Source organism: Lelliottia sp. AC1 (assembly GCF_023278595.1).
GTDB lineage: Bacteria > Pseudomonadota > Gammaproteobacteria > Enterobacterales > Enterobacteriaceae > Enterobacter > Enterobacter nimipressuralis.
Genome location: NZ_CP025699.1, coordinates 3,251,442 through 3,306,026, shown reverse-complemented (window position 1 = coordinate 3,306,026; position 54,585 = coordinate 3,251,442). Strand labels below are relative to the sequence as shown.

The 54,585-nt window shown below is 54.1% G+C and carries 63 protein-coding genes, 1 other RNA gene and 1 other annotated feature (1 of these 65 cut by a window edge); of the genes, 45 read left to right on the top strand and 19 right to left on the bottom strand.

Annotation, left to right across the window (positions count from 1 at the left end):
- The 4 genes from C0560_RS15695 to C0560_RS15680 all read left to right on the top strand — a co-directional run.
- Positions 1-2,080, top strand: the 3' portion of a protein-coding gene (locus C0560_RS15695) for a replication endonuclease (protein WP_248859009.1). The gene continues 305 nt to the left of window position 1, outside the view; 2,080 of the gene's 2,385 nt are visible here — the last part of the coding sequence; its start codon lies off the left edge, out of view; the stop codon is at positions 2,078-2,080.
- Between the two features lie 154 nt (positions 2,081-2,234).
- A complete protein-coding gene (locus C0560_RS15690; RefSeq protein ID WP_174343702.1) occupies positions 2,235-2,423 on the top strand; it encodes a hypothetical protein in 189 nt (62 codons plus the stop codon).
- 170 nt (positions 2,424-2,593) lie between these two features.
- Positions 2,594-3,754, top strand: a complete 1,161-nt coding sequence (locus C0560_RS15685; protein ID WP_248859008.1) for a hypothetical protein — start codon at positions 2,594-2,596, stop codon at positions 3,752-3,754.
- Between the two features lie 279 nt (positions 3,755-4,033).
- Positions 4,034-5,188 carry an RES family NAD+ phosphorylase gene (locus tag C0560_RS15680; RefSeq protein ID WP_248859007.1) on the top strand — a complete coding sequence of 385 codons (1,155 nt, stop codon included), beginning with the start codon at positions 4,034-4,036 and terminating at the stop codon, positions 5,186-5,188.
- 54 nt (positions 5,189-5,242) lie between these two features.
- Here C0560_RS15680 and C0560_RS15675 read toward each other — a convergent pair whose 3' ends face one another.
- Positions 5,243-6,271 carry a phage portal protein gene (locus C0560_RS15675; protein WP_248859006.1) on the bottom strand — a complete coding sequence of 343 codons (1,029 nt, stop codon included), beginning with the start codon at positions 6,269-6,271 and terminating at the stop codon, positions 5,243-5,245.
- The gene (locus tag C0560_RS15670) at positions 6,271-8,037 is read right to left on the bottom strand and encodes a terminase ATPase subunit family protein (protein WP_248859005.1); all 1,767 of its coding nucleotides are present in this window, start codon (positions 8,035-8,037) and stop codon (positions 6,271-6,273) included. Before C0560_RS15670 ends, C0560_RS15675 begins: the two co-directional genes overlap by 1 nt.
- A gap of 140 nt (positions 8,038-8,177) precedes the next feature.
- Here C0560_RS15670 and C0560_RS15665 point away from each other — a divergent pair, with 140 nt between their 5' ends.
- The 11 genes from C0560_RS15665 (at position 8,178) to C0560_RS15615 (ending at position 13,610) form a co-directional block, all read left to right on the top strand.
- Positions 8,178-9,011, top strand: coding sequence for a GPO family capsid scaffolding protein (locus tag C0560_RS15665; RefSeq protein ID WP_248859004.1), 834 nt, complete (start codon positions 8,178-8,180; stop codon positions 9,009-9,011).
- Between the two features lie 15 nt (positions 9,012-9,026).
- Positions 9,027-10,091 carry a phage major capsid protein, P2 family gene (locus C0560_RS15660; RefSeq protein WP_248859003.1) on the top strand — a complete coding sequence of 355 codons (1,065 nt, stop codon included), beginning with the start codon at positions 9,027-9,029 and terminating at the stop codon, positions 10,089-10,091.
- A 3-nt stretch (positions 10,092-10,094) separates the two neighbouring features.
- Positions 10,095-10,742 carry a phage terminase small subunit gene (gene gpM, locus C0560_RS15655; RefSeq protein ID WP_248859001.1) on the top strand — a complete coding sequence of 216 codons (648 nt, stop codon included), beginning with the start codon at positions 10,095-10,097 and terminating at the stop codon, positions 10,740-10,742.
- Between the two features lie 94 nt (positions 10,743-10,836).
- Positions 10,837-11,301: a head completion/stabilization protein gene (locus C0560_RS15650; RefSeq protein WP_248858998.1), complete on the top strand. Its 465-nt coding sequence runs from the start codon at positions 10,837-10,839 to the stop codon at positions 11,299-11,301.
- Positions 11,301-11,504, top strand: a complete 204-nt coding sequence (locus C0560_RS15645) for a tail protein X (RefSeq protein ID WP_060572636.1) — start codon at positions 11,301-11,303, stop codon at positions 11,502-11,504. The genes C0560_RS15650 and C0560_RS15645 overlap by 1 nt, the downstream gene beginning before the upstream one ends.
- A gap of 3 nt (positions 11,505-11,507) precedes the next feature.
- The gene (locus C0560_RS15640) at positions 11,508-11,723 is read left to right on the top strand and encodes an HP1 family phage holin (protein WP_090279260.1); all 216 of its coding nucleotides are present in this window, start codon (positions 11,508-11,510) and stop codon (positions 11,721-11,723) included.
- Positions 11,704-12,219, top strand: a complete 516-nt coding sequence (locus C0560_RS15635; protein WP_248858996.1) for a lysozyme — start codon at positions 11,704-11,706, stop codon at positions 12,217-12,219. Before C0560_RS15640 ends, C0560_RS15635 begins: the two co-directional genes overlap by 20 nt.
- Complete coding sequence (gene lysB, locus C0560_RS15630) at positions 12,216-12,644, top strand: Rz-like lysis system protein LysB (RefSeq protein ID WP_248858995.1); 429 nt, start codon at positions 12,216-12,218, stop codon at positions 12,642-12,644. Before C0560_RS15635 ends, lysB begins: the two co-directional genes overlap by 4 nt.
- The gene (gene lysC / locus C0560_RS15625) at positions 12,529-12,777 is read left to right on the top strand and encodes an Rz1-like lysis system protein LysC (protein WP_248860294.1); all 249 of its coding nucleotides are present in this window, start codon (positions 12,529-12,531) and stop codon (positions 12,775-12,777) included. The genes lysB and lysC overlap by 116 nt, the downstream gene beginning before the upstream one ends.
- Entirely contained in the window at positions 12,740-13,171 is a 432-nt protein-coding gene (locus C0560_RS15620) for a phage tail protein (protein WP_248858994.1), read from the top strand. Before lysC ends, C0560_RS15620 begins: the two co-directional genes overlap by 38 nt.
- Complete coding sequence (locus C0560_RS15615) at positions 13,164-13,610, top strand: phage virion morphogenesis protein (RefSeq protein ID WP_248858993.1); 447 nt, start codon at positions 13,164-13,166, stop codon at positions 13,608-13,610. Before C0560_RS15620 ends, C0560_RS15615 begins: the two co-directional genes overlap by 8 nt.
- Here C0560_RS15615 and C0560_RS15610 read toward each other — a convergent pair.
- Complete coding sequence (locus tag C0560_RS15610; protein ID WP_248858992.1) at positions 13,604-14,458, bottom strand: hypothetical protein; 855 nt, start codon at positions 14,456-14,458, stop codon at positions 13,604-13,606. The two genes, C0560_RS15615 and C0560_RS15610, sit on opposite strands and share 7 nt — an antisense overlap.
- A gap of 200 nt (positions 14,459-14,658) precedes the next feature.
- On the opposite strand from C0560_RS15610, the gene C0560_RS15605 reads away from it, so the two are divergent.
- The 6 genes from C0560_RS15605 to C0560_RS15580 are packed head-to-tail and all read left to right on the top strand — an operon-like array spanning position 14,659 to position 18,827.
- Positions 14,659-15,237, top strand: coding sequence for a phage baseplate assembly protein V (locus C0560_RS15605; RefSeq protein ID WP_248858991.1), 579 nt, complete (start codon positions 14,659-14,661; stop codon positions 15,235-15,237).
- Positions 15,234-15,593 carry a GPW/gp25 family protein gene (locus C0560_RS15600; protein WP_248858990.1) on the top strand — a complete coding sequence of 120 codons (360 nt, stop codon included), beginning with the start codon at positions 15,234-15,236 and terminating at the stop codon, positions 15,591-15,593. Before C0560_RS15605 ends, C0560_RS15600 begins: the two co-directional genes overlap by 4 nt.
- On the top strand, positions 15,580-16,488 hold the full coding sequence (locus C0560_RS15595; protein WP_248858989.1) for a baseplate assembly protein: 909 nt from the start codon (positions 15,580-15,582) through the stop codon (positions 16,486-16,488). Before C0560_RS15600 ends, C0560_RS15595 begins: the two co-directional genes overlap by 14 nt.
- Positions 16,481-17,086, top strand: a complete 606-nt coding sequence (locus C0560_RS15590) for a phage tail protein I (protein WP_248858988.1) — start codon at positions 16,481-16,483, stop codon at positions 17,084-17,086. The genes C0560_RS15595 and C0560_RS15590 overlap by 8 nt, the downstream gene beginning before the upstream one ends.
- The gene (locus C0560_RS15585; protein WP_248858987.1) at positions 17,083-18,405 is read left to right on the top strand and encodes a phage tail protein; all 1,323 of its coding nucleotides are present in this window, start codon (positions 17,083-17,085) and stop codon (positions 18,403-18,405) included. Before C0560_RS15590 ends, C0560_RS15585 begins: the two co-directional genes overlap by 4 nt.
- Before the next feature lie 5 nt (positions 18,406-18,410).
- Positions 18,411-18,827: a tail fiber assembly protein gene (locus C0560_RS15580; RefSeq protein ID WP_248858986.1), complete on the top strand. Its 417-nt coding sequence runs from the start codon at positions 18,411-18,413 to the stop codon at positions 18,825-18,827.
- Between the two features lie 28 nt (positions 18,828-18,855).
- Here C0560_RS15580 and C0560_RS15575 read toward each other — a convergent pair whose 3' ends face one another.
- On the bottom strand, positions 18,856-19,683 hold the full coding sequence (locus tag C0560_RS15575) for a serine protease (protein WP_248858985.1): 828 nt from the start codon (positions 19,681-19,683) through the stop codon (positions 18,856-18,858).
- A 134-nt stretch (positions 19,684-19,817) separates the two neighbouring features.
- Here C0560_RS15575 and C0560_RS15570 point away from each other — a divergent pair, with 134 nt between their 5' ends.
- The 8 genes from C0560_RS15570 (at position 19,818) to C0560_RS15535 (ending at position 26,935) form a co-directional block, all read left to right on the top strand.
- On the top strand, positions 19,818-20,990 hold the full coding sequence (locus tag C0560_RS15570) for a phage tail sheath protein (RefSeq protein ID WP_248858984.1): 1,173 nt from the start codon (positions 19,818-19,820) through the stop codon (positions 20,988-20,990).
- A gap of 9 nt (positions 20,991-20,999) precedes the next feature.
- Positions 21,000-21,515: a phage major tail tube protein gene (locus C0560_RS15565; RefSeq protein ID WP_194513534.1), complete on the top strand. Its 516-nt coding sequence runs from the start codon at positions 21,000-21,002 to the stop codon at positions 21,513-21,515.
- 53 nt (positions 21,516-21,568) lie between these two features.
- On the top strand, positions 21,569-21,871 hold the full coding sequence (locus tag C0560_RS15560) for a phage tail assembly protein (RefSeq protein ID WP_248858983.1): 303 nt from the start codon (positions 21,569-21,571) through the stop codon (positions 21,869-21,871).
- Positions 21,872-21,885: 14 nt separating this feature from the next.
- Entirely contained in the window at positions 21,886-22,005 is a 120-nt protein-coding gene (locus C0560_RS15555; RefSeq protein WP_202694107.1) for a GpE family phage tail protein, read from the top strand.
- Positions 21,998-25,069, top strand: a complete 3,072-nt coding sequence (locus C0560_RS15550) for a phage tail tape measure protein (RefSeq protein ID WP_248858982.1) — start codon at positions 21,998-22,000, stop codon at positions 25,067-25,069. Before C0560_RS15555 ends, C0560_RS15550 begins: the two co-directional genes overlap by 8 nt.
- Entirely contained in the window at positions 25,066-25,551 is a 486-nt protein-coding gene (locus C0560_RS15545; RefSeq protein ID WP_248858981.1) for a phage tail protein, read from the top strand. The genes C0560_RS15550 and C0560_RS15545 overlap by 4 nt, the downstream gene beginning before the upstream one ends.
- Positions 25,548-26,648: a phage late control D family protein gene (locus C0560_RS15540; protein WP_248858980.1), complete on the top strand. Its 1,101-nt coding sequence runs from the start codon at positions 25,548-25,550 to the stop codon at positions 26,646-26,648. The genes C0560_RS15545 and C0560_RS15540 overlap by 4 nt, the downstream gene beginning before the upstream one ends.
- A 71-nt stretch (positions 26,649-26,719) precedes the next feature.
- Positions 26,720-26,935 (top strand): ogr/Delta-like zinc finger family protein, encoded by a 216-nt coding sequence (locus tag C0560_RS15535; protein WP_174343707.1) that lies wholly within the window; start codon positions 26,720-26,722, stop codon positions 26,933-26,935.
- 117 nt (positions 26,936-27,052) lie between these two features.
- Here the strand turns inward: C0560_RS15535 and ssrA are convergent.
- Both ssrA and smpB read right to left on the bottom strand, forming a co-directional pair.
- Positions 27,053-27,415, bottom strand: a transfer-messenger RNA (tmRNA) gene (ssrA, locus tag C0560_RS15530).
- A gap of 99 nt (positions 27,416-27,514) precedes the next feature.
- Positions 27,515-27,997, bottom strand: coding sequence for an SsrA-binding protein SmpB (smpB, locus tag C0560_RS15525; RefSeq protein ID WP_095282985.1), 483 nt, complete (start codon positions 27,995-27,997; stop codon positions 27,515-27,517).
- A gap of 162 nt (positions 27,998-28,159) precedes the next feature.
- On the opposite strand from smpB, the gene C0560_RS15520 reads away from it, so the two are divergent.
- Positions 28,160-28,597, top strand: a complete 438-nt coding sequence (locus C0560_RS15520) for a type II toxin-antitoxin system RatA family toxin (RefSeq protein ID WP_198520732.1) — start codon at positions 28,160-28,162, stop codon at positions 28,595-28,597.
- Positions 28,587-28,874 (top strand): RnfH family protein, encoded by a 288-nt coding sequence (locus tag C0560_RS15515; RefSeq protein ID WP_248858979.1) that lies wholly within the window; start codon positions 28,587-28,589, stop codon positions 28,872-28,874. Before C0560_RS15520 ends, C0560_RS15515 begins: the two co-directional genes overlap by 11 nt.
- 63 nt (positions 28,875-28,937) lie before the next feature.
- On the opposite strand, the gene bamE is transcribed toward C0560_RS15515, so the two are convergent.
- From bamE to nadK, 3 genes are all read right to left on the bottom strand, one after another.
- Positions 28,938-29,279, bottom strand: a complete 342-nt coding sequence (bamE, locus tag C0560_RS15510) for an outer membrane protein assembly factor BamE (RefSeq protein ID WP_100779241.1) — start codon at positions 29,277-29,279, stop codon at positions 28,938-28,940.
- A gap of 138 nt (positions 29,280-29,417) precedes the next feature.
- The gene (recN, locus tag C0560_RS15505; protein ID WP_248858977.1) at positions 29,418-31,079 is read right to left on the bottom strand and encodes a DNA repair protein RecN; all 1,662 of its coding nucleotides are present in this window, start codon (positions 31,077-31,079) and stop codon (positions 29,418-29,420) included.
- Positions 31,080-31,164: 85 nt separating this feature from the next.
- Positions 31,165-32,043, bottom strand: coding sequence for an NAD(+) kinase (gene nadK / locus C0560_RS15500; RefSeq protein ID WP_015960089.1), 879 nt, complete (start codon positions 32,041-32,043; stop codon positions 31,165-31,167).
- A gap of 121 nt (positions 32,044-32,164) precedes the next feature.
- Here nadK and grpE point away from each other — a divergent pair, with 121 nt between their 5' ends.
- Positions 32,165-32,758: a nucleotide exchange factor GrpE gene (gene grpE, locus C0560_RS15495; RefSeq protein WP_142503618.1), complete on the top strand. Its 594-nt coding sequence runs from the start codon at positions 32,165-32,167 to the stop codon at positions 32,756-32,758.
- Positions 32,759-32,807: 49 nt separating this feature from the next.
- Here the strand turns inward: grpE and C0560_RS15490 are convergent, their stop codons facing one another.
- Positions 32,808-34,097 carry an HlyC/CorC family transporter gene (locus tag C0560_RS15490; protein ID WP_100779245.1) on the bottom strand — a complete coding sequence of 430 codons (1,290 nt, stop codon included), beginning with the start codon at positions 34,095-34,097 and terminating at the stop codon, positions 32,808-32,810.
- Positions 34,098-34,115: 18 nt separating this feature from the next.
- Positions 34,116-34,907, bottom strand: a complete 792-nt coding sequence (locus C0560_RS15485) for an inner membrane protein YpjD (protein WP_100780834.1) — start codon at positions 34,905-34,907, stop codon at positions 34,116-34,118.
- Positions 34,908-35,073: 166 nt separating this feature from the next.
- Here C0560_RS15485 and ffh point away from each other — a divergent pair, with 166 nt between their 5' ends.
- From ffh to C0560_RS15450, 7 genes are all read left to right on the top strand, one after another.
- A complete protein-coding gene (gene ffh / locus C0560_RS15480; RefSeq protein ID WP_100779246.1) occupies positions 35,074-36,435 on the top strand; it encodes a signal recognition particle protein in 1,362 nt (453 codons plus the stop codon).
- Positions 36,436-36,704: 269 nt separating this feature from the next.
- Positions 36,705-36,953, top strand: a complete 249-nt coding sequence (gene rpsP, locus C0560_RS15475; protein ID WP_014171249.1) for a 30S ribosomal protein S16 — start codon at positions 36,705-36,707, stop codon at positions 36,951-36,953.
- 15 nt (positions 36,954-36,968) lie between these two features.
- Positions 36,969-37,508: a ribosome maturation factor RimM gene (rimM, locus tag C0560_RS15470; RefSeq protein ID WP_100779247.1), complete on the top strand. Its 540-nt coding sequence runs from the start codon at positions 36,969-36,971 to the stop codon at positions 37,506-37,508.
- Positions 37,509-37,539: 31 nt separating this feature from the next.
- A complete protein-coding gene (trmD, locus tag C0560_RS15465) occupies positions 37,540-38,307 on the top strand; it encodes a tRNA (guanosine(37)-N1)-methyltransferase TrmD (RefSeq protein ID WP_248858975.1) in 768 nt (255 codons plus the stop codon).
- A 43-nt stretch (positions 38,308-38,350) separates the two neighbouring features.
- Positions 38,351-38,698 carry a 50S ribosomal protein L19 gene (rplS, locus tag C0560_RS15460; protein WP_095282974.1) on the top strand — a complete coding sequence of 116 codons (348 nt, stop codon included), beginning with the start codon at positions 38,351-38,353 and terminating at the stop codon, positions 38,696-38,698.
- A 129-nt stretch (positions 38,699-38,827) separates the two neighbouring features.
- Positions 38,828-39,232 (top strand): DUF2946 domain-containing protein, encoded by a 405-nt coding sequence (locus C0560_RS15455; protein ID WP_248858973.1) that lies wholly within the window; start codon positions 38,828-38,830, stop codon positions 39,230-39,232.
- Between the two features lie 57 nt (positions 39,233-39,289).
- Positions 39,290-40,654, top strand: coding sequence for a PepSY domain-containing protein (locus C0560_RS15450; protein ID WP_248858971.1), 1,365 nt, complete (start codon positions 39,290-39,292; stop codon positions 40,652-40,654).
- Positions 40,655-40,657: 3 nt separating this feature from the next.
- Here C0560_RS15450 and C0560_RS15445 read toward each other — a convergent pair whose 3' ends face one another.
- The 4 genes from C0560_RS15445 to C0560_RS15430 form a co-directional block, all read right to left on the bottom strand.
- Complete coding sequence (locus C0560_RS15445) at positions 40,658-41,143, bottom strand: OmpA family protein (RefSeq protein ID WP_248858969.1); 486 nt, start codon at positions 41,141-41,143, stop codon at positions 40,658-40,660.
- Positions 41,144-41,158: 15 nt separating this feature from the next.
- Complete coding sequence (dgcN, locus tag C0560_RS15440; protein ID WP_123428857.1) at positions 41,159-42,379, bottom strand: diguanylate cyclase DgcN; 1,221 nt, start codon at positions 42,377-42,379, stop codon at positions 41,159-41,161.
- Positions 42,372-42,857, bottom strand: coding sequence for a YfiR family protein (locus C0560_RS15435; protein WP_248858967.1), 486 nt, complete (start codon positions 42,855-42,857; stop codon positions 42,372-42,374). Before C0560_RS15435 ends, dgcN begins: the two co-directional genes overlap by 8 nt.
- A gap of 195 nt (positions 42,858-43,052) precedes the next feature.
- Entirely contained in the window at positions 43,053-43,427 is a 375-nt protein-coding gene (locus tag C0560_RS15430; protein WP_194514112.1) for a DUF2799 domain-containing protein, read from the bottom strand.
- Between the two features lie 220 nt (positions 43,428-43,647).
- Between C0560_RS15430 and aroF the strand changes: the two genes are divergently transcribed.
- The 3 genes from aroF to C0560_RS15415 are packed head-to-tail and all read left to right on the top strand — an operon-like array spanning position 43,648 to position 46,783.
- Entirely contained in the window at positions 43,648-44,718 is a 1,071-nt protein-coding gene (aroF, locus tag C0560_RS15425; RefSeq protein ID WP_248858965.1) for a 3-deoxy-7-phosphoheptulonate synthase AroF, read from the top strand.
- Between the two features lie 10 nt (positions 44,719-44,728).
- Complete coding sequence (gene tyrA, locus C0560_RS15420) at positions 44,729-45,850, top strand: bifunctional chorismate mutase/prephenate dehydrogenase (protein ID WP_129034982.1); 1,122 nt, start codon at positions 44,729-44,731, stop codon at positions 45,848-45,850.
- Positions 45,851-45,910: 60 nt separating this feature from the next.
- Positions 45,911-46,783 (top strand): SMP-30/gluconolactonase/LRE family protein, encoded by an 873-nt coding sequence (locus C0560_RS15415; RefSeq protein WP_248858963.1) that lies wholly within the window; start codon positions 45,911-45,913, stop codon positions 46,781-46,783.
- Here C0560_RS15415 and pheA read toward each other — a convergent pair.
- The 4 genes from pheA to bamD form a co-directional block, all read right to left on the bottom strand.
- Complete coding sequence (gene pheA, locus C0560_RS15410; RefSeq protein WP_102105362.1) at positions 46,780-47,940, bottom strand: bifunctional chorismate mutase/prephenate dehydratase; 1,161 nt, start codon at positions 47,938-47,940, stop codon at positions 46,780-46,782. The two genes, C0560_RS15415 and pheA, sit on opposite strands and share 4 nt — an antisense overlap.
- 29 nt (positions 47,941-47,969) lie before the next feature.
- Positions 47,970-48,095: a sequence feature (Phe leader region), on the bottom strand.
- Positions 48,047-48,094 carry a pheA operon leader peptide PheL gene (pheL, locus tag C0560_RS15405; protein ID WP_102105455.1) on the bottom strand — a complete coding sequence of 16 codons (48 nt, stop codon included), beginning with the start codon at positions 48,092-48,094 and terminating at the stop codon, positions 48,047-48,049. It overlaps the preceding feature by 48 nt.
- Before the next feature lie 103 nt (positions 48,096-48,198).
- Entirely contained in the window at positions 48,199-48,540 is a 342-nt protein-coding gene (gene raiA, locus C0560_RS15400; protein ID WP_095282963.1) for a ribosome-associated translation inhibitor RaiA, read from the bottom strand.
- 267 nt (positions 48,541-48,807) lie between these two features.
- Positions 48,808-49,545, bottom strand: coding sequence for an outer membrane protein assembly factor BamD (gene bamD, locus C0560_RS15395; protein ID WP_100779259.1), 738 nt, complete (start codon positions 49,543-49,545; stop codon positions 48,808-48,810).
- A gap of 130 nt (positions 49,546-49,675) precedes the next feature.
- Here bamD and rluD point away from each other — a divergent pair, with 130 nt between their 5' ends.
- The 3 genes from rluD (at position 49,676) to clpB (ending at position 54,087) form a co-directional block, all read left to right on the top strand.
- On the top strand, positions 49,676-50,656 hold the full coding sequence (rluD, locus tag C0560_RS15390) for a 23S rRNA pseudouridine(1911/1915/1917) synthase RluD (protein ID WP_181826675.1): 981 nt from the start codon (positions 49,676-49,678) through the stop codon (positions 50,654-50,656).
- Positions 50,653-51,384, top strand: a complete 732-nt coding sequence (gene yfiH / locus C0560_RS15385; RefSeq protein ID WP_129034980.1) for a purine nucleoside phosphorylase YfiH — start codon at positions 50,653-50,655, stop codon at positions 51,382-51,384. The genes rluD and yfiH overlap by 4 nt, the downstream gene beginning before the upstream one ends.
- A 129-nt stretch (positions 51,385-51,513) precedes the next feature.
- Positions 51,514-54,087: an ATP-dependent chaperone ClpB gene (gene clpB, locus C0560_RS15380; protein WP_100779262.1), complete on the top strand. Its 2,574-nt coding sequence runs from the start codon at positions 51,514-51,516 to the stop codon at positions 54,085-54,087.
- Positions 54,088-54,585 lie beyond the last annotated feature (498 nt).

The following is a 54,585-nucleotide window of genomic DNA, read 5'->3' as shown; positions in this document are numbered from 1 at the left end:
TAATCCCGATCTGGTCATTCTTGCAAACGTCAGCGCCGAACCCGTGCACGTCAGCAAACCTCTGCTGGAGCGAATTAAATTCTTCCATGGGCTGGGAAGGCCAAAGGCTTATTCCCGCTATCTGCGTGAGACCATCAGGCCATGTCTTGAGCGGCTGGATCGTGTGCGTGAAAGTCAGGTGTCTGCCTCTTTTCGGTTTATGGCGAGCCATGAAGGGCTGGAGGGGCTGCTTGTACTGCCTGAAATGAATCAGGAACAGGTCAAGCGTCTGTCCACCCTGGTTGCGGCATATATGAGCATGTGTCTCGATGCCGCCTGCAGCGATCTGTTTGTGACGGATGACGTGAAGCCTGAGCAAATCCGACAGTCATGGGAAAAGGTAGCGGCAGAGGCTATGCGTCTTGATGTCATTCCGCCAGCGTTTGAACAGCTGCGCCGCAAGAAGCGCCGTCGCAAGCCGGTGCCCTATGACCTTATTCCGGGTTCGCTGGCGCGAATGCTGTGTGCAGACTGGTGGTATCGCAAGCTGTGGCAGATACGCTGCGAGTGGCGGGAGGAACAGCTGCGTGCCGTTTGCCTGGTCAACAAGAAAGCGTCCCCGTATGTCAGCTATGAAGCCGTGATCCACAAACGCGAGCAGCGCCGTAAATCGCTGGAGTTTTTCCAGTCGCACGAGCTGGTCAATGCCGACGGTGACACGCTGGATATGGAAGACGTGGTGAACGCCAGCAGTAGCAATCCGGCGCACCGGCGCAATGAAATGATGGCCTGTGTGAAAGGGCTGGAGTTGATCGCAGAAATGCGCGGCGACTGCGCTGTGTTTTATACCATCACCTGCCCGTCACGCTTCCATGCAACCCTCAACAACGGCAGGCCGAATCCGAAGTGGACCAGCGAAACAGTCCGGCAGAGCAGTGATTATCTGGTCGATACGTTCGCCGCATTCCGTAAGGCTCTGCACAAAGCCGGGCTGCGCTGGTATGGCGTCCGCGTTGCTGAGCCTCACCACGACGGCACCGTGCACTGGCATCTGCTGTGCTTCATGCGCAAAAAAGATCGCCGGACGCTCACTGCTCTGCTGCGTAAATTTGCTATTCGTGAAGACCGCGCCGAGCTGGGCAACAATACCGGCCCTCGCTTCAAGTCTGAACTCATCAACCCGCGCAAAGGCACACCGACCAGCTATATCGCCAAATACATCAGCAAAAATATCGATGGGCGCGGCCTGGCGAAAGAGATCAGCAAAGAAACTGGCAAATCACTGCGCGACAGCGCCGAGCACGTCAGTGCCTGGGCATCCCTGCACCGGGTTCAACAATTCCGTTTCTTCGGCATTCCAGGGCGTCAGGCATACCGCGAGCTGCGCCTGCTGGCCGGGCAGGCGGCGAGGGCGCACGGCGATAAAAAAGCATGTGCGCCGGTGCTGGAAAATGCGCGTCTGGATGCCGTGCTGGCTGCAGCCGACGCGGGCTGCTTTGCCACCTACATCATGAAGCAGGGCGGCGTACTGGTTCCCCGCAAACATCACCTTATCCGAACCGCATACGAGCTTAACGACGAGCCGGGCACCTATGGTGATCACGGCATCCGAATCTATGGCATCTGGTCCCCGATTGTTGAGGGCCGGATCTGCACGCACGTGATGAAGTGGAAAATGGTTCGTAAGGCCGTTGACGTTCAGGAGGCGACAGCCGACCAGGGCGCTCGCGCCCCTTGGACTCGTGGCAATAACTGTCCCCCTGTTGAAAAAACGTACCAGACAGGGGGCGAATTACCGGGCAGCGATGAACCTGCAGCGCTGCCGGACTTCGAGAACATGAGCAAAAAGGAGCTGAGAGAGCTGACCGCAAGGCTGCGGCTGGTCAAACCGAAGCGCCGGAAAGGCTATAAACAGGAAATTACAGATCACCAGCGCCTGCAGCTCGATGCGGAGCTGAGGTCCAGAGGCTTTGATGCCAGTGAAACGGAAGTTGATCTGCTTCTGCGTGGCGGCAGCCTGCCATCTGGGGCCGGGTTGCGCTTGTTCTACCGGAACCAGCGTCTACAGGAGGATGACAAATGGCGTCAGTGGTATTCGTGAATAATGCCAGATTAGCGCTGTTTAGTGATCCGCTGGGTAGTATGTGATTGAAAGATAAAAAAGGATTTTACAACTGGAAACTAATTCTATACTGTGTTTATAACCAGTGGATATATATACAGTTATTTATCCAGTAGTATGAACAGGAGGGAAGATGCAGGACTATCTTTTGGAGTCGTTGAAGCTCCAGCGTATTGATTTCTTTATCAAGCTTGTAGCGGCTAGTGAGTGTGATGATGAAGAGAAGCGGCTGGCTATCCAGTGGGTTTCTGAGTTAACGGATGAGCTGATGGCGAAGATTCGTGCCCATGAATACAGCCGGTCAATGGATCTTCCCGGTTAGCAGCAGGAACGTTGCTGGCGTGAGAACTAGATTCTCGCGTCAGCAAGGTCAACTAAGGATTGAAACAGAAAGCTCTTGAAAACAGTAGCAAGTTGCCTATTATCTACGCTGTATTTAATCGATGTCATTGGCTGTAATACCTTAAGTGATATTGAAAGGCGGTATGGGGAATGGATCTGGCTAAAGTTGAAGAACGCGTCCGAAGAGTCATAGGGACAATGGAGTCTGCCGAGCTTGATGAATATTTTTGGGGTAAGCGCTCGGGTTTGGGAGACTCATTACCTCCGTATTATCTCGTTTATTTTCTTTTGGTAGATTTACTGAAATTTAAAAATCGTGGGGTTGATGAGAAAATTTCTTTTTCTATCCCAGTCCGGATTGATGGGACTGTCGTAATTATAGAACATCGTAAACTTGGTTTAGATATATTTATCAAGAGTGATGATGATATAGAGCAAGCTAAAACTGTTTTGAGACATATTTGCGCAGGGGTTAAAGCTGCTACGAAATTTTTTGACTCGCTTGCAGACAATGCAGCAAAGACTTCAAATCTAAATGTTAATAACAATGCTAATTCTCTTTATGATAGGTTTTGCTATTTTTTAGAGCTATATAAACTGAAGCTTGATGAAGCTGCTGCTGGCCAAGAGTCTAAACTGGAAGTTGATAGTGAGTTTAAGTCTGATAATTTTTTCAGCCTGTTACAATCCACTTTTGAACAATCAAATAAGGTAATTGAACTCCGAAGAGAGGCTATGTGGTTAGCAACGTCTGCAATTGAGTCATTTTTCAATTGGACCGAGCATGTTTTCATTCTTATTGCAATCTTGAAGGGTGAGATAAAAAATGGGAATGATGTGGCTGATAAAGTTGGAAAAGAATGGGGGGAGAAATTCAAATTAGCCATTGATATTAACTCTTCCAGTCTAAAATCATTCTATGATCGTTTACTTATACTCAGAAAACAGGTGCGTAATTTTGTAGCCCATGGTGCCTTCGGTAAGGATGGGCAAGCATTGGAATTTCACTCAAGTGTAGGGGCTGTGCCACTATTGCTGCCTCATCGAGAAAATAAAGAACGTTTCAAGTTTGGAAATGGTGTGCATTTTTTGGCACCTGAAGCTATGCAATTAATTAACGATTTTCTTGAAAGTTTGTGGCAGGGAGATCTGTCCCCAGCAAAAATTTATATTGAATCTGGATGTCCTTTAATATTATCTTACGTAATTAATGGAACCTATGCGGAGGCGATGAGATCAGAAAGGGATATGGACTTATTTGTTAATTACTTAACTCGTGAGATGGATAATGCCTCAAACATGGATTGGTAAACTCTAGGTGTGGGTTACAAACACACAAAAAATCTTCCTGAGTTAGGTGTTATCCCAACCCAATGCTGTGTCAGGAAAACTTCATATGGCGCATGAGATCGCATGATAGTATGAGGATCGTTTTCGCTGATGCCCGCCAGAATTGGCGGGCTGTTGCATATGTCATGCAGGCGCATGAAAACCACGGCATAAAGCGGGTAGGCGTGGCGGGGATACGATTGCGCGCTCAGTCCTAAACGGCAATAATGAGTATCTAAGGGGTAATTAAGGGAGGTTATAATGTTTATCTGCGAAAATCATATTATCGAATCAAATATTAAAAACTTAATGCGTTTGCAAAACATTTATAATACTTGTGCTTTTTGTGGTTCAGATAATATTTGTTTAGATACTGAGTCACTTGAAGCTCATAACTTACTGAAGGCTATAGTGAGATATAATTATAATGAGGTCGATTATAATACTCATTTTGGTGGTGATAATTTCACGGGTTTTCTTTTAGCAGATGATTTCATCTTTACTAAAGATATACAGGAGCAAGATGAAGCTTTTGGGGACCTTGATGGCGAATTATGGGATATGGGTTTTTATGTAGATAATGAAATTAATCTTTATGCCGGATATGGAGCTGATAGAACATATAATATGCCATATATGTCTATCAAGAATTCACATCAACCATTTTTAGAGTCGTTATCGAAAAAACTTTCAGAAAGAAATTATCATGATTTTGAAGATGAGTTAAGGAGTATTATAAACAGCTATGATGATAACTTCGCTAAAACTATTGAAGGGAGTTCGGTAGTCTATAGAGCAAGAGTCGGAACTGCTGGTTATAAAGTTGCTCTACAAGAATTCAGCAGTGAAGGAAAGAAAATATTTGTTCCATTTAAAGACAAGGAAATAGGAGCGGTGCCTCCACTTAGGGCAACGTCTGGTAGGGCCAATAGAGTGGGGGTTTCATATCTTTATTGTGCTACAGATAGCTATACCGCGATTGCGGAAGTTCGACCGCATCCAACAGATGTTGTGTCAATTGGAACCTTTAGAGTTGCAAGAGCATTAAAAGTATTCGATTTTTCAAACCCGAATTTTTTAGGATTCATTGAGGATGATGACAGTCTTTTAGCTATGATTCCATATGCTAAAATGGCGGGTATTTTTAATACTGCAACCCCGCCTTCCTTAGAAGGTAGATATAGCGTGTCACAACTTATATCCGATTGTATAAGAAAGGAAGGGTACGATGGTATTCAGTTTTCAAGTACAGTTGGTGAAGGGAAGAATTTGGTTGTTTTTAATCCTTCGGACATGGAATTTATAGATGGAACCTCAAAAGTGATTGAAATTGACAGAGTTCAGTATACTTACGAGGAAAAACAAGTTGTAGGAATGAATGACCAGTGGGAAATTTATTATGAGGAAGTTGAGTAAGTGAGGGTTGCCCCGTTGAAAGAGTTTGTGTTTTCTCGGGGCTGGATCCGAATGTTAAGTAAAATAATATGGATTGAATGTGATTAGGTCTTCCCCTAGCCAATCATTAAATTCCTCCATCCTCTTTTGTAATGGTAATAGTTCGTTACGTACAAAAACGTTTGCCGCCTTCTCCACATCCCCAAACCCCCCAACATTACTCGGCATAATCCCCATCATCTGCGGCGGAACGCGGTGCGCTGCCATCATGTCATCGCGGCTCACATTTTTGATATTCAGAAACTCATCCTTTGCCGCGACCTCTGACAGCGGGATGATCTGAATCCCGTCCTTTTTGCCGTTGGGCGAGTACATAAACAGGTTGCGAAAGTTGCCCGGCCCTTTGGCGCTTTTCATCGCCTGGCGAATGTTGTTCACGTCCTCCTGGTTCTGCGCGGCGTCGGTCATGTACATGATGAACCCCGCATGGCTGCCATTGATGTAATACTTGCGGCGGAACAGGGTGGCGGACTCGTTCAGCAGGGCAGAAGGGATGGCGGACAGGTATTCCGGCAGGCCGTAAATCTCCTGGTTCAGGTCCGGTTCCATCAGGTGAAAAATGCTGCCTCGGGTGAACTCGTATGGTTGCGTGGTCATGCCGTACTGCACAAACCAGTAGGTATCGAGATCCACACCGCGCCGGGTGTATTTTGCCAGAGAAGGCTCCAGCGACAGAATGCCACCGAGCCGGTTGGTGCGCTTCTCCAGATAGGCGTTACCGAATACCAGATAGTCCTGCACAAAGCGGCTGAATGCCTGCTGGCTCAGCAGCGGGTGAGGGATAAAGGTGCTGGTCAGAATATTGCGTTTCACCGCAATCGGCGAACTGTGATGCACGGCCGCACGGTAGGTGCGCGCCAGTCCGTCAAAACTCACCGGCGGCTCATACCAGCGGTTCATCTGCACGCACTCGACATAATCCAGCAGCTCGCGGCGGTCCAGTACCGGGATCGGATCACCAAAGCTGAACGCTTCTGCAGACGCGCCGCTGCTGTGCTGAACGTTATGCGCTGCTGCAGCGCGGTTTTTCTTACTCTTGCCCATCAAAAAATCTCCACAATATTGCTGGTATTAGCGGCTTCGCCCTGCAGCGGTTCGTTAAACAGTGCGTGCATCGTCGCCCAGGCCAGATCGGCGTGGCTGGCTTCTTCGCTGCGGCTGGCTTCGTAAGTCGGGCGGTTGCCGCTGGCGGTGGTGGCGCGGCGGATTGCCATGAATGATTGCGCGATGTCGGTGTGTCCGGCGTCAAACTCCAGACGGCGGTGGCTGATAATGTCGTAGGCCTTGAGCACCAGGGCGTTTTTGACGTTGGGGTTGTAGACGAACTCCCGCACGGCAGGGAAGAACGCTTTCACGTTCTCATACACGCCGTGGCCGACGCCGGTGGAGTCGATGCCGATATAGGTCACGTTGTACTGCTGCGTCAGTTTCTTGATGGCGTCTGCCTGAGCGCGGAAGTCCATCCCGCGCCACTGGTGGCGCTCCAGAATACGGAACTTGCCGCCCGGCACGGTTGGCGGAGCCATGACCACGCACCCGGCGCTGTCACCGTTCTGCGTACCCTTTGCCGGGTCATACCCGATCCAGACTTCACGCCAGCCAAACGGGCGCAGAGCCAGGGCCTGAAAATCTGACCACACTTCCCAGCTGTCCACCATGCACGCCTGCAGCTCACTGAGCGGAAAGACCGACGCGAGATCGTCGATAAATTCGCACATCAGCAGGTTCTGGTATTCGTCCGGGCTGTACTCCGTGCGCAGCTGGTCGAGGTCGAACAGGTTACACCCGCCGCGCACCGCATCTTCCACGGTGACAATCTGGCGATACTGCCCGTCCGGGCAGAGCAGGCCGGGAGCCAGGCTGGTGTGGGTCAGGTCGATATCGACCTTATCGGCTTTAGCGCGGCCCCGGTTGAACAGCGCACCGGACCAGAACGGATACGCGCTGTGGGTCAGGCTGGACGGCGTGGAGAAGTAGGTCTGCCGCCATTTTTTGTGGATGGCCATCCCGGACGCGACCTTGCGCAGCTCCTGGAATTTCGGTATCCAGAAATATTCATCCAGGTACAGGTTGCCGTGGTAACTCTGCGCCGTGCGCGCGTTGGTGCCGAGGAAGTACAGGCACGCGCCGTTGCTGAGCGTCATCGGGTCGCCTTTCAGCTCCACATCGACCTCTTTGGCAAAGTCGATGATGTACTGCTTAAAGACGTGCGCCTGCGCCTTGCTGGCGGAGAGGAAGATCTGGTTGCGCCCAGTGGTGATGGCGTCAATCAGCGCCTCACGGGCAAAGAAGAAGGTCGCCCCAATCTGGCGGGACTTGAGCAGGTTACGGATACGGTGCCGGTTGCCTGCCTCCCACCAGTGGCGCTGGTAGGCAAACATTGAATCGTGGAATACCTCCTGCAGTTTCTCGATCTGCTCGTCGGTAAACAGGTTCTTTTCCGGTTGCTTGCGCGGGCCTTTGTTGCGGTTGGCGACGTTGGGGTTCAGGTCGGCTTCGTTGCCGCCATCGTTGAATTTGCCGATCCGGGCATGGCGCTCGGACTGGCGCGCCAGCAGGTCAATCTCCTTGAAGTCTTTCCCTTCTTTCTGCTCCTTCATGATGAGCTGGCAGTAGCGCGCGGCGGTGGTGAGCTGCATCTGATCCAGCGGCCCGTACTCTCCCCATTTATCGCGCTTCTTCCAGCTGTGAACGGTTGCAACTTTCTCGCCCAGCATTTCAGCAATGCGGGCTACGCGGTATCCCTGAAAGTACAGCAGCATGGCCTGCCGACGGGGATCGAGGTCTGCGGGGGTCAGTGTCATATCCATGGCACAAGCCTACGGCCTTGACTGACCTCTTTCTTCGGCTTCGTTTTGTATGGCGTAAGGCACAAGCGCCGCGCGTTGTCTCACTCCCCCCATCCCCGCAACCATAAGGCTCCAGACAGTTTTCTAACGGAGCACGGCTCATGACAGTGAAAGCAAAGCGTTTCCGCATCGGGGTGGAAGGTGCCACCACCGACGGACGCGAAATCCAGCGCGAATGGCTGGAACAAATGGCGGCGAGCTACAACCCGACGGTCTATACCGCGCTGATTAACCTTGAGCACATCAAGTCCTACTCCCCGGACAGCGCCTTTAACCGTTACGGCCAGGTAACGGCGCTGGTTGCCGAAGAAATCAAGGACGGCCCGCTGGCAGGCAAGATGGCGCTGTACGCCGATGTGGAGCCGACCACCTCCCTGGTGGAGCTGGTAAAAAAAGGCCAGAAGCTGTTCACCTCCATGGAGGTCAGCCCGAAATTTGCCGACACCGGCAAAGCCTATCTTGTTGGACTTGCCGCAACCGACGATCCGGCGAGTCTGGGTACTGAGATGCTGGCGTTCAGCGCCAGTGCCGCCCATAACCCGCTGGCGAACCGCAAGCAGAAACCGGACAACCTGTTTTCTGCCGCCGAAGAAACCCTTATCGAGCTGGAAGAAATCCAGGACGACAAACCCTCCCTGTTTGCCCGCGTTACCGCGCTGTTCACCAAAAAAGAGCAGACCGACGATGCGCGTTTCTCTGACGTGCATCAGGCCGTGGAGCTGGTTGCAACCGAGCAGCAGAACCTGAGCGAACGCACCGCCAAAACCCTGACCGAAAACGGCGAACGCCTGTTCGCGCTGGAGACTTCCCTGCAGGAACAGCAGGCCGCTTTTGCCGAACTGGAGCAGAAGCTGAACCGCGAAGACAGCCGCAGGGACTACCGCCAGCGAGCGCCGGGCGGCGACGCCCCGGCAGGCACCGTGACCAATTGCTGAGGAGCAAACCAACACATGAAACAGAAAACCCGCTTTGCCTTTAACGCCTACCTGCAGCAGCTGGCGCGCCTGAACGGTGTGGCCGTGACCGAGCTTGCCAGCAAGTTCACCGTGGAGCCGTCGGTATCGCAGACACTGGAAGATGAAATTCAGCAGTCCGCCGCGTTTCTGACGTTGATCAACGTGATGGGCGTAGCCGAACAGTCCGGTCAGCTGCTGGGCCTGGGCGTCGGCAGCACCATTGCAGGCACCACAGATACCACCACCAAAGAGCGCGAGCCGACCGATCCGACGCTGATGGCCGACGTGGAATACAAGTGCGAGCAGACCAACTTCGACACGGTGCTGACCTACGCGAAGCTGGACCTGTGGGCCAAGTTCCAGGACTTCCAGGTGCGTATCCGCAACGCCATCGTCAAACGTCAGGCGCTGGACCGCATCATGATTGGCTTCAACGGCGTGAAGCGCGCCAAAACCTCCAACCGTGGCGAGAACGTGCTACTGCAGGACGTGAACAAAGGCTGGCTGCAGAAAATCCGTGAAGACGCGCCGGACAACGTGCTGGGCACTAAAACGGCAGACGACGGCACCGTGACCGTCGAGCCGGTGAAAGTCGGGAAGGGCGGTCTGTACGCCAACCTCGACGCGCTGGTGATGGATGCAGTCAACGAGCTTATCGATCCGATTTTCCAGGACGACGATGAGCTGGTTGTGGTCTGTGGCCGTGAACTGCTGTCCGACAAGTACTTCCCGCTGGTCAACAAGGAGCAGGAGAACAGCGAGAAAATCGCCGCCGATCTGATCATCAGCCAGAAACGCATGGGCGGCCTGCAGGCCGTGCGCGCGCCTTACTTCCCGGCGAATGCCGTGCTGATCACTCGCCTGGATAACCTGTCCATCTACTGGCAGGAAGAGACCCGCCGCCGCTCGGTTATCGACAACCCGAAACGTGACCGCATCGAAAACTTCGAATCGGTGAACGAGGCCTATGTGGTCGAAGACTACCGCTGCGCCGCCCTGGTGGAAAACATCGAAATCGGTGATTTCAGCGCGCCTGTCGCACCGGACGCCGGGGAGTAACGCATGAGCCTGAGTCCCGCACGGCAGCACCGCCTGCGCATTCAGGCTGAACAGGCCGCCCGCGAGGGCGGCAGTGTTCGCCATGCCTCGGGCTATGACCTGATGCTGCTCCAGCTGGCCGAAGACCGTCGCCGTCTCAAGGGCATCCAGTCCACGGTAAAAAAGGCGGCGATCAAGGTGGAGCTGCTGCCGAAATATGCCGCCTGGGCAGATGGCGTGCTGGCCGCCGGAGGCGCGCAGCAGGATGACGTCCTGATGTACGTGATGCTGTGGCGTATCGATGCCGGGGACTATGCCGGTGCGCTGGAGATCGGGCGTCATGCCCTGCGCCACGGCTGGGTGATGCCGCTCGGCAACCGCAACGTTCAGACCGTGCTGGCCGAAGAAATGGCCGATGCGGCGCAAAGCGCGATGCTGGCGGCAGCCCCATTTGATGCCGACCTGCTGCTGCAGGCGCTGGACCTGACCACCGGGCAGGATATGCCGGACCAGTCGCGGGCGCGCCTGCACAAAGCCATCGGCGCGGTGCTAAGCGATAGTCATCCGGCATCGGCCCTGAATCACCTCACTCATGCGCTCCAGCTGGACTCCCGCTGCGGTGTGAAGAAAGACAAAGAGCGGCTGGAGCGCAGACTGCGCAACGACCGCTGACGGAACGTGCCCCGCGCACGGGCGGCACGGGATGGCGACAGGCTTTGCCTTATCAAAATCCCGTCCACCGCCCACTTATTCAGGAGAAGACCGCATGAAGTTTGTTGCGCCCGAACCGGCACCGGAACAGGCGGAGGTCATCAAAAACACGCCGTTCTGGCCGGATGTGGACCTGTCGGAGTTTCGCAGTGTGATGCGCACTGACGGCACGGTGACGCAGCCGCGCTTAAAGCAGGTGCTGCTGACCGCTATTTCCGAAGTGAACGCCGAGCTGTTCGACTTCCGCAACCGCCAGCGAATGCTCGGTTTTCAGGCTCTGGCGGAAGTGCCTGGGGATGTGCTCGACGGCAAAAACGAGCGCATTCAGCATTACCACAGCGCCGTCTATTGCTGGGCGCGCGCCGTGCTCAATGAGCGATATCAGGACTTTGATGCCACGGCGTCCGGCGTGAAGCGGGGGGAAGAGCTGGCAGAGGCCAGCGGCGACCTGTGGCGCGATGCCCGCTGGGCGATCAGCCGGGTGCAGGATGCACCGCACTGCACGGTGGAGCTTATCTGATGAAAGTGCGTGCGCACCAGTATGACACGGTGGATGCCCTGTGCTGGCGTCACTACGGGCGCACGCAGGGTGTCACGGAGCAGGTATTACGGGCCAATCCGGGGCTGGCCGAACACGGCCCCTTTTTACCGCACGGGCTGCAGGTGGAACTGCCGGATATCCCGGCATCGACCACTGCGCAGACCGTCCAGCTATGGGACTGAATCATGACGCTTGAGAGAGTCAGCGCCTTTATCACTTACTGTATAGCCGTGCTGCTGGCCTGGCTGGGCGACCTGTCGCTTAAGGATGCCTCCACCGTCGGCGGCGTGCTGATTGGTGTGCTGATGCTGGCGATCAACTGGTACTACAAACACCAGTCTTTCAAACTGCTGCGCGGCGGCAAAATCTCGCAGGGGGAATATGAATCCTTCAATCGTTAAGCGCTGCCTGGTCGGGGTGGTGCTGGCAATCGCCGCCACGCTGCCCGGCTTTCAGTCGCTGCACACTTCCGTGGAAGGGCTGAAACTGATTGCCGATTACGAGGGGTGTCGCCTGCAGCCGTACCAGTGCAGCGCAGGTGTGTGGACCGACGGGATCGGTAACACGTCCGGAGTGACGCCGGGCAAAACAATCACGGAACGGCAGGCCGCGCAGGGGCTGATCAGCAACGTGCTGATTGTCGAACGGGCGCTGGAGAAGTGCGTGGTGCCATCCGTGCCGCAAAAGGTCTATGACGCGGTGGTGTCGTTCGCCTTCAACGTCGGCACCGGCAAGGCCTGCAGCTCCACGCTGGTGAAACTGCTCAATCAAAAGCGCTGGGCGGATGCCTGCCGCCAGCTGCCGCGCTGGGTGTACGTCAAAGGCGTGTTTAATCAGGGGCTGGATAACCGCCGAGCGCGTGAAATGGCCTGGTGCCTGAAAGGGGCTGGGGTATGACGCGAGCGCTGGCGATAGCGTTGGCACTGGTCATCACAATGCTGGGCTGGCAGTCATGGCAACTGAACAATGCCCGGCACACCCTCGAAACCCAGGGCGAGGCACTGGAGACCAAAACGCAGGCATTGGCGAAGAAAAACAGCCAGCTGATCGGCCTGTCCATTCTGACCGAAACCAACAGCCGGGAGCAGATGCGGCTTTATGTGGCGGCAGAGCAGACCACCGCGCTGCTGCGTCACCGGCAGCACCGGATCGAGGAACTGAAACGTGAGAACCAAGATTTACGCCGCTGGGCTGACACTCCTTTGCCTGCTGACATTATCCGGCTGCGGGAACGTCCGGCCCTCGCCGGAGGTGCAGCTTACCGTGAATGGCTGTCCCAGAGTGACGCCGTGCAGCCTGAACCCGTCAGCGCCGCGCACTAACGGCGATCTGAACGCGATGCTGGATGAAACCGAGGCCGCCTGGGCGGTCTGTGCTGACAAAGTGGACACGATTGTTGCGTGTCAGGAGCGAGACAGTGAACAAGCCGCAGTCCTTACGCAGCGCACTGAATAAGGCGGTGCCTTATGTCCGTGATAACCCGGACAAGCTGCATCTGTTCGTGGATAACGGTTCTCTGGTGGCAACCGGCGCGCAGTCTATGTCTTGGGAATACCGCTACACCCTGAATGTGGTGATCGAGGATTTCAGCGGCGACCAGAACCTGCTGATGGCTCCGGTGCTGCTGTGGCTGAATGCCAATCAGACGGATGCCATCAACAACCCGCAGCTGCGCGAAAAGCTGTGCACCTTTGAGGTCGATATTCTGCGCAACGACGCTTGTGATATCAGTCTGAACCTGCAGCTGACGGAGCGCGTGCTGGTCAACGCCGACGGCGGAGTCTCGACAGTTAAGGCGGAGTCAGAACCCGACGAGCCAGAAGAAATGTGGACGGTGAAATGTGGATAATCTGCACAAAGTGGACGAGTGGCTGGCGGCCCTGCTGGCGAATCTGGAGCCTGCTGCTCGTCAGCGCATGATGCGGGAACTGGCGCAGGAGTTGCGCCGGAGCCAGCAGCAGAATATCCGGCTGCAGCGTAATCCTGATGGCACAGGCTACGAGCCGCGCCGGGTAACTGCCAGGACAAAGAAAGGCCGCATTAAGCGGCAGATGTTCACCAAACTCCGCACCACGAAATACCTGAAAACTGCAGCCAGCGTGGACTCTGCCAGCGTGCAGTTTGTTGGGAAGGTGCAGCGCATTGCTCGGGTTCACCATTATGGTTTACGGGAGCGAAACAATATGCATGGCTCGGAAGTTAAATATTCCGAGCGTAGGTTGTTGGGAGTGAGTAAAGAATGCGAAAAGAAAATTCGTGATACAATTTTATTATGGCTTCATTACTGACAAGTAAGTGGTTTGCCTTCAACCCAACTTGGGCCATGGAATGATAGAATTGGTGTGCTCATATTTTCTATTTCCCATCTTGGCCTGAAGTCGGTTCTGAATAATGTTCTATAAGTGTGTTGAAACCTAAATTCGAAAATTTCTTTTCCATATTGAGCTTCTAGTAAAATATGAATGGCTGCGATTGAATTAATTAGAACCTCGAGGGTGGCTTTTGATTTTGTATTTCCACGGTCATGTTTGACTTTGTTATAAGTATCATACCATGGGAGGGATGCTGTTGGTGCGGTATTAGACCAGCCCTTGAATGGTTTTAATTGGTTGAAGCCAAGGTAATTATTAAAGCTAACGCAATACCAATTCAATTTCAATGCACTAAGGCACCATATATAATCTTCTGTAGTATAATTTCGTCTTTTAGGTTTTACACCGCTTGAAGTTAGAATCATTTTAAGTAAATACTCCACTTCAGTGCATGCAATGATTATTAGTTCTCTGATTTTATTTCCATAGGTATTTAAGTTTCCGTTTTCAGGTTCTATGGTTTGAAAAATATCCTCAAGAGAATTAATTATATTTTCATATGCCCTAACTTCTTCAGACATTTCGGGTTCTAAATATTGCCTGTAAAATAATCCTGGCTCCCCCCTGTTAATCCTTGGGGTAAAAGAGCCTGCATCCGAAGATATTTGTGTTTTAATTACATTGAAAACACCTCTGGAATCATTTTTTGTGAGGACTAATGATATAAGTCTATGAAGGTTTTCAGTATTTAATTGTGTTGGTGTGGTAACTTCAGGGAATTCACTTGAGTAAATTTTCCAAGTCGTTGCACCTACGTAATCCATTGAATGATTATTGGCGGGGTAGTATTGAATTTTGTAGTCGCCTGATTCGTTAGGCTCGTCGATTTGAAAATAACCGATCTCTCTGCATTCAGTTTGATATACGTAACTATCCATCGCTTTCTCTCATATGCCTATTGTGCTGAAAACCATACAGGTTTTTTATCGTGAGGTAAAAACCTGTAAATGTCATTCTTAGCATTATGAACACACAACTAACAGAAATCATGCGCCTTATCACCAACCTGATCCGCACCGGCACCGTGACCGAAGTGGACCGGGAGAACTGGCTATGCCGGGTAAAGGTGGGCGAACTAGAAACCAACTGGATTAACTGGCTGACGCTGCGCGCCGGTGGTGCCCGCACATGGTGGTGCCCGTCGCCGGATGAGCAGGTGGTGGTCCTGAGCATGGGCGGCAATCTCGAAACGGCGTTCGCGCTACCCGCCATCTACTCCAGCCAGTTTGCGCCGCCGTCGGATTCCGTGGACGGCTGCGTGACGCAGTACCCGGACGGCGGCTGGTTTGAGTACGAACCTGCCACCGGCCGCTGGCATGTGAAAGGTATCAGATCCATGGTGATCGAGGCGGCCGACAATATCACCTTCAAAACCTCGGAATTTGTGGTGGAGGCCGACACCACGCGCATCAACAGCGAGGTGGTGATCAACGGCGCTGTCACCCAGGGCGGCGGCCCGATGAGTTCCAACGGGATCGTGGTGGATGACCATGCCCATATTAAAGCCATGAAGGGCGGTGACACGTCGGGAGGTCCGGTATGACGCTGTATCTCGGCATGAGCCAGAGCAACGGGAAAGCCATTACGGACACGGACCATCTGCGCCAGTCGGTGCGCGATATTCTGCTGACACCTCAAGGCAGCCGCATTGCCCGCCGGGAATATGGCTCCCTGTTGTCCGTCCTGATTGACCAGCCCCAGAACCCGGCGCTGCGCCTGCAGATTATGTCGGCGGTGTATATGGCGCTGAGTCGCTGGGAGCCACGCCTGACGCTGGACTCCATCACTATCAGCAGTAGCTTTGACGGCTCGATGGTCGTGGACCTTACCGGGCAGCGCAACAACGGCGCGCCGGTTTCCCTTTCCGTATCGACAGGAGCAGATAATGGCAGTCATTGACCTTTCCCAGCTCCCCGCGCCGCAGATCGTGGACGTGCCGGATTTTGAGACGTTGTTGGCAGAACGTAAGGCGGCTTTTATCGCGCTGTATCCGGCGGACGAGCAGGCCGCAGTGGCGCGCACGCTGGCGCTGGAGTCTGAACCTATCACCAAACAGCTGCAGGAAAGTACCTACCGCGAAGTGCTACTGCGCCAGCGTATCAACGAGGCCGCGCAGGCGGTCATGGTGGCGTATGCCCTCGGCGGTGATCTTGAACAACTCGCCGCCAACTACAACGTGAAGCGCCTGACGGTGACGCCTGCCGACAACGACGCCGTGCCGCCGGTGGCTGCTGTGATGGAAAGTGACGAGGCGCTGCGTCTGCGTGTGCCTGCAGCATTTGAAGGGCTGTCCGTTGCGGGGCCGACGGCGGCCTATGAGTTTCACGCCAGAAGTGCGGACGGGCGTGTGGCGGATGCGAGCGCAACCAGTCCTGCACCGGCGGAGGTCGTGCTGACCGTACTGAACCGCGAAGGCGACGGCACGGCCGGGACTGACCTGCTGGCCGTGGTTGAAAAGGCGCTTAACAGCGAGAGCGTGCGCCCGGTGGCGGATCGTCTGACGGTGCGCAGCGCCGAGATTATTCCATACAGCGTGGATGCAAACATTTTTCTCTATCCTGGACCGGAGGCAGAGCCGGTGATGGCGGCGGCAAAAGCCAGCCTGCAGAAGTACATCGCCAGCCAGACGCGGCTCGGACGTGATATCCGCCGCAGCGCCATTTATGCCGCGCTGCATGTCGAAGGTGTGCAGCGCGTCGAGCTGGCATCCCCGCTGAATGATGTGGTGCTGGACAAGACGCAGGCCGCCTCCTGCACACAGTGGGATGTGACCAACGGAGGCACGGATGAATAGTCTGCTGCCGCCTGGCTCATCGCCGCTTGAGCGCCGACTGGCGCAGAGCTGCAGCGGGATTTCCGGGCTGGAGGTGCCGCTGCGTGACCTGTGGAACCCGGCAACCTGCCCGGTCAGTTTCCTGCCGTATCTGGCGTGGGCCTTTTCCGTGGATCGCTGGGACGAGAGCTGGACGGAAAGCGTGAAGCGCCGGGTGGTACAGGATGCGTTCTATATCCATCAGCACAAAGGTACAACCAGCGCCGTGCGTCGGGTGGTGGAGCCGTTCGGCTTCCTGATCCGCATTATCGAATGGTGGCAGACCGGTGAACAGCCTGGCACGTTTCGCCTGGATATCGGCGTGCAGGACCAGGGCATCACAGAAGAAACCTATCTGGAGCTGGAGCGCCTCATCAGCGACGCCAAACCCTGCAGCCGCCATCTGATCGGCATGTCCATCAACCTGCAGACCAGCGGGCCGTATTTCGTCGGCGCAGCCACCTACACCGGCGAGGAAATCACCATTTATCCGTATATCAATGAAACCATTATTTCTGGCGGCACCGCTTATGAGGGCGGGGCGGTCCATGTTATTGACACAATGAGAGTGAATCCATGAGCGCAAAATTCTACACCCTGCTGACGGAGATCGGCGCGGCGAAGCTGGCAAGTTCCGCCGCGCTCGGCGTGCCGCTGAACATTACCCGGATGGCAGTAGGCGACGGTGGCGGTGTACTCCCCACACCCAGCGCGCAGCAGACCAGGCTTATTGCTGAAAAGCGCCGGGCCGATCTCAATATGCTTTACATCGACCCGCAGAACAGCAGCCAGATTATTGCCGAGCAGGTGATCCCTGAAACCGAGGGCGGGTGGTGGATTCGTGAGGTCGGGCTGTTTGATGATACCGGTGCGCTGATTGCCGTCGGCAACTGCCCGGAGAGCTATAAGCCGCAGCTCGCTGAGGGCAGCGGGCGCACACAGACCGTCCGCATGGTGTTGATCACAAGTAGCACCGATAATATTACCCTGAAAATTGACCCTGCAGTGGTGCTGGCAACACGCAAGTATGTCGATGACAAGGTGCTGGAGCTGAAGGTTTATGTGGATGACCAGATGGCGAAACACATCGCCGCAGCGGACCCGCATACGCAATATGCACCGAAAGACAGCCCGATCCTGACGGGCACGCCCAAAACGCCAACCGCACCGGCAGGAACGAACACTACACAGATTGCCAGCACGGCGTTTGTACAGGCGGTGGTGACGGCACTCAATAACGCGCTGGCGCTGAAAGCGCCGCTGGCAAATCCGGCCCTTACGGGAACGCCGACGGCTCCCACTGCAGGACAGACTGCCAACAACACGCAGATTGCCACAACGGCTTTTGTGAAATCAGCGCTGGCGGCACTGGTCGGTTCGTCCCCGGCGGCGCTGGATACACTTAACGAGCTGGCGGCAGCCCTGGGCAACGATCCAAACTTTGCCACCACCATGACCAATGCGCTTGCGGGCAAACAGCCGCTGGATTCAACTCTTTCCAGCCTGTCCGGCAAATCGGTTAATGAGTTGCTGTCCTGGCTGGCGCTGGGAACGGCTGCCACGAAAGATGTGGGCACCGGAAATAACCAGCTACCGGATATGGCCAGCTTTGGCAATTCCCTGGTTGCAAATGGTTATCAAAAACTGCCAGGCGGATTAATTATCCAGTGGGGGTCTTTTGCGGTTTCTGCCACGTCTGGGGGAGCAGCTTCGCTGGATGTGACTTTCCCGCTGGCGTTTCCGGTGGCATTCAGAAGTCTGGTTGCGTTTATGGCAACAAATGATCCGTCGCAACGTTTTGCGGGTTTTGATACTGCCAATACCAACAGAATCAAAGCGAGATTCACCTATCTTACACCAACAACAAACGCTATTTACTGGATTGCGCTTGGGAGCTGATACCGATGAAAAATTACTATTTTGATCCGCATAGTGCTGGTTTCTATGTTTTTCCAGACAGCCCCGTCATTCCAGACGACGCTGTGGAGATCGGCCCGGAAATGTACGCTCAGTTCGCAGGCGCGCCCTGGCCTGCAGGTAAGGTCATGGGCGCGGATACTGCTGGCTTGCCAGTCTGGAAAGATGCACCACCGCTCTCATCTGAGGAACGGGAGCAGGCAGCTGAAATCAAACTTCAGGCACTGATTAATCAGGCGAATGAATACATGAACAGCAGACAGTGGCCGGGCAAGGCAGCCATTGGTCGGCTCGCTGGTGAGGAGCTGGCGGATTACAACCACTGGCTGGATTATCTGGATGCGCTTGAGGCAGTGGATACTGCTGGTGCGCACGAGAACAATTGGCCTCAGTCACCAATTTAACAGATTGCTCTTCCGCTTCTGCGAGGAGCTAATCAGCGCTTTCTCCAAAGGGACTTTTAATATTGAGAATACTATTTATCTCTTCTGCAAAAAGAACGAAAGTAGAAGCGACCAGGCATTTCTCACTTTTAGATCTATGCTCTTTGAATATTCCGACAACACGAAGCGTCAACGCTTTGGTGTGAATGTTTTGCATGATTTGTAATACCGGCGCACCACTCATTCCTTCAAGATATGGCACCGATGTGAGTGTGCTGGCAGGTTCTGTTCTGACTGTAGTTCCTTTGCCTTGTCTTGAGTCAAATGGGAAATGGATTTCTTCATTTTGAGAGTTGTATTCAAAATAGTGATGAACAAAATTAAATCGTTGTAATCCCTTGCTAGGTCTGTCTTTGTGGAATTTATTTTTTGTTGCGGGATACCCAGAGATAATCATAGATGACGTGGGTGAAATATCAGTGCGAGAAACATCTGAGAAGAAAACGAATCCTTTGCCTGAATAAAGCATTGCTTCTGGAAGTTCAATAAATGCGTAATCTTGTTCAGAGTTATAATGAACGGCAATATTTTCAAATGGGTACATCTGCCTTTCAACCCTGAAATACCTACTGTCTAGATCTTTCATCCCTTCAACTACATGGCCTGCTGTAACGATATAAGGGTTGTTGTTTATTAACATCAAAAAGCCACTGCCCACTGTAAGTGTTTCTTTTTTGCTATTTGGTTTTGGTGCATGGAATGAGACGAAAGCTCGATCCCACTTATCAGTAAGTTGGGAGGCAATATTATCTTCAATGCCATCAGGATATAGATCAATAATTGAGGGGTATGGATAATAGAACGAAGGGATGAGCATGGTGTTCTCCGATATTTGAGTGTTAATGAGTCATACCGGACTCTAATTGTATCGTCAATGGCACACTGCTATCTGGATGATGTAAGTCATCAATCAGGCCAATGTATCCCGGTAATGAAACTGGAGATATTTTTATGGCTCAGGATTACCACCACGGGGTGCGCGTTGTCGAAATCAACGAAGGCACCCGACCCATTACCACGGTGAGCACCGCTATCGTGGGCATGGTCTGCACCGGCGATGATGCTGATGCGGCAATGTTCCCTCTCAACAAACCGGTCCTGCTGACCGACGTACTAACCGCCAGCGGCAAAGCGGGCGAGTCCGGCACGCTGGCCCGTTCGCTGGATGCGATTGCCGATCAGGCCAAACCCGTCACCGTCGTAGTGCGTGTGCCGCAGGGCGAAACCGAAGCGGAAACCACCTCTAATATCGTCGGCGGCGTCACCGCTGACGGTAAAAAAACGGGCATGAAAGCGCTGCTGTCGGCGCAGTCACAGCTTGGCGTGAAACCGCGCATCCTCGGCGTGCCAGGGCATGACACGCAGGCTGTGGCGACGGAACTGCTGAGTGTGGCGCAGAGCCTGCGCGGGTTTGCCTACCTCTCCGCCTACGGTTGTAAAACGGTGGAGGACGCCATTGCCTATCGCGCTAATTTCAGTCAGCGCGAGGGGATGCTGATCTGGCCGGACTTCATCAATTTTGACACCGTGCTGAATGCCGACGCGACGGCCTACGCCTCCGCCCGTGCGCTCGGTCTGCGCGCCAAAATTGACGAGCAGACTGGCTGGCACAAAACCCTGTCCAACGTCGGCGTGAACGGCGTCACCGGGCTGTCCGCCGATGTGTTCTGGGATCTGCAGGACCCGGCAACCGACGCGGGGCTGCTCAACCAGAACGACGTCACCACGCTTATCCGCAAGGATGGTTTCCGCTTCTGGGGTTCCCGCTGCCTGAGCGACGATCCGCTGTTTGCCTTTGAGAACTACACCCGCACGGCGCAGGTGCTGGCGGACACCATTGCCGAGGCACACATGTGGGCGGTGGATGGCGTGCTGAATCCGTCGCTGGCCCGCGACATTATCGAAGGCATCCGCGCCAAACTGCGCAGCCTGAAAACGCAGGGCTACATCATCGGCGCGGACTGCTGGCTGGACGAGGCCGTGAACGATAAGGATTCCCTGAAAGCCGGGAAGCTCACCATCGACTACGACTACACGCCAGTGCCGCCGCTGGAAAACCTGATGCTGCGCCAGCGCATCACCGATCAGTACCTGCTGGATTTCTCCAGCCAGGTCAGTGCGTAAGGGGACACCATGGCTTTACCACGCAAGCTGAAACATCTGAACCTGTTCAACGACGGGAACAACTGGCAGGGGATCGTCGAGTCGCTGACCCTGCCGAAATTCACCCGTAAGTTTGAGAAGTATCGCGGCGGCGGGATGCCCGGCGCGGTGGACGTGGATATGGGGCTGGATGACGGCGCTATTGATACGGAGTTCTCCATCGGCGGCACCGAGCTGCTGTTGTTTAAACAGATGGGCAAAACCACGGTGGACGCCATCCAGCTGCGCTTTACCGGCTCTATCCAGCGTGACGACACCGGCGAGGTACAGGCCGTCGAACTGGTTGTGCGCGGGCGTCATAAGGAGCTGGATTCCGGCGAGTGGAAGACCGGCGAAAGCAGCACCACCAAAGTGACCAGTACCAACAGCTACGCGAAGCTGACCATTAACGGCGAAGTGCTCTATGAGGTCGATCTGGTCAACATGATTGAAATCGTGGACGGCGTGGATCTGATGGAAGCGCACCGTAATGCCCTAGGCCTCTGAATAACTTGAACGGCGCGGGCAACCGCGTCAGTACGCATATACAGGAAAAGAACATGAGCGATAAACCAACCGAAAAGACCGTGCAGCTGGATACGCCGATCACGCGTGGAAAGACGGAAATCACCGAGATTGTACTGCGCAAACCACAGTCCGGCGCGCTGCGGGGCACACGCCTGCAGGCCATTATGGATATGGACGTGGGCGCGATGATGACAGTTATTCCGCGAATCTCCACGCCGACCCTGACCGCGCAGGAAATGGCGGAGCTGGACCCTGCCGATCTCACCGCGCTGTCGGTTGAGGTGGTGACTTTTTTATTGAAGAAGTCGGTGCTTGCCGGTTTGCCGACTGCCTGACGGTTGATGATCTGGTGGCAGACATTGCCACCATCTTTCACTGGTCGCCGTCCGTCACTGACGTTATGCCGCTAACGGACGTGCTGGAGTGGCGACACAAAGCCATTCTGCGAAGCGGGGCCAGCGATGAGTGACAACAACCTGCGCCTGCAGGTGATTCTTAATGCGGTTGATAAGCTCACCCGCCCGTTCCGATCCGCGCAGGCCAGCTCGAAGGAGCTGGCAACTGCCGTCCAGCAAAGCCGTGCCCGTCTTAAAGAGTTAGATGCCCAGGCGGGCAGGATTGACGGTTTCCGCAAAGCCAGCGCGCAGCTGGCCGTCACCGGTAACAGCCTGAAAGCCGCCCGCGAAGAAGCGGCGAAACTCGCCACGCAGTTCTCAGCCACCAACCGCCCGACGGCGGCGCAGTCCAGACTGCTGGAGCAGGCAAAAAGCCGCGTCACCGACCTGCAGGGCAAATACAACGGTCTGCGCCAGTCGGTCCAGCGTCAGCGTCTGGCACTCAGTGAGGCCGGGCTGGATACGAAGAAACTTAGCAGCGCGCAGCGGGAACTCCGGCAGAACGCAGACGAAACACGTCAGGCGCTGGACCGTCAGATGAAATCCCTGAAACGCCTGGGCGAACAGCAGGCGCGAATGAATGCGGTCCGCGAGCAGTACTCCCGCCGTCTGGAGGTGCGGGACAGGATTGCCGGAGCCGGAGCAACCACCACGGCCGCCGGGCTGGCCATGGGCGCCCCAGTGATGGCGGCGGTGAAAAGCTACGCCAGCATGGAAGATGCCATGAAGGGCGTGGCAAAGCAGGTCAACGGCCTTCGCGACGACAATGGCAACCGCACCGCCCGGTTCTATGAAATGCAGGATGCCATCAAGGCCGCCAGCGAACAGCTACCGATGGAAAACGGCGCAGTAGATTATGCCGCGCTGGTTGAGGGCGGGGCGCGCATGAACGTGGCGAACCCGAACGATTCCTGGGCAGACCAGAAGCGTGACCTGCTGGCCTTTGCCAGTACGGCGGCTAAAGCGTCCACGGCGTTTGAACTGCCCGCTGATGAGTTGTCAGAGGGGTTGGGGAAAATCGCCAGTCTGTATAAAGTGCCGACCCGCAACATTGAACAGCTGGGCGATGCGCTGAACTACCTGGACGATAACGCCATGTCAAAGGGTGCAGACATTATCGACGTCCTGCAGCGGATGGGGGGCGTGGCGGACCGTCTGGACTATCGGAAGGCCGCCGCGCTTGGCTCTACGTTTCTGTCATTAGGTGCTGCACCAGAAATTGCGGCCAGCGCGTCGAATGCCATGGTGCGCGAACTGTCGATTGCCACCATGCAGAGCAAGCGCTTCTTCGAAGGCATGGACCTGCTCAAACTCAATCCAGCAGAGATTGAAAAGCAGATGACCACGGACGCCATCGGCACCATCCAGCGCGTGCTGGAGAAGGTCAACCATCTGCCGCAGGACAAGCGCCTGTCCGCCATGACCATGCTGTTTGGCAAAGAGTTTGGCGATGACGCGGCGAAGCTTGCCAACAACCTGCCGGAGCTGCAGCGCCAGCTCAGTCTCACATCCGGCGGAGATGCGAACGGCTCGATGCAGAAAGAGTCCGATATCAACAAGGATTCTCTTTCCGCGCAGTGGTTGCTGGTGAAAACGGGCGCGCAGAACGCGTTCAGTAGCCTGGGCGAAACCCTGCGTCAGCCGCTGCTGGATATCATGGACTCCGTGAAAGGCGTCACCGGTGCGCTGCGCCGCTGGGTGGAACAAAACCCGCAGCTGGCGGGCACGCTGATGAAAGTAGCGGCAGCGACTGCAGCGATCACCGTTGTGCTCGGCACGTTAGCGGTGGCCGTGGCCGCCGTGCTGGGTCCGCTGGCGGTGATCCGCTTTGGCCTGTCGATGCTGGGCGTGAAAACTCTGCCTTCCGTGACGGCGGCAGTAACACGCACCGGCAGCGCGCTGTCCTGGCTGGCGGGTGCGCCGCTTTCCCTGTTGCGTCGGGGAATGGCGTCATCCGGCGGCAGTGCCGGATTACTGAGCGCGCCGCTGAATGCCCTGCGCCGTTCGGCCGGGCTGGCGGGTAATGCGCTGAAAGCGGTAGGTGGTGCGCCTCTGCTGATGTTCCGCGCCGGAATGGTGGGCATTCGCAATGTTGTCGGCGCAGTGATGAACCCGCTGGCGGCGCTGCGCGGTGGACTCTTCGCCGCCGGTGGCGTACTGAGCTTTCTGGTGTCCGGCCCGCTGGCCATTTTGCGCGTGGCGCTGTACAGCATTTCCGGTTTGCTGGGCGCGCTGCTCAGTCCGGTAGGGCTGGTTGTGGCGGCGCTGGCAGGTGTGGCGCTGGTTATCTGGAAATACTGGCAACCCATCAGCGCCTTTTTAGGTGGCGTGGTGGAAGGATTCAAAGCTGCTGCTGCGCCCATCAGCGCCGCCTTTGAACCGCTCCGCCCCGTGTTTCAGTGGATAGGCGACAAAGTGCAGGCGCTGTGGGGATGGTTCACGGATTTGTTAGCCCCGGTGAAATCTACCGGCGAAGAGCTGAGCAGTGCGGCGGCGATGGGGCGCAGTTTTGGTGAGGCGCTGGCGGAAGGGCTAAACATGGTGATGCACCCGCTGGAGTCGCTGAAATCTGGCGTGTCGTGGCTGCTGGAAAAGCTCGGCATCGTTAGCAAGGAAGCGGCAAAAACGAAACTGCCGGAACAGGTCACGCGACAACAGCCCGCGACGGTCAACAGTGACGGCAAGGTGGTGCTGCCGCCTGGCGGGTTCCCGTCGATGGGCTTTGCGGGCATGTACGACACCGGCGGGGTGATCCCGCGCGGCCAGTTTGGCATCGTGGGAGAGAACGGCCCGGAGATTGTCAACGGTCCGGCGAATGTGACCAGCAGGCGACGTACCGCCGCGCTGGCGTCCGTGGTGGCCGGAGCGATGGGCGTGGCGGCAGCGCCTGCAGAGGCAGCGCCGCTTCATCCGTTCAGTCTGCCGATCAGGGCATACCAGACACAACCTGTGAAGGCAGACAACCCGCCGTCGGTGATCCGCTATGAGATTAACGCGCCGATCCATATCACCGCCCAGCCGGGGCAGAACGCGCAGGATATTGCCCGTGAAGTAGCGCGGCAGCTCGATGAGCGCGAACGCCGGGCCAGGGCGAAGGCCCGCAGCAATTACAGCGATCAGGGGGGATACGATTCATGATGATGGTGCTGGGTTTATACGTCTTTATGCTGCGCACCGTGCCGTATCAGGAGCTGCAGTATCAACGCAGCTGGCGACACGCGGCCAACAGCCGGGTGAACCGCCGCCCGTCCACGCAGTATCTCGGCCCGGATATCGACTCGCTGACGCTGTCCGGCATGCTGCTGCCAGAAATCACCGGCGGCAGGCTGTCCCTGCTGGCGCTGGAGCAGATGGCGGAGCTGGGGAAAGCGTGGCCGCTGATTGAGGGCAGCGGGACTATCTACGGCATGTTTGTGATCGAGAGTCTGGGTCAGACCAAAACGGAATTTTTTGAGAGCGGAATGCCGCGGCGGATTGAATTCACGCTGACCCTAAAACGGGTGGATGAGTCGCTGTCTGAGATGTTCGGCAGCCTGAGTGACCAGCTCAGCAACCTGCAGGACACGGCGGCCTCGGCGATTGGCAAGGTGAAAAATATGGCAGGAGGGCTGTTGTCATGAATCTGAACAGCGATCTGCTGGACCTGAACAGCAAAAGCCCGGCGTTCAGCATCATCATCGAAGGTAAAGACGTGACGACGGTGATGGATGCGCGCCTGATGAGTCTGACGCTGACGGACAACCGGGGCTTTGAAGCGGACCAGCTCGATCTGGAGCTGGACGATGCGGACGGGATGATTGTGCTGCCGCGTCGGGGAGCTGTCATCCACCTGGCGCTGGGCTGGAAAGGCCAGCCGCTTTTTCCGAAAGGCGGATTTACCGTGGATGAGATTGAGCACTCCGGCGCGCCTGACCGGCTGACTATCCGTGCGCGCAGTGCTGACTTCCGCGAAACCCTGAACACCCGGCGTGAAAAGTCCTGGCACCAGACCACTGTTGGGGAGGTGGTTAAAGAGATTGCCGCCCGGCACAACCTTAAACTGGCGCTGGGCAAGGACCTGACGGACAAAGCGCTGGATCACCTGGACCAGACCAACGAGAGCGATGCGAGTTTCCTGATGAAGCTGGCGCAGCAGTATGGGGCGATTGCCTCCGTGAAGGACGGAAACCTGCTGTTTATCCGCCAGGGGCAGGGGAGAACGGCCAGCGGCAGGTTGTTGCCGGTTATCACTATCACCCGCAAGGCCGGAGACGGACACCGTTTCACCCTGGCAGATCGCGGGGCATACACCGGCGTCATCGCCAGCTGGCTGCATACTCGTGAACCGAAGAAGAAAGAGACCACGCAGGTGAAGCGCCGCCGCAAGAAAACCGCTGCGCCCAAAGAGCCGGAAGCGAAGCAGGGGGATTATCTGGTGGGAACCGATGAAAACGTGCTGGTTCTCAACCGGACCTACGCCAACCGCAGCAATGCGGAACGGGCGGCAAAGATGCAGTGGGAGCGCCTGCAGCGCGGAGTGGCGTCCTTCTCCCTGCAGCTCGCAGAAGGGCGGGCAGATCTTTACACCGAAATGCCGGTGAAGGTCAGCGGCTTCAAGCAGCCCATTGATGATGCGGAGTGGACCATCACCACGCTGACGCATACGGTCAACCCGGACAGTGGATTTACGACCAGTCTGGATCTCGAAGTGAAAATTGATGAGTTCGAAATTGAATGATAGGTTCTCATTATTGAATAATGATGTATCATTATTGCGACTAGAGCAAAGGTGAGCGGAGGTGAGTGAATATGATGAATTGCCCATTGTGCGGACTTTCTGCACATACGCGTAGTAGTTTCCAAGTCTCAAGCGAAACCAAAGAACGCTATAATCAGTGCACCAATATTGAGTGCGGGCATACTTTCGTGACGCATGAAACGTTTGTGCGTTCTGTGTGCCGTCCAGAGAAAGTAAGCTCGGCCCCTCCGCATCCGAAAGGGTTGCAGGAACAATTTGCATACTAACCCGCTGATGGCGGGTTTTTTATTACCTGATGCCGCCACAACCAAACGGCTGTCGCCATTTTGCCGCCACTACCAAAGACAAAGGGGCTACGTTTTCACGTAACCCCTTGTTTTATTTGGTGGAGCTGGGGGGATTTGAACCCCCGTCCGAAATTCCTACATCCTCGGTACTACATGCTTAGTCAGTCTTTACATTCGCCTGGCACCTGCGGACAGACACGCCACTACCAGACTAGCCTGATTAGTTTTAACACTTCAGCCCCAGGCAGGACATCCATGCGATCTCTTTTGGGTTTGACCTCTCTTGATCCCCGTCCTAAGAGCGGAGGCTAGGGAGAGAGGGCTCTTAGCAGGTTATTAAGCTGCTAAAGCGTAGTTTTCGTCGTTTGCGACTATTTTTTTGCGGCTTTTTACGAGGCAAACCGCCCCTCGGCATGCACCTTGGGTTTCGCAAATCCCGTCGAATCCAGAATCAGCCCCAATGTGTTGAACCCAGTATATCAGAACTGGCATCGGTGATGCCAGCGTGGAACGATAAGTTCTTAAATCAGTGTGAAAAGTACAAAATTCAGGCAGAAATTAACGGCCTGCGTGCTTCATGATACGCGCTTTGTCGACCTGCCATTCACGGTCTTTCACGTCATCACGTTTGTCATGCTGTTTTTTACCCTTCGCCACGCCGATTTTCACTTTGCACCAGGCATTTTTCCAGTACAGAGACAGGGCGACGACGGTGTAACCTTCGCGGTTAATGCGGCCAAAAAGTGAAGCCAGTTCGCGCTGATTGAGCAGCAGTTTACGCGTGCGCGTCGGGTCGCAAACGTAGTGTGAAGAGGCGACGGCCAGCGGCGTAAAGTTTGCGCCAAACAGGAAGGCTTCGCCATCAATCAGAATCACATAGCTGTCGCTGATGTTGGCTTTACCTGCGCGCAGGGATTTGACTTCCCAGCCCTGCAACGCAAGGCCAGCTTCGAATTCTTCTTCAATGAAGTACTCATGGCGGGCACGCTTGTTCAGCGCAATGGTTGCCGAGCCAGGTTTATGTGCTTTTTTCTTCGTCATAAGTGTCGTGAAGCCATAGGTAATCTGAGTTCAAAAAGTAACCTCATTCCGATTGCATCCTGTGAGGTCCAACGCGCTATCTTAGCACGAGATAAGGCTTAGCGTTTTTTTAACAGGGGATAAATGTTATTATTTGTCCGTTGTGTGACCATGGAAAATGCTATGCCTCAGATTAGCCGTACTGCGCTTGTGCCTTACAGCGTGGAACAAATGTACCAGTTAGTGAATGACGTCCAGTCTTATCCGCAGTTTATTCCGGGATGTACCGGTAGCCGGGTGCTGGATGCTGGCCCGACGCAGATGACTGCCGCCGTGGATGTGTCCAAAGCGGGGATCAGCAAAACGTTCACGACCCGTAATACACTAACCAACAATCAAAGTATTTTGATGCAACTGGTGGATGGGCCGTTCAAAACGCTGATGGGTGGCTGGAAGTTTACGCCACTGAGTGCTGATGCTTGCCGCATCGAGTTTCATCTGGATTTCGAGTTCACCAATAAGCTGATTGAACTGGCGTTTGGCCGCATCTTTAAAGAGCTGGCCTCCAATATGGTTCAGGCATTCACCGTGCGCGCCAAAGAGGTTTACAGTGTCGCCTAAAATCACGGTGGAAGTGGCTTACGCCCTGCCGGCAAAACAATACCTTCAGCGGGTGAAGCTGGACGAGGGGGCAACCGTTGAAGAAGCGATTCGTGCCTCTGGTCTGCTGGAACTGCGTAGCGATATCGATCTGTCGAAGAATAAAGTCGGTATCTACAGTCGACCGGTCAAACTTGCAGATGTTGTGAGTGATGGCGATCGCGTTGAGATTTATCGACCGTTGATTGCCGATCCGAAAGAGTTGCGCCGTCAGCGGGCGGAGAAGGCCGGGAAGTAGGGCGAAGCGACGTTAAGATACAAAAAAGGTGCTCAGTGAGCACCTTTTTGCATTTCTGAAACCTTACTGTTTGGTAAGCGCCGGTTTGTTATCAATGTTGGTTAACACACCGCTGCTGTTGAAGGTCAGGGTCAGCGTCTGCTGCGTAACACCTTCATGGCCAGGCTGCTGGCGGAAGACATAGAACCAGGTGTTAGTGCCGAACGGATCGGACATCATCGGGGTTCCCAGTGCATAAGCGACCTGCTGTTGTGTCATACCGACACGAACTTTAGACACATCGTTAGGTGTGAGGTAGTTCCCCTGGTTGATGTCAGGACGGTAAACCACTCGCTCCAGAGTGGAACAACCTGCGGTCAACATCAGAAGAACCGCTGCGACAGCGGTCAGCGTTTTACAGCGCATAGTGATTTGATTCCTTTTCGGGCCCGAGCAATACGCGGCTCATATGTTATATGCCGATGATAATAGACCTTGCCCCACTTTGAAACCGGTCTGACGGCGTTTTTGTTGTTCTGTATGACCCTGAGATCCCGAAAAAGTTTATGCAGCCAGCAGTTCTTTCGCATTCGCCAGCGTATTGCGCGTCACTTCACTACCGCCAAGCAGACGTGCCAGCTCCTGCAGGCGCGCCTTTTTATCCAGCGGGTGCATATGCGTTTCCGTCATTTCACCGTCGGTTTCTTTGCAGACATAGAAATGTTGATGCCCACAACCGGCTACCTGCGGCAGGTGGGTGACACACATGACCTGAGTGGATTCACCTAACTGACGTAACAATTTGCCAACGACGGCGGCGGTCGGGCCGCTGATCCCCACGTCCACTTCATCGAAGATCAGCGCCGGGGTTTCCATTTTACGCGCCGTGATCACCTGAATTGCCAGAGCGATGCGCGAGAGTTCCCCACCAGAGGCGACCTTGGAAATGGCCTGTAAAGGCTGGCCTGGGTTGGTGGTCACACGAAATTCAATGCGGTCTGCCCCTTCGGCGGTGAGATGATTGACTTCAAATTTCACGTCGATGGTGAAGACACCGTGTGGCATAGACAGCGCATGCATGCTGTCCGTGATGTGCTGACCCAACTCCTGAGCATAATGCTGGCGAACATCGTGAAGCTGCTTCGCCGTGGCCAGCGCCTGTTGATGATGGACATTCACTGCCAGAGACAGCGTTTCCAGCGAGTCGGCCTGATCGTCGAGCTGCTGCTGCTCATCCAGCAACGACTGGTGATAGTTCGGCAGCTCTTCTGGTGTGACGTAGTGTTTACGTGCCAGGGAGATCTGCCGGGAGATGCGCTGCTCCAGCTCGAATAAGCGGTTAGGGTCGAGATCCAGGCGCTCACAATAGTGACGCAGCTCTTCACCGGCTTCTGAAATTTGAATCGCCGCCTCTTCCAGCATATCCAGCACGCCAGACAACTTGCTGTCGAGACCGACCAGTTCGGTAACCTGTTGGCGCACGGTGTAGAGCTGGCTTTGCAGGTTGGTATCTTCGCCATCAGCCAGCAGATTCAGCGCTTGCTGGCTGGTCGAGATTAAATGCCCGCTGTTGGCGAGCCGTTTGTACTCTTCGTCGATCTGCTCAAACTCACCCGGCTGCGGGTTGAATTCGTTGAGTTCCTTCAACTGATAGTTCAGCAGTTCGGCGCGCGCGGCGCGCTCCTGACTTTGCTGCTGATGCTGTGCCAGTTCGCGGCAGCTTTGATGCCACTGACGATAGTGTTCAGCCATCAACTGAGTGAGCGCGTACTCACCGGCATAGCCATCAAGCAGGGCTTTTTGCTGTTCAGGTTTAATGAGCTGCTGATGCGCGTGCTGGCCATGAATTTGAATCAATAGCTGGCCCAGCTCACGCAACTGAGAAAGGGGAACCGCAGTCCCGTTGATAAAGCCGCGAGAGCGGCCATCGCTGCTGATGACGCGGCGAAGTAAACACTCACGTCCATCTTCGAGTTGATTGACTTCAAGCCAGCGCAGCGCGGCAGGGGTATCTTTTAAGGAAAAGCGCGCGCAGAGATCGGCGCGGCTAGCGCCGGTGCGCACGATGTCGCCTTCTGCGCGACCGCCCAGACACAAGCCGAGCGCATCAATGGCAATAGATTTACCTGCACCGGTTTCACCGGTAATGGCCGTCATTCCGCTCTGGAAGTCGATCTCAAGCTCACGAACAATGGCAAAGTTGCTGATGGTCAGTTGTGCCAGCATAATTGTTTTCCTGTATGAAAAACCATAACTGTGTTTTCATACAGTATAAACTGGTTTTTTATCCAGTAAAGTGCTGGATGCAAATTTAGAACAATTTTTTTGACCAGCCGAGCTTAGAACTTAATGTGTTGAAATAGCTGTAGTCTTTCGGATGTATCAGATTCAGGTGGTAGTCACAGCGGCGAATTAACACGTCTTCGCCTTCCTGTATCGGTAACGCGATCTGGCTGTCGCAGCTGATTTCAAGATCGTTGCGGCGGTGCGAGAAGCGCAGGCGGATGGTGCTGCTGCTGTTGATAACCAGTGGGCGGGCCGAAAGGGTATGCGGGAACATCGGCACCAGAGTGATAGCATCCAGCGAGGGGGTCAGAATAGGCCCGCCAGCGGAGAGGGAATAGGCGGTCGAGCCGGTTGGCGTCGAGATGATTAGCCCGTCAGAGCGCTGGGAGAAGGCGAAGACTTCATCGATATAGACTTCGAATTCAATCATATGGGCGACTTTTCCCGGATGCAGGACCACTTCGTTGATGGCCGTGCTGATCCGTTTCTGGCAATCCTGCTGGCATACCTGCGCTTCGAGCAAAAAGCGTTTTTCGCTGATGTAATGGCCGTCCAGAACGTCGGCTAACTGCTGATGGGCGTTGTCGGGATCGAGGTCGGTCAGGAAGCCCAGGTTACCGCGGTTGATACCAATAACTTTAATATCGTAGCGTGCCAGAGTGCGAGCCGCGCCAAGCATGTTGCCGTCACCGCCGACGACTACGGCGAGATCCGCCTGCTGGCCAATCTCCGCCAGCGTGCCGGTCTTCACATTTTTGAGCTGCAATTCCTGCGCAATTTGCTGCTCCACCATCACTTCGTAGCCTTTTGCGCACAGCCAGCGATACAACATTTCATGTGTCGTCAGCGCCGTAGGGTGACGTGGATGTCCGACAATCCCAATACACTTGAAATGATTATTCATTTTCTGGAGGTCCTTGTGCCGATTGATGGTGACAATATGCTTTGTTCCCTTGAATCCCGGAAACTGATCCCCATAATAAGCGAAGTTAGCGAGATGAATGCAAAAAAACGCGGAGAAATTCATGAGTAGTAAAGAACAGAAAACGCCTGAGGGGCAAGCCCCGGAAGAAATTATCATGGAACAGCACGAAGAAGTTGAGGCTGTAGAGCCGGATGCTTCTGCTGAGCAGGTGGATCCGCGCGATGAAAAAATTGCGAATCTGGAAGCTCAGTTAACTGAAGCCCAGAATCGTGAGCGCGAAAGCGTGCTGCGTATCAAAGCGGAAATGGAAAACCTGCGTCGCCGTACCGAGCTGGACGTGGAAAAGGCGCATAAGTTCGCGCTGGAGAAATTCGTCAACGAGCTGCTGCCGGTGATTGATAGTCTGGATCGTGCGCTGGAAGTGGCTGATAAAGCTAACCCGGACATGGCGGCGATGGTCGAAGGCCTTGAGCTGACGCTGAAATCCATGCTCGACGTGGTGCGTAAGTTCGGTGTTGAAGTGGTTGCGGATACCAACGTAGCGCTGGACCCTAACGTCCACCAGGCGATTGCGATGGTTGAATCTGAAGATGTAACTGCTGGCAACGTGCTGGCTGTGATGCAGAAAGGCTATACGCTGAACGGTCGTACTATTCGTGCCGCGATGGTCACTGTCGCGAAAGCGAAGGCATAATTTGCCTCTGTAGTGCCGGGTGGTGGCATTGCCTCACCCGGCCTACATACTAGCGTTCTGCTACGCTATCCCGCAGCGGTTTGACCGGGATAACTTTCACCTGTTTGATCATATTGTCCTGCACGTCCAGGATATCAATATCGTACTGGCTGATGCGCACACGGGTGCCGGATGCCGGGATCTCTTCCAGTGCTTCAAGAATCATACCGTTAATGGTGCGAGCGTCGTCTTCCGGCAGATGCCAGTTAAAGGCTTTGTTGAGTTCACGCACGTTGGCGCTGCCGTCGATCAGCACCGAACCGTCGTTTTGTGGCGTAACCTCTTCGGCGAGCGATGGCGACATTGACGTCGTAAAATCACCAACGATCTCTTCCAGAATATCTTCGACCGTCACCAGCCCCTGGATATCGCCATACTCGTTGACCACCAGGCCCACTTTCTTTTTATTACGCTGGAATTTCACCAGCTGCGTACTCAGCGGCGTGCCTTCTGGAATGATATAGAGTTCATCGGCGGCGCGGAGCATCACCTCTTTAGTGAACTCTTTTTTCTCGGTCATCAGGCGATAGGCTTCGCGCACGCGCAGCATGCTGATGGCGTCATCCAGTGAATCACGGTACAGCACGATGCGGCCATGGGGAGAGTGGGTCAGCTGGCGGACGATGGCTTTCCAGTCGTCGTTGATGTCGATACCCACGATTTCATTACGCGGCACCATGATGTCGTCAACGCTCACTTTTTCCAGATCCAGCACCGACAGCAGCATGTCCTGATTCCGGCGCGAAATCTGCGAGCGGGATTCATGCACGATGGTGCGCAGCTCGTCTTTGCTCAGTGCGCTGCTGATCACCACGTCGGCTTTTATACCGACCATGCGCATCAGCAGGCGGGTAACCATGTTGAGCAGCCAGACCAGAGGCATCATCAGGATCAGCAGCGGGCCGAGCAGGAAGCTGCTCGGATAGGCGACTTTCTCCGGATAGAGGGCGGCGATGGTTTTCGGCAGGACTTCAGCAAACACCAGGACCACAAACGTCAGTACACCGGTCGCAATCGCGACACCGGCGTTGCCATAGAGGCGCATCCCAACAATAGTGCCCAGCGCGGAGGCGAGAATATTGACCAGGTTGTTGCCGATCAGCACCAGGCTAATCAGACGATCGGGCTTGCGCAGCAGCTTTTCAACGCGTCGGGCGGCACGGTTGCCTTGTTTAGCGCGATGACGTAACCGGTAGCGGTTCAGGGTCATCATGCCGGTTTCTGAGCCGGAGAAGTAGGCGGAGATGACCACCATGACGATCAGGGTGACGATCAGCGTGGTGGTGGAGATGTGTTCCAGGGGGAACTCCTTTGTTGCTTAGCCGACGAACTGCTGTATGACGCGGCTACCAAAGTAGGCCAGTGTCAGGATGCCAGCGCCTGCTACGTTAAACCAGACGACGCGACGACCGCGCCAGCCCTGGTGATAGTGGCCCCATAACAGGACAATATAGACAAACCACGCGATGATAGAGAGAACGGCTTTATCAATATTCTCAATGCTGAACAGGTTCTGCATATAAAACAGACCCGTGCAGAGCGTCAGCGTCAGTAGCACCACACCAATCTGAGTGATGTGGAACATCTTACGCTCAATGACCATCAGCGGTGGCATTTCCTGGTTGAAAACCAGCTTTTTGTTTTTCAACTGGTAGTCGATCCACGCTAACTGCATGGCGTACAGCGCCGCAATGATTAGCGTGGCGTAGGAGAACAGCGACAGACCGATGTGGACCATCATGCCCGGCGTAGTTTCCAGATGCGTAATGAACTCGTTTGGCACGAAGGTCGCGAACGCCAGATTGATCAGCGCGAAGGCGTAGACAATAGGGAGCAGCAGCCAGCCGCGATTCTTCGACGCGACAATCGTCATCACCGTACAAATCATCAGGCTGACCAGCGAGCCGACGTTCAGCACGCTCAGATTTTGTACGCTGCCGTCGCCCGGAATAATACGTGATTCCAGTGCGAACGCATGGCTTACCAGTGCGATAACTGCCGACAAAATAGCCATCCGTCGCCAGGCGCTGTTTTTTTGCAACAGGCCGGGAATGATCAGCGCAAGGCTGAAAGAGTAGGCAACAAGGGCGATCAGTGCGAAAACAGGCATATAGGCGTCGACAGTTGTCTTAATAAGAAAGATAAGCAGTATAACGTTACGTGACGCGCGCTCCAACCGTTGCATAACAACAAAGGCGCCTTCATGTTATACTGCGGCAAAATTCTGTGTACGTGTCGCGCTAGCGACCTAACGTTTCTACCTCAGGCGAGAGACAATGTTTGATAATTTAACCGATCGTTTGTCGCGCTCGCTGCGCAACATCAGCGGCCGTGGGCGCCTTACCGAAGACAATGTGAAAGAAACGCTGCGCGAAGTGCGCATGGCGTTGCTCGAAGCTGACGTGGCGTTGCCCGTTGTGCGCGAGTTCATCAGCCGCGTAAAAGAGAAAGCGGTTGGTCATGAAGTGAACAAGAGCCTGACCCCGGGTCAGGAGTTCGTCAAAATTGTGCGCAATGAGCTGGTTGCGGCAATGGGCGAAGAGAACCAGGTGCTGAACCTGGCCGCACAGCCGCCAGCGGTGGTGTTGATGGCCGGTCTGCAGGGTGCGGGTAAAACCACCAGCGTAGGTAAGCTGGGTAAATTCCTGCGTGAAAAGCACAAGAAAAAAGTGCTGGTCGTCTCTGCCGACGTTTATCGCCCGGCGGCGATCAAACAGCTTGAAACACTGGCTCAGCAGGTTGGTGTGGATTTCTTCCCGTCCGACGTCGCGCAGAAGCCCGTTGATATCGTTAATGCGGCGCTGAAAGAAGCGAAGCTGAAATTCTACGACGTGCTGCTGGTGGATACCGCCGGTCGTCTGCACGTCGACGAAGCGATGATGGACGAAATCAAACAGGTTCACGCCGCGATTAATCCGGTAGAGACCCTGTTTGTTGTTGATGCGATGACCGGTCAGGATGCGGCGAATACCGCAAAAGCGTTTAACGAAGCGCTGCCATTAACCGGTGTCGTGCTGACTAAAGTCGACGGTGATGCCCGTGGTGGTGCGGCGCTCTCGATTCGTCATATCACCGGTAAACCGATTAAATTCCTCGGCGTCGGCGAGAAGACCGAAGCGCTGGAGCCGTTCCATCCGGATCGTATTGCTTCCCGTATTCTTGGCATGGGCGACGTGCTGTCGCTTATCGAAGATATCGAGAGCAAAGTTGACCGCGCGCAGGCTGAGAAGCTGGCGAGCAAGCTGAAAAAAGGCGACGGTTTCGACTTGACCGACTTCCTGGAACAGCTCCGTCAGATGAAAAACATGGGCGGCATGGCCAGCCTGATGGGCAAACTGCCGGGCATGGGTCAGATCCCTGATAACGTGAAAGCGCAGATGGATGACAAAGTGCTGGTTCGCATGGAGGCGATCATCAACTCGATGACGCTGAAAGAGCGTGCGAAGCCTGAAATCATCAAAGGGTCGCGCAAACGCCGCATCGCCGCTGGTTGCGGGATGCAGGTGCAGGATGTAAACCGCCTTCTGAAGCAGTTCGACGACATGCAGCGCATGATGAAGAAAATGAAGAAGGGCGGAATGGCGAAAATGATGCGTGGGATGAAGGGCATGATGCCGCCAGGATTCCCAGGCCGCTGAAACAAGGGATATAAGGCTATCTTGTTTGCCATTTTAGCTCCGGGGTGTGCTCGAAATGCTCACGTACTACGTGTACGCTCCGCTTTCTGCGCGCACGCCGGAACTAAACTGGCTGCACCGATATACGCCTTATAACCCTTGTTTGGCATATGTGAAGCATATGCTGATTGCATTTTCCCCAGAAATCAGTAAAATTTTCGGGCTTTTAATATGACACTGGGCTCCGTTCCTCGATGGGGCCCTGTGTTTTATTCACACAAGAGGATGTTATGGTAACTATTCGTTTAGCACGTCACGGCGCAAAAAAGCGTCCGTTCTACCAGGTTGTTGTGACTGACAGCCGTAATGCACGCAACGGTCGCTTCATCGAGCGCGTTGGTTTCTTCAACCCGATCGCTAGCGGTTCTGAAGAAGAAACCCGTCTGGATCTGGATCGTATCGCTCACTGGGTTGGCCAGGGCGCTACTGTTTCCGATCGCGTTGCTACGCTTATCAAAGCAGCAAACAAAGCAGCTTAATCTGTCACGGTGGTCATGATGAGCAATAAAGCACCTGTTGAACCGATCGTATTGGGAAAAATGGGTTCTTGCTACGGTATCCGTGGTTGGCTCAGAGTGTTTTCCTCCACTGAAGACGCTGAAAGCATTTTTAACTACCAGCCCTGGTTTATCCAGAAAGGTGGTAAGTGGGAAGCGGTCGAGCTGGAAAGCTGGCGCCACCACAATCAGGATATCGTGATCAAGCTGAAAGGCGTTGACGATCGCGATGCGGCGAATCTGCTGACTAATTGCGAAATTGTCGTCGATTCATCGCAGCTGCCTTCGCTGGAAGAGGGTGATTATTACTGGAAAGACCTTATGGGTTGCCAGGTTGTCACCACTGAAGGCTATGGCCTGGGTAAAGTCATCGATATGATGGAAACCGGGTCAAATGACGTTCTCGTCATTAAGGCAAACCTGAAAGATGCATTTGGCATCAAGGAGCGGCTGGTTCCGTTCCTCGATGGGCAGGTTATCAAGAAAGTCGATCTCACTACGCGAACTATCGAAGTAGATTGGGATCCTGGTTTTTAAATTCTCCGGATAAACGGTAAAAGACGGCGCTATGTGGATTGGCATAATTAGCCTGTTTCCTGAAATGTTCCGCGCGATTACTGATTACGGGGTAACTAGCCGGGCAGTAAAAAAAGGCCTGCTGAACATCGAAAGCTGGAGTCCTCGTGACTTCACGCATGACCGGCACCGTACCGTGGACGAACGTCCTTACGGCGGCGGACCGGGGATGTTAATGATGGTGCAACCCTTACGGGACGCCATCCATACAGCAAAAGCCGCGGCAGGTGAAGGCGCAAAGGTGATTTATCTGTCACCTCAGGGACGCAAGCTTGATCAAGCAGGCGTAAGCGAACTGGCCACGAATCAAAAGCTGATTCTGGTATGTGGTCGCTATGAAGGGATAGATGAGCGCGTGATTCAGACCGAAATTGATGAAGAATGGTCAATCGGCGATTACGTTCTCAGCGGTGGTGAGTTACCGGCAATGACGCTGATTGACTCCGTTGCCCGGTTTATTCCGGGTGTACTGGGCCATGAAGCTTCAGCAACAGAAGACTCTTTTGCTGATGGATTGCTGGACTGTCCACACTATACCCGCCCTGAAGTGTTAGAAGGGATGGAAGTACCGGCGGTATTGCTGTCGGGGAACCATGCCGAGATACGTCGCTGGCGTTTGAAGCAGTCGCTGGGCCGAACCTGGCTTAGAAGACCTGAACTTCTGGAAAACCTGGCTCTGACTGAAGAGCAAGTAAGGTTGCTGGCGGAGTTCCAAAAAGAGCACGCACAACAGCAACATAAACATGATGGGCAAGCGTAAACGCTCCCGATATATCAGTTTACCCAGGATAAGAGATTAAATTATGAGCAACATTATTAAGCAAATTGAACAAGAGCAGATGAAGCAGGACGTACCTTCATTCCGTCCGGGTGATTCCGTGGAAGTGAAAGTATGGGTTGTTGAAGGTTCCAAAAAACGTCTGCAGGCATTCGAGGGCGTGGTTATCGCTATTCGTAACCGCGGTCTGCACTCTGCATTCACTGTTCGTAAAATTTCCAACGGCGAAGGTGTTGAGCGTGTCTTCCAGACTCACTCTCCAGTAGTTGACAGCATTACTGTCAAACGTCGTGGTGCTGTACGTAAAGCTAAACTGTACTACCTGCGTGAGCGTACTGGTAAGTCTGCTCGTATCAAAGAGCGTCTGAACTAATACTCGCTTAAGCAACATCCTGTTAAAAGGGCTGGCCGCAAGGCCGGCCCTTTTTTATGTAAATCCGCGCCGCTTGTTAACCTTCGTTTCATAAATCATTTACAATAGCCGCTCTCTAGCGGAGGGTAAGTGAATAACGCACTGCATCAATCAGCCTTGAAACGCACAGCGGCCTGGACCGCGCTGTTTGCGATCCTGCTGATCGTGGTCGCGCCGCTGATCTCCATTTCGCTACAAAAAGATCCCATGAGCGCGATGCCGGGGATGCATCATGATATGAGCCAGATGTCGATGGCAGAACATCATGGTGAGACGTCGCACTCGATGCCTGTCGATCACGCCGAAGCCTGTGGCTATTGTGTGCTAATGGCCCATGTGCCGGGCCTGATGCTGGCGCTGATCGTGCTGTTGTGCGCTGTGCTATTGCGACATCGCGTTAAACCGCCGCGACAGGCGGTGAGCCACTGGCACTTTTTCCCTTGGTTGTATCCTGATACCCGCGCGCCCCCGCAGCGGTCAGCTTTTTCCCTTTAAACCATAAAGAATGCGCTTTTGCGCATCGATAACGTTTTGCCTGCAAAAAGGAAAAGTATGACTGTCAGCACGCCACGCGCAGCATGGGGAAACCTGCTGCGACGCCTTCATTTCTATATCGGGTTGTTTGTTGGCCCGTTCATTTTTTTCGCTGCGCTAACGGGGACGCTCTACGTGGCGACACCGCAGCTCGAAAACATGTTGTACAAACATGCACTGTTTAGCGATACCACTGGTGAAGCTCAACCTCTGGCCGAGCAAATTGCAGTCGCGGAGAAAGCCATTGGGGACCAACTTCGTCTGCAGGCCGTGCGACCGGGGCTGATCCCGGGTGAAACTACGCGCGTGATGTTTGCCGACCCGATGCTCGGGCCGTCGGAGAATCGGGCGATTTTTATCGATCCCGTGAGCCTGGAAGTACGCGGCGATATGACGGTCTACGGCACCAGCGGAATTTTGCCGCTGCGCCAGACTATTGACTATCTGCACAGCTCGCTGATGCTGGGGGATATCGGGCGTTTGTACAGTGAGCTGGCCGCGTCCTGGATGTGGATCGCCGCCCTGGGCGGGATTGCGCTGTGGTGTTATACCCGCCCGAAGCGACGTATCAATAACCGATTCCAGAACCGACGTCGCGTGCATGTCGCGCTCGGCTGGGGTCTGCTGGGGGGAATGTTGCTGTTTTCTGCGACCGGGCTTACCTGGTCACAATGGGCGGGTGGCAACGTCGATAAGCCACGTAAAGAGATGAACTGGCTGACGCCGCAGGTCAACACGCAGCTGCGTGGTCCCGCGGCAGAAGTCGATCCTCATGCTGAACATCGTGGCCATCACGATGCGATGATGCCGGATATGGGCATGAATCTGACGCTCTTAGACAGCGTCCTGCATGCGGCCAGAAGAGCGGGGATCGATGCGAACAAGCTGGAAGTTCGCCCCGCTAAAATGGCTGAACAGGCCTGGACGGTCACGGAAATCGATCGTGGCTGGCCCACGCAGGTGGACGCGGTTGCCGTTGATCCGCACTCAATGCAGATCCTCGATCGGACGCGTTTCGCGGACTTCCCGCTGATGGCGAAGCTGACCCGCTGGGGCGTGGATTTCCATATGGGGATTTTGTTCGGTCTGGTGAATCAGCTGATCCTGATCGTTTTCGGCGTAGCGCTGTGCGTGTTGATCGCGTGGGGGTATCGGATGTGGTGGATGCGTCGTCCGGTTAAGGCCACCGGCAACCCGGTGCTCACGCTTTGTCAGTGCTGGCTTGCTCTCCCCGCCAGTGGGCGAGGAGTCACGCTCTTTATCGGGGTGATGCTGGGGATCATTATGCCGGTGATGGGCGTCAGTCTGGTATTTTTCGTGCTGATTGACTGGCTGCGCTGGCGCGCGCAGTGCCTGTTGACGTTGTCAGAATCCACCAAATAGTGATTAAGGCGTGCTGATGACCACTGCAACGCGGCGGTTTTCAGCACGCCCCTGAGCTGTAGCATTGCTAGCGACCGGATATTGTTTACCTAAGCCCTGAGTGGTGAGGTTGCTGCGCGGGATATTCGCCCCTTTTGCCCAGGTATCAGCCACGACGTTCGCGCGTTTAAGCGAGAGGGATTGGTTGTAACTTTCTTCCCCATAGTTGTCCGTGTGCCCGTCCATACGTGCATGGACCAGCCCGGTGGCGGCCAGACGTGTCGCCATGGTCTGGATCTGCTGCTCGCTCTCCGGACGCAGCTGATATTCATTCTTGCCGAATAAAATCTTCGCCGACAGGCCGAGGGACCAGTCGCCGTTCGTTTCGTTAAAACCGTAGGATTTCATTGCCGCAATCTGTTCTGGGGTGAATTTCCCCTGAGGTGGTGCCTGGCAGCCTGCCAGAATCGTTGTAGCCAGTAAAACTGGAGCGAGATATCGCCTTAACATAACGTGTTCCTTTTATTACAAAATTATTGTCGGACGCTGGTTTTTCACTTGATACATATTGCGGTCGGCTTGCTCCAGTAATGCCTCTACCGAGGTATTTTCCCACGCCAGAGCGAAGCCAATGCTGAGTGACATGTGTGCCGTATGTCCGTTGTGCAGGTCGTACGGCTGGAGAAACTGCTGCGAAAGCGCAGTGCAAATCTGTTGAACGTCTGCCGCCGAGTGAATGCCATACAGGATCATGGCAAATTCATCGCCGCCCAGACGGTATGACTGATAACGTTTCCCGCCAAATTCCACCATTCTGCTGGCGACTTCTATCAGCACGCAGTCACCTGCCGCGTGCCCCCAGGTATCGTTGATCTGCTTGAAGTTATCGCCATCCAGGAACAGCAGGGCGGAATTCATCTGTGCAGAAGCGTCATTCATGAGCGCCGCGATACTGCTGCGGAATGCGGCGCGGTTCGCCAGCCCGGTGAGCGGATCGTGCATCGCGGTGCGCATCAACTGTGCGTTCCGGGCCTGCAGCTTGAGCTGCCACTCCTCCATTTCGTCGAGCAGGCTGTTGAAATCCTGCCCAAAGCGATGGAACTCTTCGATACGCTCCTCTTCGACGCGGCGCGAGAAATTACGGTTCGTTTTAACGTCATGCACCACGTCGGTGATATTTTGCAGTGCGGTGACGACTCCGTTGTGCAATGAACGGGTAATGGTCAGCGCCACAAAAGCGGCGAAAAGAATACAGCCGGTCAGCACGGCAAAAGACGTCCAGAGGAAATGGCTAATCAGGCTGTCGCGCGCGGTGATGCGCACTTCACCAATCACCTTGCCGTTATGCACCACGGGCTGTGCGGCAGGGACGGGGAACAGCATGCGACTGACCAGCGTGCTCAGGGTATCGGTATCATCATCAGGGGTCCACGACCAGTAGGCAAAACGCTTCTGATGGATGTCGAGCACCTCGGCAACGGAAAATTGCCCCTGTCTACCCAGTGTGGCAAGCGTTTCATTAGCGGCGGTGGCATCATTAAATACTAATGAGGCTTCCAGGCTTCGGCTCATGGTCGCGCTGGTTAATTCGAGGTTTTTTTGTGCGTATTGTTTTAATGTAACCACTGACGCAATACACAATAATAACCATATCAGCGTCATGGTAATTACCACGCTAATCATACTGATGCGCCGCAACGTTCTTTTAAACGTCGGCCGTGGCGTTGAAGAAAGTTCCTTATTCATGCTTCTTATTCCGGGCAAGCATTAACACATCCGGATTCACTCTTACGCCACTGCGAGACAGGGCATCCAGATTGACAGAAAATCTCACTGTTTCTTCATTAATTATCAGACAAAAAGCACTGCCAATAACACATTCCAGGTTTTGCTCGGCGATTAATAGTAACGCGCGGCCCTGATAATTCCTGAATAATTCAAGTTGAGCAGCAGGTGACTCGTTTCCAAAATAAACGGCATCGCAGGTGGCATGTAATGCTTCAGACTCATTTTGCACAATCAAAGGTGTGTAGGGTAAAGCAGCAGAGCCGCTGTCACTCAGTACCTGGGCGAAACGAGAAGACGAAAAAATACAGAGTTTAGGCTGGCCAGATAGTGCAGGCCAACGGGAATAGCTGACGATACCAGAGACGATCGAACGCACTGACTTCTCTTTTTCGGTCAATGTTGTCGCGAAACTTTGCTCGCTGATAATGCACAGCATGAGTGCCAGAATCAGATGGCACAAAGGGAACGTAAAAAAATGTCTCACCAGAATCCGCCATACCACTCTGGAAATATATATCCTTGAATATTGCAGGAAGAATACCATTGTTTACCTGAGTAGTCATTATGTGGAATTTGTTGTGACTTAAGCTAAATCTGAGTTGTAATTGAATGAAATTATTAAGTTATTAAATTAATTAAGTCTCGAACCGCGCATACCTTCATCCATACCTTTTTGCCAGGATTTGCGCAGCGGGTCGGCATTTTCTGCCGTATCACAACTGGCTGGGAATATTTTACCGGACAGACCCCACGCATAGACAAAATCTTCGGTGCAGACTTTTTTCTGACCATCAGCATAACCGCGCAGGTATTCACTGCGATCGACGTCAGGATCGTTAAAATTATCCGCGAGAGTTTCGTTACTTTTTATTGATACACCATTCATGGCATCTTCTTTGCCGGCGGTAAACCAGCTGGTGCCGGTCCAGGTGGGCTGGAAGGTATAAGGGTTGATTTGACAGCCTGTCAATAATATCGCCAGCAGCGCGAGAGCAATGGAACGCATAGTGATTCGCCTTTTCTTCTTTTTCTTCAGCATAGCCTGGCAATCAATAATCAGGGTGTAATTTTATCTTTACGAAAAAAGCGGATATTTTTTGCTTTAAAATGCGACTTGTAAAGTAATGTTTACGTATTTTGGATTGAAATCTTTACTTGATGTGATATTGTGTGTTCACCTCATCGAGGAAACCACTATCGCAAACGAGCATTACAGGATCGCCATCATGCATAAAGACGCGCTGAATAACGTACATATTACCGACGAACAGGTTTTGATCACGCCAGATCAGTTGAAGCTGGAATTCCCGCTGAGTTCTGAACAGGAGGCGCAGATTGAGCACTCCCGCCAGACTATCTCTGACATCATTGCCGGTCGCGATCCGCGTCTGCTGGTGGTGTGCGGGCCATGCTCCATTCACGATCCTGAAACCGCGATTGAATATGCTCGTCGATTTAAAGCATTAGCAGAGGAGGTCAGCGATAGCCTCTACCTGGTCATGCGCGTCTATTTTGAAAAACCTCGTACCACCGTTGGCTGGAAGGGGTTGATTAACGATCCACACATGGATGGCTCGTTTGATGTGGAAGCCGGTCTGAAGATTGCGCGTCGTCTGCTGGTAGAACTGGTGAGCATGGGGCTGCCGCTGGCGACAGAAGCACTTGATCCGAACAGCCCGCAATACCTAGGCGATCTGTTTAGCTGGTCCGCGATTGGTGCTCGCACCACAGAATCACAGACTCACCGCGAGATGGCGTCTGGCCTGTCGATGCCGGTTGGTTTTAAAAATGGGACCGACGGTAGCCTTGCGACAGCGATTAACGCCATGCGCGCTGCGGCGATGCCGCACCGTTTTGTCGGCATCAACCAGGCCGGCCAGGTTTGTCTGCTCCAGACCCAGGGCAACCCGGATGGTCACGTTATCCTGCGCGGCGGTAAAGCACCTAACTACAGCCCGGCGGATGTCGCCCAGTGCGAAAAAGAGATGGAACAGGCGGGACTGCGGCCGGCTCTGATGGTAGATTGCAGCCATGGTAATTCCAACAAAGATTACCGTCGCCAGCCTGCGGTAGCGGAATCCGTTGTCGCACAAATTAAAGACGGTAACCGTTCGATTATCGGCCTGATGATTGAGAGTAATATCCACGAGGGTAATCAGTCATCTGAACAGCCGCGTAGCGCAATGAAACACGGTGTCTCAGTAACCGACGCCTGCATCAGCTGGGAAGCGACGGATGCGCTGCTGCGTGAGATCCACAAAGATTTGAACGGCCAGCTGGCGACGCGTCTGGCTTAAGAGGTTAGTTATGGTTGCAGAATTGACCGCACTACGCGATCAAATTGATGAGGTGGATAAGGCGCTGCTGGATTTGCTGGCGCGCCGGATGTCACTGGTTGCCGAAGTCGGGGAAGTGAAAAGTAAATACGGCCTGCCGATTTACGTGCCAGAGCGTGAAGCGTCGATGCTCGCCTCCCGGCGTAATGAGGCGCAGCTGATGGGCGTCTCTCCCGATCTGATTGAAGATGTGCTGCGCCGCGTGATGCGTGAATCCTACTCCAGTGAAAACGATAAGGGCTTTAAAACCCTCTGTCCGTCGCTGCGACCGGTGGTGATCGTTGGCGGCGGCGGCCAGATGGGGCGTCTGTTTGAGAAGATGCTGACGCTTTCTGGTTATCAGGTGCGCATTCTTGAAAAAGAGGACTGGGCACGTGCGCCAGAGATGATGGCCGACGCAGGCATGGTTATTGTCAGCGTGCCGATTCATGTGACCGAAGAGATTATCGGCAAACTGCCGTCTCTGCCGGAAGATTGTATTCTGGTGGATCTGGCGTCCGTGAAGAATGGTCCGCTGCAGGCGATGCTGGCGGCCCATAACGGACCGGTACTGGGTTTGCACCCGATGTTCGGCCCGGATAGCGGCAGCCTGGCGAAACAGGTCGTGGTCTACTGCGATGGTCGTCAGCCGGAAGCGTACCAGTGGTTCCTGGAACAGATTCAGGTCTGGGGTGCACGTCTGCATCGTATTAGCGCGGTGGAGCACGATCAGAATATGGCGTTCATTCAGGCACTGCGCCACTTTGCGACCTTTGCCTATGGCCTGCATCTGGCGGAAGAGAACGTCCAGCTGGAGCAGTTGCTGGCACTCTCCTCGCCAATTTACCGCCTGGAGCTGGCGATGGTTGGGCGTCTGTTTGCGCAGGATCCGCAGCTGTATGCTGATATCATTATGTCGTCAGAAAATAATCTGGCGCTGATCAAGCGCTACTACCAGCGGTTTGGTGAGGCGATAGCGCTGCTGGAGCAGGGCGATAAGCAGGCCTTTATCGACAGTTTCCGTAAGGTTGAGCACTGGTTCGGGGATTACGCGAAGCGTTTCCAGAGCGAGAGCCGCACCTTATTGCGCCAGGCGAACGATAGTCGCCAGTAATCTGATGATGTATATACTAAAAGCCAGCACTGCTGGCTTTTTTCATTTTGGGGATTTGTCATGGCTGAACCGCAGGTTTTATTCGACTACACCGGGCACTTACCGGAATGCCCGACCTGGAGCGAAAGCGAAAACGCGCTCTATTGGGCCGATATTCTGGAAGGTGAAATTCATCGTTATCACCTCTCTTCGGGTCAACACTCTGTTCTCTCATTTCATGAGGAGGTCGGGTGTTTTGCCTTACGCGAGAAGGGCGGTTTTATCGTCGCGATGCGTAACGCGATCTGGCTGACGGATAAGCACGGCCTGCTCCAGCGAAAAGTCTGCGATAACCCCTCGAATCCTCAACTGGCGCGTTTTAACGACGGCGGCACCGATCATCTCGGGCGTTTTTACGCGGGAACATTCTGGGGACCAGGGGATTACAACGGGGCGATGCTGATGCGCATTGATAACGATCTGACGCCGAAAGTCATTCAGTGTGATATCCACGGGCACAACGGCCTGGCTTTTAGTTCGGACAGGCAGTGGATGATGACTTCAGATACGCCGAACCGCGTGATTTACCGTACACCGCTGGACGAAAAGGGCGAGCCGGGTGCTCGTGAAGTGTTCCGCCGCTTCGAAAAAGGCGAGGGAATACCGGATGGCGCCGCGATGGATACTGAAGGCTGCTACTGGAGCGCATTGTTTGATGGCTGGCGTATTGCGCGGTTTACTCCACAGGGGGAACAGCTGGAAGAGTATCGCTTGCCGGTGCGCTGTCCGACGATGGTCTGTTTCGGCGGGGATGATATGAAAACCCTGTTTATCACCACCACGCGTGAAAATATGGATCGTGACGAAGTGACGAAATATCCGCTATCGGGCGCTATCTTCACCCTGCCAGTCAGTGTGGCAGGAATGAAGAAAGGCCCGTTTATTGAGCGTTAAACCGGATCGACCGGGACCACGTTCTCGCCCGGATAACAGCCCAGCACTTTCATCGAACGGGTGATCTCGCCCAGTTCGCGCAGGGCTTTCTGCATGGACGCTGATTTGAGGTTGGCCTGGATATCGAGATAGAACATCTCTTCCCACGGATTGCCGTTGATCGGGCGGGATTCCAGTTTGGTCATAATCAGGTTGTGATTACGTAACACCAGCAGGGCTTCAACCAGCGCACCCGCCTGCTGGCCGGTCGCCATCAGCAGAGTGGTTTTCGCCGGAACTTGCTCGGATACATCAATCGCTTTACGTGCCAGCACCACGAAGCGGGTGATGTTCTGGGTCTGGTTAGCCAGGTTGCGCTCCAGTACCTGCAGGCCATACAGCGCGCCACCAGCTTCGCTACCGAGAGCCGCCACGCGCGGAGAGTTGGCCTGCGCCACTTTCTCCATCGCCGCTGAGGTGCTTTCGGTGTACTCAATTTTCCAGTTCGGATAGCGGTTCAGGAACTGGCTGCACTGCTGGAATGGCTGCGGGTGGCTGTATACGGTATCAATTTGATTCAGGTCGGTTGAGCCTGAGACCAGCACGCAGTGATCAATTGGAATGGTCATTTCGCCGACCAGCGACAGGCTGGTGTGCTGAAGCAGATCGTAGACGTCATTAATCGCCCCGGAACTGGTGTTCTCAATCGGCACCACGGCGTAGTCTGCCTGACCGGTTTCAACCTGGTTAAAGATATCGGCGAATTTGGCGCAGCCACTCTCGATAAACTCCTCGAAATGCCGGGCGGCATACTGGCGCGCAGCCAGGTGCGAGTAAGAGCCTTTAGGTCCCAAAAATGCAACGCGCGCTGAGTGCGGATTGGTTTTATTCAGATGTTGTTGCAGCAGCGCTTGCTGGGTCAGAACGGAATCTTCAATGATCAACTGGAACAGGCGAGTAATGTAGTGTGCATCAAGGTGGTGGGCTTTACCCAGCTGGATCAGGCGCTCCAGCAGATCGCGCTCACGGTCGATATCACGTACCGGGCGGTGGGAGTCCAGCTTGGCTTTACCCACTTCAACGGCGAGCGTGCGGCGTTCAGCCAGCAGCGCCAGTAATTTCTCATCCAGCGCGCTGATTTTTACTCGCAGATCCAGTAACGGGTTTTCCGATGTCATAGCGTTGCCTATTTCGTTTATTGTTATCAATAAAAAAGGCCCCCCGGTGTGGGAGGCCTTGTTGTTCGTCTTCGCATTCTTTATCACACGACGAAACGCCTCCCATTCAGGGGAAGGTAAAAAAGAATGCGAAGAAAAACGGGGTGTGGTTCATGAGTTCATCCTGTTGTTGATACCGTTAAAGTACCCGTACTGTTTTGATGCTGTCAATAAAAAACGCGCCCTGAGGCGCGTTGGCGGTACACTCAATTTAAAGGATTACTCTTCTTCAACTTCTTCGGCATAGCTTGCGTCTTTCACCGAGGTGGTGGCGCGACGGGCTTCGCCTTTGTGTTGCACTTTATTGAGCTGCCGTTCCAGCTTGTTGATCAAATCGTTGATAGCGGTGTACATATCTTCGTGTTTAGCGCTGGCGACCAGATGGCCGTTAGGAGTATTGATAGTTGCGTCAGCGGTAAAACCCTGTGGTTCCTTAGACAGAATGATATGCGGGTTAATCAAATGAGTTTGCCATTTATCCAGTTTGGCGAGACGGTCTGCGACGTGCTGGCGAATTGCCGGAGTAATTTCCATTTGTTTACTGGTAATGTTCATTGTCATAAATTTTACCTCTTGTCTTTCCGTCTTGGTGATTCCAGCATACCTGTCCTAATGTCAAAATGTGTGATCTAAATCACGTTATTTTGTCACTTTTTGTCAAGGAAGCTTTTTTGTGAGGAAAGACAGGAACACGTGATTTTTACCTTGTCGAACTCAGGAATTGCAGCCATAGTTGATAGGATTCGTCGGCACCAAACCGCTTCAGTGGATGGCGAAATGGATAAAAAAACGGCAGCCCTTGGGCTGCCGTTTTACGTTTGGGAACGATCAGGTATTGCTGCTGTTCGCGGCGATAATCTTCGCCACTTTCTCAGCCTGTGCGTTCATCTGCATCTGGCGGTACGCGTTTTCCATCAGCTTCAAACCATCGCGAGTGGCTTGTGTGTCCGGGTAATCACGCAGCATGCCTTCGACGCGGTTAACCACTGCCACCCATGCGCCACGACGCGTATAGTACTCGGCAACGGAGTACTCATACTTGGACAGACGATCTTTCAGGAACACCAGACGCTTGGTGGCATCGGTGATGTACTGACTGTTCGGGTAGCCGCGCACCAGCTTGGAGAAGTCATTAAATGCGTCACGCGCGTGCTGCGGGTCGCGGTCAGAACGATCAACACCGAAGAAACCTTGCAGAGCACTGTCATCCAGAGCCATGTTGGTCAGGCCGCGCATGTACATGACATAATCAATGTTCGGATGAGTCGGGTTCAGACGGATGAAGCGATCGATGGTAGCCTGAGCCAGCGGCAGATCGGCATTTTTGTAGTAGGCGTAGATGAGATCTAATTGTACCTGTTGGGAATACGGACCAAATGGATAACGATTATCCAGCGCTTCCAGTTGCGTTATCGCCTGTTTCCAGTTACCGTCCTGCAGTTTTTGTTGTGCAGTCGCATAGATTTCATTCGGCGGATTGTCAGGGACCTGTTCATTTGAACCGGAGCAGCCCACCAAAGCCAGGCTCAACGTGGCCGCTGCCACCAGATATTTCATGCGCGTCATGACGTTTTGACTTTCCTCAAATGTTTGTCCGGGAGAATCTCTTTCCTGCTCCCGATTAAGACCAGCTACAATAGCACACTATATTATACGGCAAAGCCGTAAAACCCAACGTTAAACGAAGAAGCAGTCTATGGCACAACGAGTAGAACTCACCGCAACAGTCTCCGAAAATCAGCTCGGTCAACGCTTAGATCAAGCTTTGGCCGAAATGTTCCCTGATTATTCGCGTTCACGCATAAAAGAATGGATTCTTGACCAGCGCGTGCTGGTTAACGGCAAAGTATGGGACAAGCCAAAAGAGAAAGTGTTAGGTGGGGAAGCCGTCGCCATCAATGCTGAAATAGAAGAAGAAGTCCGCTTTGAGGCACAAGAGATCCCGTTAGAAATCGTCTATGAAGATGATGACATTCTGGTGATCAACAAACCGCGCGGCCTGGTCGTGCATCCTGGCGCCGGTAATCCTGACGGTACCGTACTGAATGCGCTGCTTCATTATTATCCGCCGATTGTTGACGTTCCGCGTGCGGGCATCGTTCATCGTCTGGATAAAGACACTACAGGTCTGATGGTGGTCGCGAAAACGGTTCCTGCCCAGACGCGTCTGGTGGAATCGCTGCAGCTGCGTGAAATCACCCGTGAATATGAAGCCGTCGCGATTGGTCATATGACATCTGGCGGCACGGTCGAAGAGCCGATCAGCCGTCACCCGACCAAGCGTACCCATATGTCAGTGCATCCGATGGGGAAACCTGCGGTAACGCACTACCGCATTATGGAACATTTCCGCATTCATACGCGTCTGCGTCTGCGTCTGGAAACCGGCCGTACTCACCAGATCCGTGTGCATATGTCGCACATTACCCATCCGCTGGTGGGCGATCAGGTTTACGGTGGTCGTCCGCGTCCGCCGAAAGGCGCGTCGGAAGAATTTATCAGCACTCTGCGTAAATTCGATCGCCAGGCCTTACACGCGACCATGCTGCGTCTCTATCACCCGATCACCGGTATCGAGATGGAATGGCATGCGCCAATTCCTCGGGATATGGTCGAGCTGATTGACGCGATGCGTGCGGACTTTGAAGAACATAAGGATAAAGTGGACTGGTTATGACCAAACTGATTGTCCCGGAGTGGCCAATTCCTGAAGGCGTGGCAGCCTGCAGCTCTACCCGCGTTGGTGGCGTCAGTCACGACGCGTGGGCGTCATTAAATCTTGGCGCCCACTGTGGCGATAACCTGGAACATGTCGAAGAGAACCGCAAGCGTATGTTTGCGGCAGGAAATCTGCCATCAAAACCGGTCTGGCTTGAGCAGGTGCACGGCAAAGATGTGTTGAGGCTGACGGGAGAACCCTACGCTTCAAAACGTGCCGACGCCTCTTACAGTAAGACTCCCGGGACAGTCTGTGCCGTGATGACCGCCGATTGTTTGCCTGTTCTGTTTTGCAACCGCGCGGGTACCGAAGTGGCAGCAGCCCATGCTGGCTGGCGCGGGCTGTGTGCGGGCGTACTTGAAGAGACGGTTGCCTGTTTCGACGATCGTCCGGGCAATATTATTGCCTGGCTCGGTCCGGCGATTGGGCCACAGGCCTTTGAAGTCGGGCCAGAAGTGCGTGACGCCTTTATCGACAAAGACTCGCAGGCCGTCAGTGCGTTTCAGCCGAAAGGGGATAAATACCTGGCCGATATCTATCAGCTTGCCCGCCAGCGGCTTGGCAATGTCGGTGTGACGCAGATCTTCGGTGGCGATCGCTGTACCTTCACCGAAAAGGGTGATTTTTTCTCCTATCGTCGCGACAACACGACAGGTCGTATGGCAAGTTTCATTTGGCTGATATAACCTAACGAATCAAGACGATCCGGAACGCGCTGTTTTCTTTTCGTATAATTCAGGTCATTAACCTTGAATAATTGAGGGATGACCTCATTTAATCTCCAGTAGCAAATTTGACCTGTTATGGGAGGAGTTATGCGTCTGGATCGTCTTACTAATAAATTCCAGCTTGCTCTCGCCGATGCCCAGTCTCTCGCACTGGGGCACGACAACCAATTTATCGAACCTCTTCATTTAATGAGCGCCTTGCTGAATCAGGAAGGGGGATCGGTACGTCCTTTACTCACGTCTGCTGGTATTAATGCTGGCGAGCTGCGCACAGCCGTCGATCAGGCGCTGAGTCGTCTGCCACAGGTGGAAGGTACCGGTGGGGATGTTCAGCCGTCTCAGGATCTGGTGCGCGTGCTGAATCTTTGCGACAAGCTGGCGCAAAAACGTGGGGACAACTTTATCTCGTCAGAACTGTTTGTTCTGGCGGCGCTTGAATCACGCGGTACGCTGACCGATCTGCTGAAATCATCCGGTGCGACAACCGCCAATGTGACTCAGGCGATTGAAAAAATGCGTGGAGGTGAAAGCGTGAACGATCAGGGAGCCGAAGACCAACGTCAGGCTTTGAAAAAATATACGGTCGATCTGACTGAGCGTGCGGAACAAGGCAAGCTCGATCCGGTGATTGGCCGCGACGAAGAAATTCGCCGCACTATTCAGGTATTGCAACGTCGTACCAAAAACAACCCGGTACTGATCGGTGAACCCGGTGTCGGTAAAACTGCCATCGTCGAAGGTCTGGCGCAGCGAATTGTTAACGGCGAAGTACCGGAAGGGCTGAAAGGCCGTCGTGTGCTGGCTCTGGATATGGGGTCGCTGGTGGCCGGGGCGAAATACCGCGGTGAATTCGAAGAGCGTTTAAAAGGCGTGCTTAACGATCTGGCGAAACAGGAAGGCAATGTCATCCTGTTTATCGACGAACTGCACACCATGGTCGGTGCCGGTAAAGCCGACGGGGCCATGGATGCCGGGAACATGCTGAAACCAGCTCTTGCGCGTGGTGAACTGCACTGCGTCGGTGCGACAACGCTCGATGAGTATCGACAGTACATCGAGAAAGATGCTGCGCTGGAACGTCGATTCCAGAAAGTGTTCGTAGCGGAACCGACGGTGGAAGACACCATTGCTATCTTACGTGGTCTGAAAGAACGCTATGAACTGCATCACCATGTGCAGATTACTGACCCGGCTATCGTGGCGGCGGCGACACTGTCTCACCGATATATTGCCGACCGACAGCTGCCGGATAAGGCCATCGACCTGATCGATGAGGCGGCGTCCAGCATTCGTATGCAGATTGACTCCAAGCCGGAAGAGTTAGACAGACTCGACCGCAGAATCATTCAGCTCAAGCTTGAACAGCAGGCGCTGAAGAAAGAGTCTGATGAAGCGAGTAAAAAGCGCCTGGATATGCTTAATGAGGAATTGGACGACAAAGAGCGTCAGTATTCTGAATTAGAAGAAGAGTGGAAAGCTGAGAAGGCGTCGCTTTCTGGCACGCAGACGATCAAGGCTGAGCTTGAGCAGGCGAAAATCGCCATTGAGCAGGCGCGTCGCGTGGGCGATTTGGCACGTATGTCTGAGTTGCAGTACGGCAAAATTCCGGAACTGGAAAAACAGCTGGAGATGGCAACCCAGTCTGAAGGCAAAACCATGCGTCTGCTGCGTAATAAAGTAACGGACGTGGAAATTGCCGATGTGCTGGCGCGCTGGACGGGTATTCCGGTTGCTCGCATGCTGGAAGGGGAGCGCGAAAAACTGCTGCGTATGGAGCATGACCTGCACCATCGTGTGATCGGTCAGGATGAAGCCGTCGAAGCCGTATCAAATGCGATTCGTCGTAGCCGTGCGGGCTTATCGGATCCTAATCGCCCGATTGGTTCGTTCCTGTTCCTTGGGCCGACCGGTGTTGGTAAAACCGAGCTGTGTAAGACACTGGCGAACTTTATGTTCGATAGCGACGACGCGATGGTGCGTATTGATATGTCCGAGTTTATGGAGAAACACTCCGTCTCGCGTCTGGTCGGTGCGCCTCCAGGATATGTCGGCTATGAAGAGGGCGGTTACTTAACTGAAGCAGTACGTCGTCGCCCCTATTCCGTCATCTTATTAGATGAAGTTGAAAAAGCGCATCCGGATGTCTTCAACATCTTGTTGCAGGTTCTGGATGATGGACGTCTGACTGACGGGCAGGGGAGAACGGTCGATTTCCGCAACACTGTGGTGATCATGACCTCGAACCTGGGTTCCGATTTGATTCAGGAACGTTTCGGCGAACTGGATTACGGTCATATGAAGGATCTGGTATTGGGCGTGGTTAGCCAGAGCTTCCGTCCGGAATTCATTAACCGTATAGATGAAGTTGTTGTGTTCCACCCTCTGGGGGAAAAACACATTGCGTCTATTGCCCAGATTCAGTTGCAGCGTTTGTATAAACGTCTTGAGGATCGTGGGTATGAAATCCACATCTCTGACGACGCGCTGAAGCTGCTGAGTGCAAATGGTTACGATCCGGTTTACGGGGCGCGTCCTCTGAAACGTGCTATCCAGCAGCAGATCGAAAACCCGCTGGCGCAGCAAATCCTTTCCGGGGAGCTTGTCCCAGGGAAAGTGATTCGACTCGAAGTCAACGAAGACAAAATTGTGGCAGTGCAGTAAGTCACAAAACATCAAAAACGAGCCTTTCGGGGCTCGTTTTTGTTTAAAAACCAGGCGAGACTCAGTGTTAGAGGTTCGATTTGCCTGGAAAATGAGCAGTCAGTCATTATTTTCTTATTTAGACTTGCAGCCTCAGAATAACTCCCTATAATGCGCCTCCACTGACACGGAACAACGGCACGCAAGCCGCCGGGACAGAAGGGGTTCAGCGATGAACGCCGACAGCGAAAAGCGAAATTAAACGCTTGACTCTGAATGAGGAAAACGTATTATACGGGACCTCGCAACGGTGAGCGAAAGCCGCGTTGCACTGCTCTTTAACAATTTATCAGACAATCTGTGTGGGCACTCAAAGTGACATGGATTCTAAACGTCGCAAGACGCTAAATGAATACCAAAGTCTCTGAGTGAACATACGTAATTCATTACGAAGTTTAATTCACGAGCATCAAACTTAAATTGAAGAGTTTGATCATGGCTCAGATTGAACGCTGGCGG

Coding starts and splice junctions, on each gene's coding strand:
- C0560_RS15690 (WP_174343702.1), top strand. CDS start 2,235: ATGCAGGACTATCTTTTGGAGTCGTTGAAGCTCCAGCGTATTGATTTC.
- C0560_RS15685 (WP_248859008.1), top strand. CDS start 2,594: ATGGATCTGGCTAAAGTTGAAGAACGCGTCCGAAGAGTCATAGGGACA.
- C0560_RS15680 (WP_248859007.1), top strand. CDS start 4,034: ATGTTTATCTGCGAAAATCATATTATCGAATCAAATATTAAAAACTTA.
- C0560_RS15675 (WP_248859006.1), bottom strand. CDS start 6,271: ATGGGCAAGAGTAAGAAAAACCGCGCTGCAGCAGCGCATAACGTTCAG.
- C0560_RS15670 (WP_248859005.1), bottom strand. CDS start 8,037: ATGGATATGACACTGACCCCCGCAGACCTCGATCCCCGTCGGCAGGCC.
- C0560_RS15665 (WP_248859004.1), top strand. CDS start 8,178: ATGACAGTGAAAGCAAAGCGTTTCCGCATCGGGGTGGAAGGTGCCACC.
- C0560_RS15660 (WP_248859003.1), top strand. CDS start 9,027: ATGAAACAGAAAACCCGCTTTGCCTTTAACGCCTACCTGCAGCAGCTG.
- gpM (WP_248859001.1), top strand. CDS start 10,095: ATGAGCCTGAGTCCCGCACGGCAGCACCGCCTGCGCATTCAGGCTGAA.
- C0560_RS15650 (WP_248858998.1), top strand. CDS start 10,837: ATGAAGTTTGTTGCGCCCGAACCGGCACCGGAACAGGCGGAGGTCATC.
- C0560_RS15645 (WP_060572636.1), top strand. CDS start 11,301: ATGAAAGTGCGTGCGCACCAGTATGACACGGTGGATGCCCTGTGCTGG.
- C0560_RS15640 (WP_090279260.1), top strand. CDS start 11,508: ATGACGCTTGAGAGAGTCAGCGCCTTTATCACTTACTGTATAGCCGTG.
- C0560_RS15635 (WP_248858996.1), top strand. CDS start 11,704: ATGAATCCTTCAATCGTTAAGCGCTGCCTGGTCGGGGTGGTGCTGGCA.
- lysB (WP_248858995.1), top strand. CDS start 12,216: ATGACGCGAGCGCTGGCGATAGCGTTGGCACTGGTCATCACAATGCTG.
- C0560_RS15610 (WP_248858992.1), bottom strand. CDS start 14,458: ATGGATTACGTAGGTGCAACGACTTGGAAAATTTACTCAAGTGAATTC.
- C0560_RS15605 (WP_248858991.1), top strand. CDS start 14,659: ATGAACACACAACTAACAGAAATCATGCGCCTTATCACCAACCTGATC.
- C0560_RS15600 (WP_248858990.1), top strand. CDS start 15,234: ATGACGCTGTATCTCGGCATGAGCCAGAGCAACGGGAAAGCCATTACG.
- C0560_RS15595 (WP_248858989.1), top strand. CDS start 15,580: ATGGCAGTCATTGACCTTTCCCAGCTCCCCGCGCCGCAGATCGTGGAC.
- C0560_RS15590 (WP_248858988.1), top strand. CDS start 16,481: ATGAATAGTCTGCTGCCGCCTGGCTCATCGCCGCTTGAGCGCCGACTG.
- C0560_RS15585 (WP_248858987.1), top strand. CDS start 17,083: ATGAGCGCAAAATTCTACACCCTGCTGACGGAGATCGGCGCGGCGAAG.
- C0560_RS15580 (WP_248858986.1), top strand. CDS start 18,411: ATGAAAAATTACTATTTTGATCCGCATAGTGCTGGTTTCTATGTTTTT.
- C0560_RS15575 (WP_248858985.1), bottom strand. CDS start 19,683: ATGCTCATCCCTTCGTTCTATTATCCATACCCCTCAATTATTGATCTA.
- C0560_RS15570 (WP_248858984.1), top strand. CDS start 19,818: ATGGCTCAGGATTACCACCACGGGGTGCGCGTTGTCGAAATCAACGAA.
- C0560_RS15565 (WP_194513534.1), top strand. CDS start 21,000: ATGGCTTTACCACGCAAGCTGAAACATCTGAACCTGTTCAACGACGGG.
- C0560_RS15560 (WP_248858983.1), top strand. CDS start 21,569: ATGAGCGATAAACCAACCGAAAAGACCGTGCAGCTGGATACGCCGATC.
- C0560_RS15550 (WP_248858982.1), top strand. CDS start 21,998: ATGAGTGACAACAACCTGCGCCTGCAGGTGATTCTTAATGCGGTTGAT.
- C0560_RS15545 (WP_248858981.1), top strand. CDS start 25,066: ATGATGATGGTGCTGGGTTTATACGTCTTTATGCTGCGCACCGTGCCG.
- C0560_RS15540 (WP_248858980.1), top strand. CDS start 25,548: ATGAATCTGAACAGCGATCTGCTGGACCTGAACAGCAAAAGCCCGGCG.
- C0560_RS15535 (WP_174343707.1), top strand. CDS start 26,720: ATGATGAATTGCCCATTGTGCGGACTTTCTGCACATACGCGTAGTAGT.
- smpB (WP_095282985.1), bottom strand. CDS start 27,997: ATGACGAAGAAAAAAGCACATAAACCTGGCTCGGCAACCATTGCGCTG.
- C0560_RS15520 (WP_198520732.1), top strand. CDS start 28,160: ATGCCTCAGATTAGCCGTACTGCGCTTGTGCCTTACAGCGTGGAACAA.
- bamE (WP_100779241.1), bottom strand. CDS start 29,279: ATGCGCTGTAAAACGCTGACCGCTGTCGCAGCGGTTCTTCTGATGTTG.
- recN (WP_248858977.1), bottom strand. CDS start 31,079: ATGCTGGCACAACTGACCATCAGCAACTTTGCCATTGTTCGTGAGCTT.
- nadK (WP_015960089.1), bottom strand. CDS start 32,043: ATGAATAATCATTTCAAGTGTATTGGGATTGTCGGACATCCACGTCAC.
- grpE (WP_142503618.1), top strand. CDS start 32,165: ATGAGTAGTAAAGAACAGAAAACGCCTGAGGGGCAAGCCCCGGAAGAA.
- C0560_RS15485 (WP_100780834.1), bottom strand. CDS start 34,907: ATGCCTGTTTTCGCACTGATCGCCCTTGTTGCCTACTCTTTCAGCCTT.
- ffh (WP_100779246.1), top strand. CDS start 35,074: ATGTTTGATAATTTAACCGATCGTTTGTCGCGCTCGCTGCGCAACATC.
- rpsP (WP_014171249.1), top strand. CDS start 36,705: ATGGTAACTATTCGTTTAGCACGTCACGGCGCAAAAAAGCGTCCGTTC.
- rimM (WP_100779247.1), top strand. CDS start 36,969: ATGATGAGCAATAAAGCACCTGTTGAACCGATCGTATTGGGAAAAATG.
- trmD (WP_248858975.1), top strand. CDS start 37,540: ATGTGGATTGGCATAATTAGCCTGTTTCCTGAAATGTTCCGCGCGATT.
- rplS (WP_095282974.1), top strand. CDS start 38,351: ATGAGCAACATTATTAAGCAAATTGAACAAGAGCAGATGAAGCAGGAC.
- C0560_RS15450 (WP_248858971.1), top strand. CDS start 39,290: ATGACTGTCAGCACGCCACGCGCAGCATGGGGAAACCTGCTGCGACGC.
- C0560_RS15445 (WP_248858969.1), bottom strand. CDS start 41,143: ATGTTAAGGCGATATCTCGCTCCAGTTTTACTGGCTACAACGATTCTG.
- dgcN (WP_123428857.1), bottom strand. CDS start 42,379: ATGAATAAGGAACTTTCTTCAACGCCACGGCCGACGTTTAAAAGAACG.
- C0560_RS15435 (WP_248858967.1), bottom strand. CDS start 42,857: ATGCTGTGCATTATCAGCGAGCAAAGTTTCGCGACAACATTGACCGAA.
- C0560_RS15430 (WP_194514112.1), bottom strand. CDS start 43,427: ATGCGTTCCATTGCTCTCGCGCTGCTGGCGATATTATTGACAGGCTGT.
- aroF (WP_248858965.1), top strand. CDS start 43,648: ATGCATAAAGACGCGCTGAATAACGTACATATTACCGACGAACAGGTT.
- tyrA (WP_129034982.1), top strand. CDS start 44,729: ATGGTTGCAGAATTGACCGCACTACGCGATCAAATTGATGAGGTGGAT.
- C0560_RS15415 (WP_248858963.1), top strand. CDS start 45,911: ATGGCTGAACCGCAGGTTTTATTCGACTACACCGGGCACTTACCGGAA.
- pheA (WP_102105362.1), bottom strand. CDS start 47,940: ATGACATCGGAAAACCCGTTACTGGATCTGCGAGTAAAAATCAGCGCG.
- raiA (WP_095282963.1), bottom strand. CDS start 48,540: ATGACAATGAACATTACCAGTAAACAAATGGAAATTACTCCGGCAATT.
- bamD (WP_100779259.1), bottom strand. CDS start 49,545: ATGACGCGCATGAAATATCTGGTGGCAGCGGCCACGTTGAGCCTGGCT.
- rluD (WP_181826675.1), top strand. CDS start 49,676: ATGGCACAACGAGTAGAACTCACCGCAACAGTCTCCGAAAATCAGCTC.
- yfiH (WP_129034980.1), top strand. CDS start 50,653: ATGACCAAACTGATTGTCCCGGAGTGGCCAATTCCTGAAGGCGTGGCA.
- clpB (WP_100779262.1), top strand. CDS start 51,514: ATGCGTCTGGATCGTCTTACTAATAAATTCCAGCTTGCTCTCGCCGAT.